Consider the following 49,323-nt stretch of genomic DNA (forward strand, 5'->3'; position numbering starts at 1 on the left):
CGTCCCGAATCCAAAAATCATTTATGCAAGCATAAAATCAAATTGGGAGGACTCGTTCGACTTGCATGTATTAGGCACGCCGCCAGCGTTCGTCCTGAGCCAGGATCAAACTCTCATCTTATAGATGAAAAGCTTTTAACTAGCTCATCAAATTAATTGTTTTTTATAAGCGAATTGACTTCGCAATGTTTAATTCCTTATGATCTAAATCATAAGAATCCTTACACATCATCGATTATCAATCTTGTTCAGTTTTCAAAGATCTACTTATCAGTTAGCTGCTTTCAATAAGCAGCTCTCTAATTATATCAGGTTATCAACTTAATGTCAACAACTTTTTATAATTAAATTTTTGAATTAATTTGTTGCTCTTTGTCATATCAACAACTCAACATTAATTATTATGCCATTTTAACAAGTGAAAGTCAATAACTTTTTGTAATTATTTTTTAAACACTTTGTAAACTTCGTTACTAAAATGACAACAGAAATAATAATATCAATAATAAATGTATAAGTCAATATAAAAAATAAAAAAAGTCCCCACAATTATTTCATCGTAGGAACTTTATTATATTATTATTCTTCAGAATTATCTTCTGGTCTCATAGTTGGGAATAATAAAACATCTCTAATTGATTCCGCATTAGTTAATAACATAACTAAACGATCAATTCCAATACCTAAACCACCAGTAGGAGGCATACCGTATTCTAAGGCTTCAACATAATCTAAATCTACAGGTTGAGCTTCATCATTACCTTGAGCTTTTTCTGCAGCTTGAGCTTCAAATCTTGCCTTTTGATCAATAGGATCGTTCAATTCAGAAAATGCATTAGCATATTCCATACCAGATACATATAATTCAAAACGATCAGTAAATCTAGGATCATCAGCATTCTTTTTAGCTAATGGTGAAATTTCAACCGGATGACCATAAATAAATGTAGGATCTTGAATCTTAGGTTGTACTAATTCTTCAAAGAATTCATTGATAATATGTCCAACCTTCCAGAAGTCTTTATATTCAATATGATGTTCATCAGCTAATTTTCTAGCATCTTCTAGACTCATTTTTTGCCAGAAATCAACACCAGTATATTGCTTAATAGCATCAACCATGTGTAAACGAGCAAATGGCTTATTAAAATCTACTTTGTCACCTTGATATTCAATAATGCCATCATCTGAAACAACTTTAGATGCAGCTTTAAAAATACCTTCAGTTTCATCCATTACATCATGAAAATCAAAATATGCAATGTATGATTCTAATTCAGTAAATTCAGGATTATGATCTTGGTCCATACCTTCATTTCTAAATACACGACCAATTTCATATACACGTTCCATACCACCAACGATTAATCGTTTAAGATGTAATTCAAGGGCAATACGTAAGTATAAATCAATATCTAGTGCATTATGATGAGTGATAAATGGACGAGCATTAGCACCACCAGCTTGATTATGAAGTACAGGAGTTTCAACTTCTGTACAGTCCATTTGATTATCTAAATAGCTACGGATAGCTGAGATAATTTTAGTACGTTTTTGAAAACGATCAAAACTATCACGGTTAGCAATTAAGTCTAAATATCTTTGACGATATTTTTGTTCTTTATTTTGTAAACCATGGTATTTATCTGGTAATGGACGCAATGCTTTTGCTAAGAAGGTTACATGGGTTGCTTTAACTGTTAATTCACCCATATCAGTTTTAATAACTTCACCTTCAAAACCTAAATGATCACCAAGATCAGAACGTTTAAAGATATGATAGTTATCTTCACCAACAACATCTTTTCTAACATAAAGTTGAATTTTACCAGAGCGATCTTGTAAATCAGCAAAACCAACTTTACCTTTACCACGTTTTGCAACCATACGACCAGCGATAACAACTTTTTTATCTTTTTCTTCTAGTTCTTCTTTTGTTAAATCATTATATGCATCATGCAATTGTTTAGCTAAATGAGTACGTTCGAAGCGGCCACCAAATGGATCGATGCCTTCTTCTCGTAATTCATTCATCTTTTGGCGACGAACTCGCAATTGATCATTCATTTGCTTTTCTTTTGCCACAGTAATACCTCCATCAGAATAAATTATTTTCTATAATAATAATACCATAAATAAGCTTAACCTATTAACATTAATTAAATTCTATACTCGAGTAGCATTTCTCTTAGCTGTCTTTTCAAGAAAATTATCAAAAATATCAATCATTTCTTGTTCTGTATCGGCTTCATTTAAAGCTGCCTTAGTTCTAGCTGAACGTCTAAGTCCTTTTAGATAGTAAGCAGCTTGCCCTCTGAATTCACGAGGACCAATAAAATCTCCCTTAATGCCCACTAATCTATGCAAATGTTCTTTGGCAGTTTTAATTGTTTCTTCAACCGATGGGTCTGGTAACATTTCACCAGTTTCTAAATAATGAGCTGTTTGTTTTAACATAAATGGATTACCTTCAGCAGCACGTCCAATCATTACTGCATCACATCCCACATAATCAAGCATTTCTTTAGCCTTTTGTGGAGTGGTAACATCACCATTACCCATAAATGGGATAGTTAACTTATCAGCAACTGCTTTTAAGACATCCCAATCAGCAGAACCTTGATACATTTGTTTTCTAGTTCTACCATGCATTGCAACTGCTGAAGCACCTGCTTTTTCAGCCATTAGAGCATTTTCCACAGCATAAATATGATTTTCATCCCAACCAGTTCTCATTTTAACGGTCACTGGTTTGTTAACTGCTGAAGTAACAGCTGAAACCATTTCATAAACTTTATTAGGATCTAATAGCCATTTTGAACCAGCATCAGTTTTCACAACTTTATTAACCGGACATCCCATATTAATATCAATAATATCAGCGTCGGTCTTTTGATCAATAAATTTAGCACCTTGTACTAAAGTTTCTTTACTACCACCAAATATTTGAATGCTCATTGGATGTTCTTTGGCATCAACATTAATCATATCTAAAGTTTTTTGATTATTATACATAATTCCACGATCAGAAATCATTTCACAAACAACCAAACCAGCATTAAATTCCTTACAAATCATTCGAAATGCTGTATTAGTTACTCCCGCCATTGGAGCCACTACCACTTGATTTGGGATTGTAACGTCCCCAATTTTCCATTCCATAATTTTCACCCCATATATAAATAAGTCAGATATTTATTCTGCTAGATATAATAGCACAATAAATGTTAATGGTCATTTTTATAATACTTATTTTTTATCATCTTTAGTTGGTTTTTCTAATTTCTTTAAATCATCTTCACTAAAATTATAAGTAGTTTGGCAGAAGTTGCAAACTACCTTTGCACCATGATCTTCATCAATCATTGCTTGAATTTCTTTATTGCCAATTCCAGCAATTTCATCAGCAAATTTTTCTTTAGAACAATCACATTTAAATGCAACTGGTAAATTTTGTAAAATGGTTAAATTATCTTCCCCAAAAATAAGTCTTAGAATATCTTCTGGTTTTTGCTTAGATAAGAATAATTCTGAAATCATAGGAATTGATTTCAATCGTTCCTCTAATTTATCAATTGCATCATCAGAAGCTCCTGGTAATACTTGGATTAAATAGCCTCCAGCTGCACCAATCGTTCCATCTTGATTTACATAAACAGAAACACCAACTGCTGAAGGAATTTGTTCTGATTGGGCTAAATAATAGGTAAAATCATCACCTATTTCACCAGATACTAAATCTACATTACTAGTGTAAGGTTCAGTCCCACCTTGACTCTTCATTACTTGTAATGTTCCATTATGACCAATTGCTCCACCAACATCTAGCTTATGATGTTTATTTAATGGTATATCAACATAAGAATTATGCATATATCCTTTAACATGCCCCTTTGCATCAGCATCAACTACAATTGTGCCTGCAGGTCCATCACCCATAACTTTAACCGTCATGGATTCATTTCCTTTTAGAACTGAAGAAGATAATAATAAACTAGCAACTAAACTACGACCTAATGCAGCGGAAGAAGTTGGCCAAGTATTATGATCTTTTTGTGCTTCAGAAACTAGTTCAGTGGCTTCCATTGCATAAGCTCTAAACATTCCATCTTTAGTGACACTTTTAGTTAAATAGTCTGACATTATTAAGACCCCTTTTATATTTATAAAAAAACGTGAGTTAAATATTTTATTCAACCCACGCTTTTATTTAATCAAATTTATTATTGATTATTATTTGAATCATCAGAATCATCATGATTATTTCTTTCTTCATCACGTTTTTCTAATTCTTCTTTTGATTCTTCAAAAGATGCATTTTCATCAACACCATTATTTTCTTCTGGCATTTTACCAGTACGATATAAACTTAGAATTTGTTTTTCATCTAGTGTTTCATACTTAAGCAATGCATCAGCAATCGCACGATGTTGTTCGCGATGTTGTTCTATAATATCGTGAGCTTCGCCATGTGCTTCATTGATAATTCTTCTTACTTCATCATCAATGGTTGCAGCAGTCTTTTCAGAATACTTACGAGCATATGGATCTTGAGTTGGACTTTCTAATTGAACAGTACCTAGTTTTTCACTCATACCATATTGAGTAACCATTGCACGAGCTAAGTTTGTAGCTTGTTCAAAATCATTAGAAGCTCCAGATGATTCTGAATCAAAAATGATTTCTTCAGCAGTTCGACCACCCATTAATCCAGCAAGTTGTTCCATTGCATTCTTCTTGGACATCAATTGTTGATCTTCACGAGGAAGCATAATTGCATATCCTCCAGCACGACCACGAGGAACAATTGTAACTTTATGAACAACTCGAGCATCATTTAATACTAATCCTACAATTGTATGACCAGCTTCATGATTAGCAACAATATTTTGTTCTTTCTTGCTAACAACCTTATCTTTCTTAGCTGGACCGGCGATAACACGATCTTCAGCTTCGTCTAATTCATCAGGTCCGATACTATCCTTGTTACGACGAGCAGCTAATAAGGCAGCTTCATTAAGTAAATTAGCTAAATCCGCTCCAACAAATCCTGGAGTTTGCTTAGCAATTTCATGTAAATCAACCTTATCAGAAACAGGTTTGTTCTTAGCATGCACTTTTAAGATAGCTTCTCTACCACGTACATCAGGTTGACCCACTAAGACTTTACGATCAAAACGACCCGGTCTAGTTAAAGCAGGATCTAAGACATCAGAACGGTTAGTAGCAGCAATAACAATGACTCCATCATTACCTGAGAAACCATCCATTTCAACAAGTAATTGATTAAGAGTTTGTTCTCTTTCATCATGGCCACCGCCCATGCCGTTACCACGTTTTCTACCTACAGCATCAATTTCATCAATGAAAATAATGGCAGGACTGTCTTTTTTAGCTTGAGTAAACAAGTCACGAACACGACTAGCACCAACTCCGACAAACATTTCGACGAAATCAGAACCAGAAATTGAGTAAAATGGTACTGCTGCTTCACCAGAAACAGCCTTAGCTAGTAAAGTTTTACCAGTACCAGGAGGACCCTCTAGTAAAACACCATGAGGAATCTTAGCACCTAATTTAGAATATTTCTTTGGATTCTTTAAGAATTCAACAACTTCAACTAACTCTTGCTTTTCTTCTTCTTCACCAGCAACATCTGAGAACTTAACATTACTATGAGTAGGTTTAGCTTTAGATTTGCCTACTCCCATGATGCCACCTTTACCGCCGTTTTTACCGCCAGCTTGATTCATCATAACAAAGAAGAATACTAAAATAATTAGCATAGGTACAACTGAAATTAATAGGTTAGTCCAGAAACCACCATTAGTATCAGCCTCTTTAGCGTTCATCTTTACATCATTTTTCTTAGCATAATTAGTAATTTCAGAAATTGTACTATTGTTCTTTAAAACATTAGCTTTAAATGATGAAACTTTGGTAGTCTTTTGGGAATTACCAAACAAGAAACTACCACCACTATTAGATTTAGTTTCTTGTGCTTCTCTATATTGACCAGAGATGTTATAAACACCATCAGAAGGTTGAACAGAAAAGTCTTTTACCTTATTATCTTTTAATTGTTTAACAAACTGACTAGATTGAATCTCTTGATTATGAGTTTCTCCTTTATTACTAGTTGCAAAAAAGAATACTCCCATTAAAATCAAGAAAGCAACAATATAGAACAGACTGTTCTTGAATAATCCTTTATTATTACGCATCAATTGCCTCCTGTTCTTAATGTCTTAGACCATTATTTAATAATTTATTATATCACTTTAAAGTAAATAAAGCTTATTGTGATTTTCAAATTTAAGACACAAAACATATATTATCATTTTTTTATTACATAGACTATCTATTTGTTTGAATAAACTTCTGGTTTTAAAACTCCCACGTATGGTAAATTACGATATTTACCATTGTAATCTAAGCCATAACCAACCACAAATTCATTAGGGACTTCTAATCCTACGTAATCAGCTTTAGCTTCAACCACACGTCCTTCTGGTTTATCCATTAAAGTGCATACCTTAATCGATTTGGCTCCACGATCTGATAATAGATCTTCTAAATACTTTAAGGTTCTACCAGTATCAATAATGTCTTCAATAAACAAAACATTACGACCATTTACATCAATATCAACATCCTTCATTAACTCAATTGATCCACTAGATTGAGTGCCACCATGATAACTAGATACATCAATAAAATCAATATCCATATATAAGTCTATATCACGAACAATATCAGTCATAAAGAAGATTGCACCCTTCAAGACTCCGATCACTATCGGATTTTCACCCTGATAGTCTTTTGTGATCTTTTCACCCAATCTTTTACATGCATTTTCAATATCTTCTTCACTATATAAGGTCTTAAGAATGTCGTTATTCATTACGTTCTCCTTCCAAAAGCTTTTGTTTGATGATTAAATTATATCTTTTATTAACAGAATTTAAAATAGTGGATTCACTATACCCAATAATAGATAACACCGCATTATTTGAACTTACTAACGTCTGTGCAGTTTTTCTAAGTTTATTAGGAATTTTTTTGTTAATAAAGACTCTCTTAGCTGATTGATGACCACCATTTTTTAAAGTAATCTTATCTGAAGTTTTAGTCATCCTAACAGATAAAGGAAAGTCCTCTTTTGACAAATTAAATTGGGAAATTCTTTGATATTTCTCGGGATGTTTAATTTCCTGATCAGTGATCATAAATAGCTCCCCATTCAATGTAGAAAACCATTGGTTTAATGTTACCACAAACTCATCTTTCTTTGATAAACTTATAAAATTATTTTTATATTTTTGAATACTAAATTCATTATATGACTTATCAAGATAATAATTATTGTTTAATTTAAACCTTACTTGGGGTTTTTGTCTATTATTTAATAGATAAATAATCTCCAAAATTGTATCTTGATTAGCTAAAGAAGAATTATTAACCGGATTTAGCAGTTCTTCCAAAATTTCAAATTGAATATTATCGCTTTGATTAGTAAACTTTTCTAAATTATACTTATCATTTTTAAGCTTCAAATTTTTGATTAATTTTAATAATAATTCCTTATTAGTCCCTAATAATTGATTCAACTGTTTGGAAAATGCCCCTAAATGTTCAACCACTTTGGGATTTTCTTTTTCCATCATTGGAAGAATTTGATGACGAATTCGATTACGTTGCACATCAAGTTCTTGATTAGTTTCGTCTTCAAACCATTTGATATTGTTATCAATTGCAAACCGTTTTAAAGATGCTTTTTTTAAATCTAACAATGGCCTTAATAAAAAGCCATCATTAAATTTTCTAATCCTGTTAATTCCGCTAATTTGTTTAATGTATGAGCCTCTAATGAGCTTCATTATAATGGTTTCTGCTTGATCATTTAAATGATGTGCAGTTAACAACATTTTAGCATTATACTTTTTCATAACCTTTTTAAAAAAATCATAACGAAAATTACGTGCAGCGTTTTCTATTCCATTAGTTGGATGATCTGATTTAGGCCAAATGCCAATTTCAACGTTTAAATCATTTTGCATACAATAATGATTAATGTATTGTTCTTCTATTTCGCTCTGCGACCTTAGCTTGTGATTAACATGTGCAACTACAATCTTAGGCCTTAAATCCATGGGTAAGCTTTTCATTAGATATAATAAGCACATAGAATCAACACCTGCAGAAACACCAATTACAACATATTCATCATTATTCCACCAATGATTTTTATCTATCAAATTGAAAAAATTTTCGCACAATGTTTTACCACTTTGCATCATTTTTCTCCTTAAAATTTTATAAAAATAAAATGATTAAGGCCAATGCCTCAATCATTTTTTTAGTTTTAGCTACGACGACCACCACGGCCACCACGTTTGCCTTCTGTATTTTTCTTAATTGTTGCTAGTCTGCTTTCACTATCTTTTAAGAAGTTATTCATTAAATCATCAAAACTAGCTTTTTTATGGTTATCGTTATGACGGTGGTTATTACCAAAATCACGTTTAGAATTACCATGATTATTATGATTATGTGAATGATGTTCTGGTTTTCTTTCAGATTCTGGTTTTGCCTTTCTGATTGAAAGAGCAATCTTGCCATCATCCCCAATCTTCAAAACTTTGACTTTAACTTCATCGCCAACTGTTAAAACATCTTTGATGTCTTTAATATAGCTATCAGAAATTTCACTAATATGAACTAATCCTGTTTTATGATCTCCTAAATCAACGAATGCTCCAAAATTAGTAATTCCTGAGACTTTGCCGGAAATTTTTGATCCAACTTCAATTGCCATAAAAAAAATGTTCCTCCTAAAAAAGTAAGTATCCTAAGTATAGCACCATTATTAGTATTATTGTACAAAAAAAATGGTATTTTTATACCATTTTAATTTTGAGTAACATCTTTAGATACATCCCCAGGTAAACCATAAACTGTTTCACCTGGTTTACTATAATAATACTTTTGTCTAATCAATTTTTCCAAATAATCATTATTATAGAGTTGCTTAACATTTTGCTTTAATTTCTTATTATTATCTTTATTATTTTGCAAAACAACCTGTGTATTATTGGTCTTATTTTCCACTCTACTAGATTCATTTTTTGTTGTTATTATTTGATAAACAAGAACTAAAGCGACAACTAAAAATATCAATATTAAAATAAACGCACGTTTTTTACGAGTACGTAAAATTCTTTGATGCCTAGATATCTTAAGTTTTTCATAATCATTATTTAAGTGACGTACCTTATTAGACATTTTTAGTAACCTCCATAGTTGTTATAAACCAGTATAATCATTATTTGCAAAAAATAAAATCATAAATATAAGTTTTTATAAATTATTCATTAGAAAAGTCACGTTCATATTGTTCATCTAAGACTGTGTACATACGATCAGCTTCAGCCTTTTTAGTAGTTTCAAAAAGTTGATTAACTTGTAATGTTAGAGTCTTATTACCAAACTTTATAACTAATTTATCGTTAGATTTAATATCAGTTGAAGACTTAGCAACATTACCATTAACTAAAATTCTACCTTGATCAGCAATACTTTTAGCGACAATTCTACGTTTAATAATTCTTGAAGTCTTTAAAAATTTATCTAATCTCATAAAACTAATCCCTCTTATCTATTTATAAATTTATTAATTATTGGCACCGATTTCCATTCTTCATCACTCAAAATATTAATTTTTTGGGCAACAAATATAAATGAAAGTGCCCCTATTGGTATTAAAATTAATAATACAATCAATGCTTTTAATCTAAAATTATTGAATGGAATATGCTTAATAACAATATTCGAAAGCCAAAATTCCATAATAACCATTATCATAGCATTTAACATCAATTTAATAGTAAAAGATAACTTATTATTCATCTTTAATTTAAATTTTGAAAAATATAATTCTAAAATTAATACGAAAAAAAGACTAATAATTGTTGAAATGCTAGCACCCATAATGCCAATCTTCGCAGTCAAAAATTCAGTTATTATTAATTTTAATAATAAACCCGCCATTATGGAAAATGCAGCAATCTTAAATTGATCAACACTTTGTAAAATACTACTATAAATTGTGATAATCGTTGTTATCAAAATACTAAAGCAATAAACGCTAAGTGTATGGCTTTCAGTTTGACTATTAAATAACAATTGATTAATCATTGGCATTAAACTAATCATTCCTGCAGTAATTGCTACCGTCAAGAAAATACTAACATGCATCATCTCATTAGCAATACCATTAAAACTATCATATGCTTTTTTCTTATATGCTTGACTTAATGAAGGTAAAATTGCTGTTGAAAATGAAGTTGCAAATACTAGCCCCAATTGAACTAAAGTCTGACCACGATCATAAATGCCCTTTGATACTTGTGAATCAATTACTGACAGTCCGGATAATACTAGCCCCTTTCTAACAGTAAATGAATCAACCAACTGTAATAAAACCATAATCGAGGCTAATAAACAAAGAGTTCCACCTTCTAATAATAGTTGCTTAGTTAAATTAGGATAAGCCATTTGTTTAATGTTCGGTAGTTTACCAATGTTTTTGCGATAATACATTAATAAAATCGCTAATGAAAAAGCCTCTGCAATTGGTACTGCTAGCATTGCATATTTTCCTACAGTATAAGGACTTAAATGATTAATAAATCCAATATATGCAGCCAGTAAAATTACCGATACACGCATCAGTTGTTCAATTACTTGTGAATAAGCGGTTGGTTTCATAAAAAGAATTGCTTGAAAGTATCCACGAAAGCTAGCCAAGAATGGCATAAATAAAAACATCCAACTAACTGCTTGAATTATGCCTACTAAATTAGGATCCCCCATTAATCGAGCAATCTGAAATGCACTAATCTGTAAGGCCATAAATATAATAAAGCCAAAACAAGATAGTGTAATTAATATCTGCCTCAACAAAGCTTTTTTATTCATTTGACTATCTTGTTCAGCAATCACTCTGGATATAAAAATAGGTAATCCTGTTAATGCAAGTGTCATTCCAATCCCATAGATTGGATAAACCTGTTGATAAATGTAAAAACCAACATTTCCAACCAAATTTTGAAATGGGACTCGATAAAAAGCACTTAATACTTTACTAATCAATGAAGCAATTGATAACAACATTGCTCCTTGCATAAGAGATGATAGTTTATTTTCGCTATTTTTCATTATTCAAATTTCCTGTATGTTCTTTATCTAATGCTAGAACAAATTTCATCAATTCATTCATCCATTTATCTTCAGACATAGTTGGCTGAACGGTTAATGCAATTTGCATTTTACCATCAGCGGTCCCAATCATTGAACGAAATTCAGTTGCTGCAATTGCTTTTAGTACTTGCTTACTATCATAAAATTCAGTTCCAATTTTAGATAATGTAATCACAATTTGTTTAGAACCTCTGGTAATGCTTTGCACTAAAGCAGTACTTGCATACATTTTAATTCTACTAATTGTTAATAAGTTGGTAACTGCCTTTGGATAATCACCAAAACGATCAATCATATCAGATTGTAATTCGTGATATTGATCATCGTTACTCATTTGCCTAATTCGTTTGTATAATTCAATCTTTTGTTGTGTATCTTGAATATATTCATCTGGTAAATAAGCTTCAACATTTAAGTCCATATGAGTTTCAACTTTAGCATCCGTCTTACGACCACGTTTTCTAGCCACTGCATCGGAAAGCATTTCTGTATACATATCATATCCAACTGAATCTACAAATCCGGATTGTTGTTTACCTAATAAATTACCAGCACCACGCAATGATAAATCACGCATAGCAATTTTAAAACCAGAACCCAATTCAGTAAAATCACGAATTGCTTCTAAACGATTTTCAGAAACCTCAGTTAGCACTTTATTAGGCTTATACATAAAGTAAGCATAAGCAACACGGTTAGAACGACCAATGCGTCCACGAATTTGATACAACTGTGATAATCCCATATGATCAGCATTTTCAACGAATAGCGTATTAGCATTTGGAATGTCCACACCAGTTTCAATAATAGTAGTAGTTACCAATACATCATATTCGCCATTTACAAAATCATATAGCACTGATTCCAATTGATTTTCCGTCATTTGGCCATGAATATAACCAATTCTGGCATCTGGAACTAGTGCTTGTAAATGATTCACTGTCTTTTCAATATCGGACACTCGATTATGCATATAAAAGACTTGGCCACCACGACTCATTTCTCGATTAATTCCTTCACGAATTGCACCAGCATTTTCTTCCATCACATATGTCTGAATAGGATAACGATTAGCGGGTGGGGTTTCAATCACTGATAAATCACGTACCCCCATCATCGACATATTCAAAGTTCTAGGAATTGGTGTTGCAGTCAATGTTAAAACATCAACGTTAGATTTTAACTCTTTAATTTTTTCTTTGTGTTTTACACCAAAGCGTTGTTCTTCATCTACTAATAACAATCCCAGGTCTTTAAATTTAATATCTTTAGATAATAAACGATGGGTCCCAACAACAATATCAACACTACCATCCAACAAACCATCTTTAGTAGCATTTAATTGTTTTCGAGTTCTAAATCTTGACAAAACCGAAATATTGATAGGAAATCCTTCAAAACGATTAAGCATCGTTTCATAATGTTGATGTGCTAAAACAGTTGTTGGCACTAAAAAGGCCACTTGTTTGCCTGCTTCAACTGCCTTAAAAGCAGCATGCAAGGCCACTTCTGTTTTCCCATAACCAACATCCCCTACTAACAAGCGATCCATTGGATGTGGTTGTTCCATATCATTCTTAATTTCTTCCGAACTACGCACTTGATCAGGAGTGGGTTCATATGGAAATGAAGCTTCAAATTTATCTTGATATTCATCGTCTTTAGGAAAGGCAAACCCTTTTTGCGCAGATCTTTTAGCATAAAGATCAATTAAATCATCAGCAATATCTTCAATCTTGCCTTGAACCTTACGTTTAGTCTTTTGCCATTCACTACCACCTAATTTGTTGACATGTGGATGCCGATCTTCTGATGAAACATATTTTTGAATTAAATTTAATTGTGTAACCGGAATAAATAATTGTGCATTATCACGATAAGTAATCGTAATGTAATCTTGATGTTTACCATCAACCTCCATTGTCTTCATACCTTCGTATTTACCAATCCCATGATTAGCATGCACAACGTAGTCCCCGGGCTTTAAATCAGTATAACTTTTAATTCTTTGTGCATTTGAAAAAGTTTGTCGACGTGGACGTTTTTTATGCACTTTAGAAAACATTTCTGATTCAGTGATAACAACTAATTGATTAATTGGAATTTCAAATCCATTTTTTAATCTTTCTGGGATAACCTGGACTTTATGTGGCAAAATATTATCAGCAGTATTTTGAACGACTTCAATTTCAAAATCATTTAAAGTTTGCGTAACCTTCTGCATACGATTTTTATCTTTAACTAAAATAATTACGGTTTCACCTTGTTTTGACCACTTATCAATCTCAGTTTTTAACAAGGGCATTTGACCGAAAAATTTTTGCATTGGACGCACTTTGATATCTTGCAGTTGAGTTAATTTAATATTACCTAAACCTTTTTGAAATAACGAAAACAATATTTCAGCTTGCTTAACTTTATGAAATTGTTCTTTAAAATCTAAAGTTATTTTATCAGTAGATAATAGTTCGGCATGTTCCAATTTATCTTCCGCCCAATTATTTTCATCAGTCATTAACTGACGATCAGAATCTAACAAACGGCTATAATCATCAAATAATATCGCACCGTCATCAGGTACATAATCAAATATTGAATTAGGTTGATTGAATAAGTCCTTGGCATATAAAAGCCAATTACTATCAACAATTCCCTTCTTCATATCATCAATAATTGGTTGAACTGCATTAGACAACTTTTGCTTGTCATCATCATTTTTAATTGAATGTAATCTTTGATTTAAAATATCGCTAACTTTATCAGAAGCTTTTTTTCTTTCCTCTGCACTAACTACCATATCATTAGCAGGTAAGACCGAAACTTTTTGTGTATTCTCAATACTACGTTGATTAGAGATATCAAAATATCTTAACGAATCAACCTCAGTATCAAAAAAGTCAATTCTGATGGGATACTCTGAGTTTAATGGATAAATATCAACAATCGAGCCTCTAATAGAAAATTCTCCCGGTGCTGCAACCATCTTTTCAGGATTATATCCCATTTGATAAAGCATCGCTCTTAATTGATCTAGTTCAATATCCATCCCAGTTTCCAGCGTTAATTTAGATTGATTAAAACTATTAACATTAGGCAAATATCTCTTAACTCCAGAGACAGAAGTCACTACTATCTTGGGCTTTTTACTTTGCAAAGCATTTAGTGCTAACACCCTAGCAGCTTTAAACTCTGGTGAACTAGTTGCAATTTCTGCTGCCAAAACTTCTTCAACTGGAAATTCTAAAACATCCCCTGGTGGCAAAATATTTTGCAAATCTTCAACAATATCAGAAACTCGCGATAATGAATCGGTCACAATTAAAAATGTCTTTTGTGTATCTTGCATCAAAGTTGCAATTAACATTAATTTTGCTGAACCAGAAAGTCCAGTTACTAACTGACGATGATTATGTTTTAAATCTTCAATTATCGAAGAATATTGTGGTAATTGAGAGAAAAATTGTTTGATTTCCAATTTAGTTTTCCCCCCTCTTGTAATCTTAATTATATTTATTTTCTAAACGGCTAAATTCTTTACCAGCAACAAAATCTTCTAAGGCTGCAACTGAATTATCAGCTGCTTTGTCAAAATCAGGTTTTTGTTCTGTAGTGAATTTACCTAGTACGTAATCGACGACACTTTCTTTTGTTGGATGACCAGTTCCCACTCTGACACGGTTAAATTTATCAGTTTGCAAATGGGCGATTAAACTTTTGATTCCATTATGACCACCAGCTGAACCATGATTTCTTAATCTAATTTTGCCAACCGGTAAATCCATATCATCATAAACTACTACTAGATCTTCTAGCGATAGTTTAAAATATTTCATTAATGGGCCTACTGCTCGACCAGATTCATTCATAAATGTTAAAGGTTCAACTAACATAACCTTTTCACCGTCAATTACTCCTGATCCAAATTTAGCTTCCATTTTTCTAGTAGACAAATCAATATCATGTTTTTCAGCAAATTTATCAACTACTGAAAATCCTGTATTATGTCTAGTTCCATCATATTGTGGACCAATATTTCCTAATCCAACAATCATCTTCATATTTCAGCGCTCCTTATTTTAACTAATTATTATAAATTATATCATAATTAAGGCTTTTTTCTGGAATTCAACAATGCAATATAGGATTAATATATATAGAAAATCTTAAGAAAATACGATTTTTTGAGGGTATATCCTTACGAAATCAAATTTTAATGATATAATTTTCATGTAACTTTAAATATGTTTTTGAAGGGATGATTATTGTGGCTTTGAAACATCAAAAAGTCGTTTTAGTTGGTGACGGTGCCGTAGGTTCATCATACGCATTTGCTATGATGCAACAAGGAATCGGCGAAGAATTCGTCATCGTTGATATTATTAAAGATCGTATTGAAGGAGACGCACTTGACCTAGAAGATGCTCAAGTATTTACTGCTCCTAAGAACATTTACGCTGGTGATTACAGTGACTGTGCAGATGCTGACCTAGTTGTTATCACTGCTGGTGCACCACAAAAGCCAGGTGAAACTCGTCTTGACCTAGTTGGCAAGAACTTAAAGATTTTATCTTCAATCGTACCAGAAGTTGTTAAATCTGGTTTTGATGGTATTTTTGTAGTTGCTGCTAACCCAGTTGACGTTTTAACATACGGTGTTCAAAAACTTTCAGGTTGGTCAAAGGAAAAGGTTGTAGGTTCTGGTACTTCACTAGATACAACTCGTTTCCAAGTAGCTGTTGCTAAGAAAATCGGTGTTAACCCTGCTGATGTTAATGCATACATTATGGGTGAACATGGTGATTCAGAATTTGCTGCTATCGACGAAGCAACTGTTGGTTCACGTCCATTATTAGACGTAGCTAAAGATGCTGGAGTAAGCAAAGATGACTTACTAAAACTTGAAGATGAAACTAGAAATAAGGCTTACACTATCATTAACAAGAAAGGTGCTACCTTCTATGGTGTTGCTACCGCATTAATGAGAATTTCACGTGCTATTTTACGTGATGAAAACTCAGTATTGCCTATTGGTGCTCCAATGAATGGTGAATATGGCTTAAACGATATTTACATTGGTACTCCTGCTGTTGTTAATGCTTCAGGTGTAAAACAAGTTATTGAAGTTCCTCTAAGTGATGAAGAAAAAGCTAAGATGGACTCTTCTGCTAAGACTTTAAAGGAAACTGCTGAAAAAGGTATGGAATCTTTAAAGTAATATAATTTAATAAAAGAGCCACGTTGAAAAATTCAACGTGGTTCTTTTTTGTTTGCTAAATAATTAATAATTGTTAATCATTTATGCTAAAATGAGAATATTAGATATTTTCTAATATTTGAAGGAGTGACATATATGTTATTAAAATCTTTAGTAAAACCAAAGAGTAGATTAGTTACTGTAACAGAGAATGTATCTTTAAAAGATGCATTAAATGTTTTGGAGGAGTCAGGATTTAGATGTGTGCCTATTTTAGATGAAACAGGTACTATCTTTAGAGGCAACATTTATAAAATGCATATTTATCGTCATAAGTCACGTGGTGGTGATATGAACTTACCTGTAACAACTTTATTAAAAAATGCTACAAAATTCATTAGTGTCGACTCAGCATTTTTCCATGTATTCTTCTCAATTAAAGATTTACCTTATATTGCTGTTTTAAGCAAAGAAAACAAATTTTATGGTATTTTAACCCATACTAGATTGTTAGATATGCTATCACAATCATGGAATGTTAATATTGGTAGTTATGTAATAACTGTCTTAGCTCCTGGTAATCGCGGTGATTTAGAAGCAATCTCTAAAATTATAACAAAGTATACATCTATCGCTAGTGTTATAAGTTTAGACGCACAGGAAGGTGAACTTGTACATAGAATCATGTTTACATTACCTGCAAATGTTGATAAAGACTTATTAAATAGAATTACTTCTGCTCTTGACCGTAAAGCATTTAGGGTTGCAGAAATTGAGGATTTAAATGATGAAAGATAATAAAAAGATGCGATTTTATAAATCGCATCTTTTTTTATTTTATGTATTAAAATTACTGAACCCCAACACTTAACTTCAAAGCTTTATCGATACGTTGCATAAATTTATCACTTAAATGATCAACTCGATCATTTAAACGTTGTTTATCGATTGTTCTGACTTGTTCCAATAAAACAACAGAATTTTTTTCAATTTTTGTTCTATCAGCACTAATGCCTACATGGGTAGGCATTTTAGGCTTTGAAATTTTAGCAGTAATTGCAGCCACAATAACAGTAGGACTGTAATGATTACCAATATTGTTTTGAATAATCAATACTGGTCTCATCCCACCTTGTTCTGAACCAATTACTGGTGATAGGTCAGCATAAAAAATATCGCCACGTTTAATTTCAACGTTTGACAATCTTAACATCCCCTATCTAAATCTCATTCTAATCAATTTATTTTCTGCATCTGCTTCACAAGGTGCAAATTCACGAGATATTTCTTGATTAAGATTACCCATTTCGGTATATCCATTAATCATAGAATTAATTAATAAATAGTCATCAAGCATTGGACTAACTTTAACACTTCTTTGGTTATCTAATTTTGCTGAAATACCATTAGCGATTTCATTTAACTCATATTGAGCTGATGAATCTCTGTTAATGTTAAAATAAGTTCCATTATTCAATACCATATATAAATTACTCCTATTTTTTCTAAATTATATTTATATTAGTTAATATAAACTCGTTTCAGACGATTAGTAAATAAACAAGCAACCTCATAATGAATTGTATCACAATAATTAGCAATATCCTGTAAAGTTATCTCTTTATCACCATTTTTACCAACAATTGTAACCTTTGTTCCAACAGGTACTTCTTCAGGTAATTTTATCATTAGTTGGTCCATACATACGCGCCCCACAATTGGACATTCATATCCATTTACTAACAATGAAAATCCCTGCATTTTCCTAGTAATACCATCAGCATAGCCAATTGGTACTGTTCCAATCCATTGTTGTTCTTTCGTTGTGTAAGTAGCACCATAACCAATAGAATGATTAGGACTTACCAACTTACAATGAACAATCTCGCTAGTTAAAGATAAAGCCGGATATAATTTAAATGGAGGTTTTACATATCCTCCCGAAGGATTTAAACCATAACCCGCAATACCATATCTTACCATATTACCATTACATTGACTATGCCACAAGCTGGTAGCAGTATTTGATACATGTACATACTTAGGCCTAGGATTAACAACTTTCATAAAATCATTAAATCTGCTTACCTGTAAATCAAAATATGTCTTGTCATGTTCATCAGCTGTAGCAAAATGAGTAAAGATCCCTTCAAAATCAAAATTATTGTTTTTTTTCAAATAATCAATGGCAGCTTTTAATTCTGTGGCATTTTGAAAACCAATTCTTCCCATTCCGGTGTCTAATCCCAAATGAACATGTAATAATAAATTAGTATTTTTCAATATTTCATTCGCACGTTTTAACCACTCCAAAGAAGCAACAGTTACTGAAATGTTCTTTTGGGCAATTAATGAGACATCTTCAATTCGACTAATCCCTAAAATTAATATAGGCTGCTTAAAACCAGCATCTCGCAATTCAATACCTTCATCTAACATTGCAACACAAAAACCATCAGCACCGGCTTTAACAGCTGTTTCAGCAACTTGAATTGCCCCATGTCCATATCCATTAGCTTTAACTACCATAAACAAAGCAGCATTATTTTGTAAACGTTGTTTTTCAGCATTAATATTTTTATATATGGCACTTCTATCAATAATTAATTCAGCATTACGATGCTTTGCTACCACCATAATATTTATCCTCCAATTAACACTAGTTATAATTTAATTGTATATCTATGTTAACAAAAAAGCTATCGACTTATATTATAAATCGACAGCTTTTATTAAAAATTAATCTTTGTTTTTAATTGTAAAAGACTTATTTGGACGACGCTTTGAAGAATGGTTATCATTGTGATGATTATTGCCACCATTACGGCGCTTACCACCATGATTAAATCCACCACCATTACGATGGTTATTATTTCTTCTAAAGTTACCATGACGACCGCCGCCATGGTGCCCACCACCACGATGGAATCCACCGCCACGATGATGCTTGTTACGACTTGGCAATGGTCTTTCAGATGAGATATGGACTTTAACTTGGTTTCTAGTCATCTTACTTAATAGGACTGAAACTAAATCTTTTGCATCATACTCTTCTAATAATTGATCAGCAGTATCAGCAAATTTTTCAACTTTAGTTTTCTTAATTAATGAATCAATTTGTTTAGTAGCAGCCTTTAATTGTCCCTTCAATGCTTCATCAGCTGAAGGTGGCTTCAATGGTAACATTCTAACTTTAGTTAGCTTTTCAATATCTCTCAAGTAACTAGTTTCGTTAGGTTCAACAAAAGTCATTGAAACCCCATGATTACCGGCACGACCAGTACGACCAATTCTATGAACATAGCTTTCTGAATCTTGAGGGATATCATAGTTATAAACATGAGTAACTCCTGAAACATCAATTCCACGAGCTGCAACATCAGTAGCAACTAAGACATCAATCTTATCATTTTTAAATTCACGCATAATTTGTGAACGACGATTTTGAGTTAAATCACCGTGTAATCCAGCAGCACGATAACCTCTCAATAGTAGTCCCTTTGATACTTCATCAACACGACGCTTAGTACGACAAAATACAATTGTTACTTTTGGTGCTTGAATATCAAAGAATCTAGTCATTACATCGAATTTTTCAAATTGCTTTACACGAATATAATATTGATCGATTAAATCAGTAGTTAATTCTTTAGCTTTAATTTTAACTTGCTTAGGATCCTTCATGAACTGAACCCCAACACGTTTGATAGATGGTGGCATTGTAGCTGAGAACAATAATGTTTGTCTTTCTTCAGGAACTTGTTTAATGATATTTTCAATATCTTCCAAGAATCCCATGTCTAACATGTCATCAGCTTCATCTAGAACCAATGTTTTAACATTAGCCAACTTTAAAGTACGACGATTAATATGATCTAATAAACGACCTGGAGTACCAACCACAACTTGTGGATGACGCTTCAAATCCTTAATTTGTCTTCTAATATCTGAACCACCATATACGGCAGTAGTATTTACACCCTTATTTTTACCAAAACGACTAATTTCGCTTTGGGTTTGAATAGCTAATTCACGGGTTGGTGAAATAACTAAAGCTTGAACATTAGGATTTTCTAAATCGATATGTTCAATAATTGGTAAAGCAAAGGCAGCTGTTTTACCAGTACCTGTTTGGGCTTGTCCCAAAACATCTTCACCTTTTAATGTTAAAGGAATAGTTTCAGCTTGGATTGGGGTGGCTTCCTTAAAACCTTTTTCCTCAATTGCTTTTAATAAGTCTTCTGAAAGACCTAACTCTCTAAACTTCAAATATGTTTCCTCCTAAACGAAACATTTTATACAATACCATCACTAACTTGAGAAAAATCCGTTCCCACCATTACGTTAATGATTTGATTATAAAAATTCCGATAATCTAAAAAATGTAACTAGCCTATATTAAACCTTTTATCCACAATTAGCAAATAAATCACCTTAAACTTCAGTTAATTTATTTAGTATTTTTTCCAAATGAATTCCATGACTAGCTTTTAATAATACATCATCATCTTCATAAATTTCTGAATTCAACTGATCAAATAATTGGTCTAAATCACCTGTTTTAAAATAATGTAATGATTGTGGCTCATATTTATTAGATAATTTATCTGCTAAATATTTCATTTCATCACCAATCAAATAAACACTTTTAATAATTGATGGATCTAATGAATCAGCCAATGATTCATGCATTTCTTTTGATTTGTCACCTAGTTCCAACATATCACCTAATACGGCAATTCGAATACCTTTAGTATCACTATTAGCGAATGCTTTTAAAACTAATTTAGCAGCTGTTGGATTAGAATTATAAACATCAGACAAAATCATTTCATGTTTGTTACCTTCTATCCATTCAGTACGATTATTAGTTGCAGAAAAGTCCTTTAATGCTTGAATCATATAATTTTCATGAATACGGTATAAATTTCCCACTGATAAAGCAGCTAAAGCATTATTAACGTTATATGAGCCAATCATTGGAATGGTAAATTTAGCATCCCAATTACTAGCAGTGAAACTAGTTTGCTCTTCTTCACTATCAATATTGGTTGAATACAAATCATTATCTTCATTTTTACCAAAAGTTAACATTCTAAATGGTAAATTTTTAGCTCTTTGTCTTAGCAATGGCTCATCTCCATTGTAAATAAAGACACCATCTTCTTTTAAGCCATGAGTAATTTCCATTTTAGCGTCAGCTATCTTGTCACGAGTACCAAAGAACTCAATATGTGCTTCCCCAATCATTGTAATAATTGCTATATCTGGCTCTACTAAGTGACTCAATAGGTCTAATTGCCCAGGACGATCCATGCCCATCTCAATTACTAACATTTCTGTATTAGGTTCCATGGACAAAATAGTAATGGGCACACCAATTTCATTATTAAAATTATCATGCGTTTTAGTAACATTAAATTGGGTAGATAGAATAGATGCAATCATATCCTTAGTAGTAGTTTTTCCATTACTACCGGTAACTGCAACTACTCTAGGGTTAATTTTTGCCAAATAATATTGACTTAAAAATTGAAGCGCACTTAATGTATTATCTACCTTTATTATTGGAAAATCAGACGGTGCATTATCATGATCTGATTGCCATAGAGCAGCCTTTGCCCCATGCTTTATTGCATCTGCAATATAATCATGGCCATCATTTTGACTAACTAATGGGACAAATAACGAACCTGGTTCTAATTTTCGACTATCAAAAGAAACATTAGTAACATTAATATCATCATAATCACTAATATCATTTTGTGCGGAAACTGCTCTTGCGATTTCTGCAAGCGACATTTTCATAACTTTTAATCTCCTATACATTTCTTTTTACAAAAATAATTATTATCATAGTATAACATGAATCAGAAAATTATTTTAATTCAATAATTCATCTACTTCTTTAGGCAACAATTTGCTATTAACATCAATATTCCATGTTGATTTAACAATGTCATATTTCAAATATCCAATATTAATTGTATTACTGTAAATATCACTCTGTGTATGCCAAACATAATGATTTTGTGGCTTATTTTCTAATAACAAAGGAATCCGATACAATCGACGTCTGCCGAGAACTGCATCAAAATTAATAATTAAACCTTCACTACTTAATTTAATTAACAATTTTAATATATCTATAGGTATTGTTTTTAAAGATAAGGGGCGCTTAAACATCCTTCTGCTACTATGTAAATCTCTTAAATGACGTTTAATACTAATTTCAAGGATATGATTAAAATCGGAAAAATCACGATAATAGGTAGTTAATAAATTATTTTTATAAGCAAGATAAACATATTTATTCTGTAATTTGGAAGAAAATGGATTATTCATGGGTGAACCCATATGACCAAAATACAATAAACTAGCTATTTCTGTATTTAATAGTAGATTTAAATCATAATTACGTTCAAAATCCATAAATTTCTTATTAACAATTTGTTTATCTAATAAAAATTTTTGAATAGAATCTTTTCCATTAATTACACTAAATTTAGTATGTGCATTAACATTATTAGCGTTAACACGATCATCATTAAGCAAAATGATGTTTTGAGGCAATCTATCTAATCCGTTAACAAAGTCGTCAGAACTAATACCATGAGTATTAACCATATTACGTAACAAATTAGCATTAATATAAATAAAATTATCACGCATTTTAAATCACTCTTTCAGTTATTACACCCTTAATTGTACAACTATTTGTCAATATTGAATAACTATATAATTTAATATTCTATGAAATCCTGTTAAAATTTATATGAATAAAAAATTGGAGGTCATCAGTTTGAAAAAAGTCTTATTCGTATGTCATGGAAATGTATGTCGTTCTGCGATGGCTGAAGCTATTTTAAAAGATCAAATAAAAAAAGATAATCTATCAAACAAAATTGAAGTAAATTCTGCCGCAACTAGCTCTGAGGAAATTGGTAATCCTCCTCATCCTAATGTTAGAACTATTTTAGATAAACACCATCTAGATTATTCCGGTATGTATGCCACTCAAATTGAGGCAAAAGATTTTGATAAATATGATTACATAATTGGTATGGATAAAGAAAACATGGATAATCTAATGCATTGGTCACCAAAAGATGATTTACAAAAAATTCATTTATATTTGAATATTGATGACCAAAAAAGTGACCGTGAAATTCCAGATCCATGGTTTACTGGTAAATTTGAACAAACATTTGAAGTTATTAATAAAATAATGCCCAAATGGATTAATTATATTTTAAAAAATTAATAAAAAAAAGCAAGTCCAATTGGACTTGCTTTTTATATTTACTTGAAACCGTATTTCTTGTTGAAACGATCCACAGCACCATCGGCTTGAGTGAATTTTTCACGGCCAGTGTAGAATGGATGAGAATCTGAAGAAATTTCAAGACGTACTAATGGGTATTCATTACCATCGTCCATCTTGATAGTTTCGCTTGAGTTCATAGTTGAACCAGCAACGAATTTAGCACCAGTACTAGTATCTTGGAATACTACTTCGTGGTATTCTGGATGGATTCCTTGTTTCATTATATATCGCTCCTTTGCCCTGTATCATATGTTGATTCAGAGATTATCGATTAGTCGACTTCATTATATTAACATTAAAAAATAATTTCATCAATAGCAAACAAATTATTTTTCATCATTTATAATTTCAACTTCGGCATTTAATTGGGTTAATTTATCAACAATATTATCATAACCACGTAAAATATTATCCGCGTTATTTATAACTGTAGTTCCATTAGCCATTAATCCAGCAATCATTTCTGATGCTCCCGCTCTAATTTCGCCTGCCGAAATAGTAGTTCCATTTAAGTCGTCAGTATGACTAACAATAATACTACCATTTCCATCATTATAACGAATCTTAGCACCCATTTTATTCAACTCACTAATATGCTTAGTTCGCTTAGGATAAATGGTATCAATAATTGTACTATCACCATTAGCTTTTAATAACAATGGAGTGATTGGTTGTTGTAAATCAGTAGCAAATCCTGGATAAGGCATTGTTTTAATTTCAATGCTATTAAGCTTATGACTTTTAGGAACATAAATACTGTCTTCATTAATTTTTAAATCAATACCCATTTCCAATAGTTTAGCAATAAATGATTCCAAATGTTCTGGAATTACATTATGAATATTAACACCATCACCATAAGCTGATGCCATTGCTAAGTAAGTACCTGCTTCAATGCGATCAGGAATAATAATATGGGTGTTTTGCGCAACAAGCTTTGCAACACCCTCAATTCTGATTACATCAGTACCAGCACCTCTAATTTTAGCTCCCATATTATTTAAGAAGGTTACAATATCAATGATTTCGGGTTCTTTAGCCGCATTTCTAATTACGGTGTGTCCATTGGCTTTAACAGCTGCTAAAATTGCATTAATTGTAGCCCCTACAGATACAACATCTAAAAAGATAGAAGCTCCATGTAAACCTTTTTCATCAGTTGTAATAATAACCTTATCTTTATCATTAACGACTTTAGCTCCCATTGCTTTGAAAGCCTTAATATGTTGATCAATTGGTCTAGGCCCGATATTATCTCCGCCTGGAAAGGTAACTTTAGCTCTACCAAAACGACCTAATAATGCTCCCATGAAATAATATGATGCTCTTAGACTTTTAATTGCCTTACTAGGTAAAGCATTTTCTATTATATTTGTTGGATCAACGTTTAAAATGCCATCGGCAAAATCTGATTTAACATTCATAGATTCCAGAATAACCATTAGATTATGTACATCTAATATGTTAGGAACCATATCGAATTGAACCGGTGTATCTGCTAAAATAGCAGCAGGAATTAAAGCTACCGTACTATTTTTGGCACCACCAATAGTTACATCACCAGATAGTCGATGTCCACCTCTTATTATCATTTTATTCATTATTTAAATTCCTCACTTACGTTTCACTTAATTTAGTGAACAATACATTAATAATCATAAATAATAACATTGAAAAAAACAATACTTTATGGCAAATTATACGTATATTTAATTAAAAGTTAATAAAAAAAGGACTAAATAACTATTTAGTCCTTTTTTATCTATTTATTTTTAATATCGTGTTCTTCACCAGCAGCTTTAACAAATGCTTTAAATAAACCTTCTGGTTTAGTTGGTCTAGATAAGAATTCTGGATGATATTGAGCAGCGATAAAGAATTTATTTTCTGGAATTTCAATAACTTCAACTAAATGATTATCAGGTGAAGTACCAGAAATAACTAAACCGTTATCTTCCATTTCTTTTCTATATGCATTGTTATATTCATAACGGTGACGGTGACGTTCTGAAATTTCTTTTTTATTATCATAAGCAGCAGCTGTTTTAGTTCCAGGAATTAATTTACATGGATAAGCACCTAAACGTTGAGTACCACCCATACCATCAATGTCACTTTGGTCTGCCATCAAGTCAATAATCTTATGTGGTGTATCTTGATCAATTTCAGTGGTATTAGCATCCTTATAACCTAGGACATCACGAGCAAATTCAATGCTTGCAATTTGCATACCTAAACAAATACCAAAGTAAGGAACATCATTTTCTCTAGCATATTTAACAGCGGTAATCATACCTTCAATTCCACGGTCACCAAAACCACCAGGAACTAAGATACCATCAGCATCACTTAATAAATCTTTTACATTATCTTCATTAACTTTTTCTGAATTTAACATTTTTAGATTAACTTTAGCATCTAATGGGTATCCAGCATGCTTTAATGATTCAGTAATTGAAATGTAAGCATCCTTCAACTTAACATACTTACCAACCAAAGTAATGTTAATTTCTTTACTTAAGTTTTGTACCTTGTTTTCAAGTTGTTTCCATGCGGTCATATCAGCAGCTGGTGCTTTTACACCAAAATGATCTAACACTTGTTGATCCATTTTTTGATCTTGTAGCATTAATGGAATAGTGTACAAGGTTGGTGCATCTTTAGATTCAACAACTGCTTCTGGCTTAACATCACAGAATAGCGCAATTTTTCTCTTCATGTCATCAGTGACATCCTGTTCAGTTCTAACAACTAATAAGTTTGGTTGAATACCTAGTCCACGTAATTCCTTAACACTGTGTTGGGTTGGCTTAGTTTTCATTTCACCAGCAGCACGTAAGTAAGGAATTAAAGTAGTATGAATGTAAAACACATTTTCGTCGCCTACTTCAGCCTTCATTTGACGAATAGCTTCCAAGAATGGAAGGGATTCAATATCACCAACAGTACCACCAATTTCAGTGATTACAATATCAGCTTCAGAAACCTTAGCAGCACGCATAATTTTTTCTTTAATCATTCCGGTAATATGAGGAATAACTTGAACAGTAGCTCCTAAATAATCTCCACGACGTTCTTTACGTAAAACTTCTGAATAAATTTTACCAGTAGTTACGTTTGAGTACTTATTCAAATCATTATCAATAAAACGTTCATAATGTCCAAGATCAAGGTCGGTTTCTGTACCATCATTGGTAACAAAAACTTCCCCATGTTGGTAAGGACTCATTGTACCGGGGTCGACATTAATGTATGGATCAAATTTTTGAATTGTAACATTTAATCCACGATTCTTTAATAAACGGCCTAGTGATGCAGAAACAATTCCTTTTCCTAGTGAAGAAACAACCCCACCAGTAACAAAAACATATTTAGTCATGTGTATATAACTCCTCATAAAATCTATTAGGGTAAAAACGTAAAAACTCCCTATTCACGAGAATAGGGAGTTATTGATTACTTTAATCGATCAATTGTCCTCACAAAACCTTTTGTAAGGAGCCCAAAAATAATAATACATGGTTATATATCTTTAGTCAAGATATATAAAGTAAAATTATTTTAATTAATCTTTAGAATCATCATCATCGTCATCATGCAACTCTGATAATTCTCCTTCGATACCATCTGGAATGTCTTCTTCATTAGTATCGTTTTCTTCGTCAATGTCATCTAAATCTTTATGATATTTATCGGTTTCGTCAGTGCCTTCATCGGCATCTTCAAATTCGTCGTCTTGGTCTTCTGGATCATCGTCATCATAATCAATAACGTCATCATCATCAGAAGCATCAGCAAGGAAAGCATTAACTTTACGACGTTTTTTATTTCTAGGACGATCAATATCTTCATCTTCTGGATGAACAGTAGCTTCATCGATTGATTCATATGGGTACCATGTTCTTAATCCCCAAAGATTATCACCTAAAGAAATAAAACTACCATCAACGTTCATATCTGTATAGAATTGAACTAATCGTTTACGAATTTCTTCATCAGAATCACCCAAATATTTTTGGATTTCGTTTGCGATATCAGCAAAGGCCATAACATCCCCATGTTCAGCTAAGATAGCATGAGCGACTTCTACCATTGATAATTCTTTCTTGTCTTTACCTTCTAAGGCTTCTAGTTTCAAATCGGTGCACGTCCTTTCAAAATACTAAATAATATAATACTCGTTTAAGCAGAAAAATGCAATTCCATTTTGTACTCACCAATCATCATGTTGCCAGACATGAGTTCATATTTAATATCTAAATCACCTGCTTGTGGAGACTCTTGGTAATTATATAATAAATCTTTAGTATTAACCGCAAGTTTAATAGGTCCATATGGAGTTTGATAAATGGTATCATGTTGTTCTTTATCAGCAAAAATCAATCTTGAATGATGACCCATTTTATCTTGTCTAGTCAATTGAACATGGTCATCACTAATTTTGATGGTAACTGATGCGACCTTTTCTTCCTTTTGAGTTTCCTTAAAACGCAAATAAGTTTTATCGCCAACGTTTACTAATGTTCCTAATTCACGAAAAGTAAATTTTTCGCTTTCATCATCTTGCTTAATATAGGTAGTTAAATCTACAACTACACTTTCACTATTGTCGGTCAAATTTATTCACTCCTTTATATTGTGAATTCATATATTTAATTATATATGGTATCTACCTTAAATGCATTAATTTAATAAGTTTAATTTTAATTCTTCATTAATATTATTTGTTATAATGATAGTTATTAAATATATATTTATAAGGGGGACAATCATTGAAGTTTACAGATAAGTTGTTACCACGAGAAAAAGTTTTTCGTGACCCTGTTCATGATTACATATATGTGCAACACCAAGTCATCTTAGATTTAATTAATACTAAGGAAATGCAAAGACTAAGAAGAGTCAAACAATTGGGGGCTTCATCATTCACATTTCACGGTGCTGAGCATTCTAGATTCACCCATAGTTTAGGTGTTTATGAAATTACACGCAGAATTTGTGATTTGTTTTTGAGAAATTATCCTACTGAAAATCCAGGCGATGGACTTTGGGATGATTCTGAAAGATTAGTTGCCCTATGTGCAGCACTATTACATGATATTGGACATGGTGCGTATTCACATACTTTTGAACATATTTTTCATACTAATCATGAAATGATTACACAAGAAATTATTACTTCTCCTAAAACTGAGGTAAATAAGGTCTTACGTAATGTCGATCCCGAATTTCCAAAACAAGTTGCTGCTGTAATTAATCATACTTATAGTAATCCACAAGTTGTCCAAATGATTTCTAGTCAATGTGATGCCGACCGGATGGATTATTTATTAAGGGATGCATATAATACTGGTGCAAGTTATGGTAATTTTGATTTAACTAGAATTCTACGAGTAATGCGTCCATATAGTGGTGGAATTTGTTTCGATATTTCTGGAATGCATGCTGTAGAAGATTATATTATTAGCCGTCTGCAAATGTACATGCAAGTCTACTTTCATCCTGTATCTCGATCAATGGAAGTCATTCTAAGTCATTTGTTAAAACGAGCAAAACAATTAGCCGACAAAATGCCTACTAATGATAGCTCCACCCCTTATCTATTAATGCCATTTTTCCAAAATAATTTTGATATCGACGACTATTTAAAACTAGATGATGGTGTATTAAACACATATTTTATTCACTGGGTAGATTCAAAGGATAGCATTCTTTCTGATTTGGCTGATCGTTTTATTAATCGTCGTCCCCTTAAATCTGTAGAATTTAATAGTGACACTAAAAAATTAATTCCTAAATTGCAAGAATTAATCAAGCAGGTTGGCTTTGCTCCTGAATACTATACAGATACTAATAATAGTTTTGATTTGCCTTATGATGCTTATGATCCTAAAAAGAAACACCATGCAACGCAAATTGAATTACGTCGTCCAGATGGTACGATGGTTGAATTATCAAAAGTCTCTCGCTTAGTAAATGCAGTAACTGGTAAACAATTAGGAGATGAAAGATTCTTCTTCCCTAAAGAAATGCTGAATTCTGCAAACAACATCGAAATTTTTCAACCTATATATGAAGAATTTCAAAAACATATAAAAAATAATCAATTAATATAATTATTTGGAGGTAACATTATGAAAGACATTAAATTAATCGCTATCGATATTGATGGCACATTGTTAAATGAAGAAAACAATTTAGCGCAAGAAACTATTGATGCTATCACAGAAGCTAGACAACAAGGTATTAAAGTTGTTTTATGTACAGGTCGTCCATTGACTGGGGCTAAAACTTACCTTAAAGCATTAAATATTTCTGGTCATGATGAATATGCTATTACTTTTAATGGTTCACAAGTACAAGATGCTGATGGAAACATTATTGAAAAGGAAAATATTACTCATGATGAATTTTTGGAATTAGAAAAATTAAGTCATAAATTAGATACTAATTTTCAAATTGAAACTGCTGATTATATTTATGCTACTAACCGTGATTTAAGTCCCTTTTCAATTGCAGAAAGTTATTTAGTTAAAATGCCAATTAAGGTTCGTGAACCTAATGAAATTGGTAAAAATGTTGAAGTAGTTAAAGCAATGTTAATTGCTAATCCAGATGTAATTGATAAAGCTTTTGAAGAAATCCCAGAAGATTTATTCAATCGTTTTTCTGTTGTAAAAAGTACCCCTGTTTTTATTGAATTTATGAATAAAAAATCATCAAAAGGAAATGCTCTTGATAGCTTAGCTAAAGATTTAAATTTAACTGCTGATAATGTAATGGCAATTGGTGATCAAAATAACGATATGACTATGGTTAAATATGCTGGCACCGGTGTAGCCATGGGTAATGCTGTAGATGAACTAAAGGCAATTGCTAATAAAGTTACTAAGACTAATAAAGAAAATGGTGTTGCATATGCCATTCGTAATTTTGCATTAAACAAAAAATAGTAATTAACAAAAAGTTCCCCTTAACATTGAAAAATGCTAAGGGGAACTTTTTTATTATAAAGTAATTAAAATTGCGATTAAAATCCATATAATTCCCACTGTTAAAAACAGCTTTGCAAAATCATTTATTACTATTGATTCATTCTTCTTGCTACCAATTTCTTTAGCCGGAATTTTTTCATTTTCGAAACGCTCATTATCACCTTTGCGATGAAAAATACGCCAACCAGTAAATAAATGACCTTTAGCAATTATCATAACGGCTCCTATTACGACCAACAATAAGCCTAATATAAAGAAGACATTACTCATTGCAATAATCTGTATATTAAATATATAGATTATTAAGCCAATAATTATACTCACAGAAGAAATAATTAGACCAAAAAATCTTTTATTCATTATTTATCATCAGTTCTAAAACGATTACTGAATAAAGGACTAACAGCACGATCTTCATTGATACGTTTAATTGCATCTCCAATTAGTGGAGCAACAGAAATTTGTTCAATCTTATCAATTTGTTTTTCTTTTGGTAAACGGATTGTATCAGTAACTACCAATTTTTTAATTGGTGATTTTTCAATTCGATCAATGGCTGGACCAGATAATACTGGATGCGTACAACAAGCATATACTTCTTTAGCTCCAGCTTCCATTAAAGCTTGAGCACCTAAAGTAATAGTACCAGCAGTATCAATCATATCATCAACCATTAAACATGATTTACCTTTTACATCACCAATAATATTCATAATTTCAGCAACATTTGCTTGTGGACGGCGTTTATCAATGATAGAAATTGGTGATTTCAAGAATTCTGCTAATGCACGAGCACGAACTACCCCACCATGATCAGGAGAAACTACAACTGCATCAGAATTCCATCCATGATTCATAAAATGATCAGCCAATAATGGTGCACCCATTAAATGATCAACTGGAACATCAAAGAAACCTTGAATTTGAGCAGCATGTAAGTCTAATGCAACTACTCGATTAATTCCAGCAGTTTCTAACATGTTAGCAACTAACTTAGCAGTAATTGGTTCTCTTGAACGAGCCTTACGATCTTGTCTTGCATAACCATAGTAAGGAATTACAACATTAATAGTTTTTGCACTAGCACGTCTTAATGCATCAATCATAATCATCAATTCCATTAAATTATCATTTACTGGAGCAGATGTAGATTGAATGATGTAACAGTTATCTCCACGGATACTTTCTTCAATGTTAATTTTGATTTCTCCATCACTAAATCTATCTACAGATGTTTTACCTAAATCTACTCCAACACGATCAGCAATTTTTTCAGCTAATGGGATGTTTGAATTTAATGCAAAAATCTTTAATTTAGGATCAGAATATTTTTCAGCCATAAAGTTCCTCCACCTAACAATAAAATATTATTCGTCAGTTCAATATAAAACATTCAACATTATTTTACACTAAAACTATATTTTTTTCACTCAAAAGTTATAGGAATTATAAATAAACGTTTTAATTATCCATTATATGGTAATTTTTTGTAATAGCCTGGCTTGTTAGTCTGACGTTGTCTAGCAATGGCCATATCATATTGTTTAACATCATCAGTAATTGTAGAACCTGCAGCAATAAATGAATGATCATCAATATTTACAGGCGCAATTAAATTGGCATTACTACCAATGAATGATGCATCTCCAACGTTAGTTTCATGTTTGTTTTTACCATCATAGTTAGCAAAAATAACTCCACAACCAACATTAATATTCTTACCTAGATGAGCATTTCCAACATAAGTTAAATGTCCAACCTTAGTTCCTTCATCAATTTGAGCTTTTTTGACTTCAATAAAGTTGCCAAGATGAACATTTTTACCAATAACTGCATGTGGTCTTAAATGACTATAAGGACCAATATCGGAGCCTTCCATCATTTCAGATTCTTGAAGGTAAGATGAGGTTATTGTAACACCATCATGAATCACACAATCATGAATTTCTGAATTAGCACCAATTTTACAATTTTGGCCAATTTTAGTGTCCCCGTGAATTTGTACACCAGGTTCAATAACTGTATCTTGACCAATTTGAATATCAAAATCAATATAAGTATTTGAAGGATTAATCATTGATACTCCGTTAGCCATATGTTCTTCGTTGATGCGTCTTTGCATAACTTGATTAGCATTAGATAAAGCAATACGGTCATTTACACCCATGGATTCATTAAAATCATCCATTTGATATGCACCAATTTTTTTATTTTGTTCTTTGAAAATACCAATAACATCTGGTAAGTAATATTCGCCTTGAGCATTATCATTATTAACTTGATTTAAGGCATTGAATAACTCTTTGTTATCAAATACATATACACCGGTATTAATTTCGTCAATTTTCTTTTCCGCTTCACTAGCGTCTTTTTGTTCAACAATCTTGTTAACATTGCCTTCTGAATCACGAATAACTCTTCCATATCCGAAAGGATTAGGTGCCTTAGAAGTTAAAACGGTCGCAACAGCATTACTTTCTTCATGATAATCGAATAATTTTTGGAATGTATCGGCTTTAAATAAAGGTGTATCTCCACTAACTACCATAGTAGAGCCGTCTAAATCACTTAAAATAGGTGCAGTCTTTTTAACAGCATCACCAGTACCCAATTGTTTTTCTTGAAGCACGTATTGGCTTCTTTTACGTAACTGTTCTTCAACAGAATCAGCGCCATAACCTACTACCGTTACAACATTATCCATATTAATTTTTTCAACTTGAGTTAATACACAGTCAACCATAGTTCTACCGCAAACTTTATGAAGGACTTTATACAACTTAGATTTCATACGAGTACCTTTGCCCGCAGCTAAAATAATTGTATTTCTAGTGTTCATGCTAATTCCCCTTCTTACTAAAATTATCAAATGGTTTCCAATCAAAATTACCTTGTGAAACCTTTATCTCATCGCTGTTAGTATCAATTTTAAATAAAGATGTATATTGATCACTGCTGATTTTACGTTCACCATCATAATCGCGTTCAGCAACAAAAGAAATACCAGCAACCTTACTATCAAATTCATTGATTAAGCTGCAAAGGCCAGCTGCAGATCCACCACCACGTAGAAAATCATCCACGATTAAAACGTTGGAATTAGCAGGTAAACTTCTTTTAGATAATACCATTTTTTCAATCCGACGTTGCGATCCAGAAACATAATTAACACTAATGGTGGAACCATCAGTAATTCTGGAATCATGTCTGGCAATGATAAATGGCACATTTAACAAAGTAGCTACACTTTGGGCAACTGGAATTCCCTTAGTAGCAACTGTTAAAACTGCATCAATCTTTTTGTTTTTATACATTGTAGCAATCAATCTACCAATTTGTCTTAAAATCGATGGACGGTTTAATAAATCGTTCATATAAACATATCCACCAGGTAACATTCTTGTATTGTCATCTAAAAATGATTGTAGTTCTTCAATAAAACGAACTGCCTCATCTTTTTCGATACTTGGAATAAATTTACTTCCGCCAGCAGCGCCTGGAATTGTTTCCAATATTCCAGTCCCACTTTCTTGGAAAGTTTTTCTTAGAATTGTTAAATCTTCACTAATTGATGACTTCGCAGATTCATATCTATGTGCAAAAAATGTTAATGGAACCACTGTATTAGGATTTTCCATTAAGAATCTAGTCATATCAACTAATCTAGTACTACGTTTGGCTTTCATTTTTTCACCTCGTAAAAGTAAAAACTACAAGTAAATTTTATCATAATGTTCGGATTTAAGACACAATTTTGTTAGTTTTAATTACAAATAACTAAAAAATATCGTTTTTACATAGACTTAACAATGTATACTTCCGAACAAAAGCCACGAATACTATTAAAAATATGTTTAGCATGTCGCTCACTTTTACATAGACCAAAAACACTAGGACCAGTGCCACTCATTTGAGCATTATCAGCACCATATTTAATAAATTTAGCTTTTATTTTAAAAATATCTTGGTATTTTTTAGAAGAAATAGGCTCTAAAACATTACCTATATTCTTTGCAATTTGCGGATAATCTTGCTTTTTAACTGCATCGATTAATCCATTAATATTCACATGTTTTAGGTTATCATAATTAATATTACTCAAGATTTCAGGAGTGGAAACGCTAATTCTTGGTTTTACTAACACAAAATACATATTAGGTAATTTCGGCATTAATTTAATAATTTCACCCTTGCCAGTTACCTGCGCAGTTTTACTATAGATACAATATGGAACGTCAGAATCTAACTTTAAACCAAGAACTGCCATTTCTTTTAACGATAGGTTCAAATTCCAAATCCTATTCAATCCTCGAATAACAGCAGCAGCATCAGAAGACCCGCCACCTAATCCAGCAGCTACTGGAATATTTTTCTTAATATTAATAGTAATCTTTTCTTTGATATCAAATGTATTTTTCATTAATAGCGCCGCTTGATATGCTAAATTTCGTTGATCATGAGGCAGAAAAACTTGACTTGAACTAACATGAATACTGTTCCCCTGAGTAGTTATAATTTCTACATAATCAGATAAATCAATTGAAGTCATTATCATATTCCATTCAGGACTACCATCTTTATGTCGATACAAAGTATCTAAGCCTAAATTAAGCTTGGCTCTTGCTTTTTCTACAATTCTCAAGCATCACACCTCGTTTCATATCATTTATTTATTTAATATTATACTAAAATAAAATATAAAAGTCAGTGAAACTTTTTATAAGTAATTATGTAAATAAAAAAAGCTAATATAAAATATTAGCTTAATTATACTTCTTCTATTTTATTGTCATCTTCAAAGTCAACATAGATATTTTTAGTCAAAATATCAGTATAACTATAAGATACTCGTTTTAAATTTTCATCTTTTTCTAAATCTACAATAAAAACGGCTTGAAAAATTTCAGATAATCTTCCATGACGTTTTAATATCTTATTTCTTCCAACTTGAACGGTCACTACAACCTTTTGGCCGATACGATCCTTCAAATTATTTTTGATTGTGTTCAAACTTGTTGGCATAATCATCCACCTCACTTAGATAATTATACCATAAAAAATAAATAATTTCAAATTATATCATAATCATTATAAAATGGCAATTATTTTATATCATTTGTTTGTTATGAAATTCATTTGCCATCTCTACATATTGATTAACCGAAATTTTTTCAGGACGAATACTAGGTTTAATGTTTAAATTATCTAGCACTGCTTGAACTTGTTCTTTAGTAGCTGGTTCTTTACCAAACAGTCCCTGCATATTATTCCAGAAGGTTTTACGACGATGAGCAAAACATGCTCTTACAAAACTAGAAAATGCTTTAACATCAAAAACTTCATTTTCAATTGATTCTTTTTTAGCTAAAGTTACAATTGCAGAATCAACATTAGGTGCTGGAATAAATGATTTACGAGGTACTTCAAAAGCAATTTCAACATTATTCATATATTGAATAATTACAGATAATGAGCCATAATCACGGCTACCAGGATCAGCAACTAATCTTTGAGCTACTTCTTTTTGCATCATAACTGTAATATTATCAAATTCAGCATTGCCTTTTAATAAATCTAAAATAATTGGGGTAGTAATATAATAAGGTAAATTTGCGACAACTTTAATTGGATGTTCATCATTAAAATCATCTTTAATGATTTTAGGCAAATTTGCCTGTAATATATCTTCATTAATAATCTTTACATTGTTATAAGGTGATAAAGTATCATCTAAAACTGGTAATAAATTTTGGTCAATTTCAAAAGCCAAAACTCTTTTTGAACTTCTTGCTAAATATTCAGTTAATCCGCCAATTCCGGGACCAATTTCAATAACATTATCTGCATCATTTAAATTAGCAGCTTTAACAATGTTATTTAAAACATTTAAATCAGTTAGAAAATTTTGTCCTAGACTTTTCTTAGCTGATAAGTGGTAACGATTCAAAATGGCTTGGGTTCTTGCTGGACTAGCAATATCTGGATTGTTTGTCATAGTTACTCCTTTAGTTTAATTCTTTTACTGCATTTAAAAATTGTTCTTTAGAAATAGAAAACATCGCCAAACGCTTAGGTAATTGTTTTCCATTTACATATCCAATTTGTAAGATATTACAGAATTTAGTTCTTCTAATTTTAGCTTGATCATCGTTAATCAAGCGCGCCCCTTCTAGATCATCATGACTAATAACATCACTATGATTTTCTAAATCAGACGTATAGACATTTTTTAACGCTTCTTTAATTGTATTAACACTAGCATGTTCAACACCTAGTGAACCATCGCTTTTAGTAGGTACTGATTTTTTACGATCTACGAAAGCATGCTTAGCATTGGGTACAGCTTCTGACACAATTCGACGAATCCGTTCACCAGAAAAATCAGGATCAGTAAAAATAATAATTCCTCTTTTTTGGGCTGCCTTTTTAATCAACGCTAAAGTAGATTCATCAATTGCAGATCCCCTTGTTTCAATTGTATCAGCATTCACGGCTCTTTTAATTCGCTTCGTGTCGTCTTTACCTTCAACAACGATTACTTCTTTAATTTTTTCCATTATTCATCCAATCCAAAAATTCTCATCGCATTATTATAAGTAGCATCCGAAATTTTATCAGGGGTTGTATCCCTAAAACGAGCAACTGCTTCAACTGTATATAACGTATATGCTGGTTCATTTTGATGACCACGTAATGGTTCTGGAGATAGATAAGGTGCATCCGTTTCGACTAACATTCGATCAATAGGAGTTTGTCTAACTGCATCATGCACTTCATGAGTTTTTTTGAAACTTGCAACTCCAGAATATGAAACATACATCCCTAGATTGATAAATTTCTTCAACCATTCTGGATCACCATTAAAACTATGAATAATACCATTGTGCACGCCTTCTTCACTTAAAATTTTATAAGTATCTTCAAAAGCTTCGCGATTATGAACAGAAATGGGCATATTCATGGCTTTAGCTAGTCTGATTTGACGTCTAAAAACATGAAATTGGCATTTTTTAGGTGCGACTGATTGAAAATAATCTAAACCAATTTCACCTAAAGCAACAACCTTATCATCTTTTAATTGTTCTTTTAAAATAGCCTCTTGTTTGTCATCATACTTTAATGAGTCTTCAGGATGCCAACCAACAATCGCATACAAATTATCATATTTATGAGCTAACTCAATGGCTTCTTGATTCATTTCAGTATTAGAACCAACAATTGCCATTTTGTCTACACCTAATCGATGCGCATGTTCAATGTAAGCATCCACATTATCACGAAATGCATCATCATTTAAATGTGTATGCGAATCAAAAATTTTCATATACTAATTACACTCCATTTCACTAAAATAGCCATTAATTCTTTATTGAATTAATGGCTATTATTCAATTATCTAGTTATTAAATAACCATTATTCTAAGGTTGAACCATTTTCAAATTGACTGCCAACGGTTACCAATTCAACATTACCATCTTTATGTTCAACTGATAGTAACATTCCTTGACTTAATTCACCGCGCATCTTTCTAGGTTTCAAGTTTGAAACGATGATTACTTTTTTACCAATTAATTTATCAAAATCAGGATACCATTTAGCAATACCAGAAAGAATTTGAGTATCTTCTTGCTTACCAGCATCTAAAGTAAACTTAAGTAACTTATCAGCACCTTCAACTTTAGCTACTGATTTCACTTGAGCTACTTTTAATTCAACTTTTTCAAAGGCATCAAAGCGAATTTCTTTCTTATCATTAGCTTCTAATGGTTTATCTGCATCCAATTTAGCTTGTGCTTTTTGCTTAGCTTCTTCTTTTACAGCACGACCTTTTTTCTTATCAGACTTAGTCATTTGACCTTTAATAAACGCAACTTCTTCTTCCTTATCTAAACGTGGGAAAATTGGAGTTCCTTTGGCAACAACTTTATGTCCAGTTCCTAAATCTGACAATTTAGGATCAGTTAAATCTAAGTCTTGATCATCCAAACCTAATTGAGTAAAGATTTGTTTTGGTGCATTAGTCATAATTGGACTAATTAGTAATGCAATCAAACGTAAACTAGCTGCCAAATGTGCCATAACAGCTGATAGTTGTTCGGCATCCCCTTCATTTTGTTGCTTAGCTAAAATCCAAGGAGTTGTTTGGTCAATATACTTATTGGTTTGTGAAACTAATTTCCAAATAACTGATAATGCATCAGAGAAATGAGCACTATTCATTTTTTCTTTGTATTCAGCAATTACATTAGTTGCAATTGATTCCAATTCTTTATCGGCAGGGGTAACTTCTGATTGATAATCTGGAATTACACCATCTTCATACTTGTTAATCATTGAAACGGTACGATTTAATAAGTTACCTAAATCGTTAGCTAGATCGTAATTAATCCGATCAATGAAATCTTCTGGAGTGAAAATTCCATCATTGCCAAATGGAACTGCCTTTAATAAGTAATATCTAACTGCATCCAGACCATATTTTTCGCACAATGTTTCAGGGTAAATAACATTGCCCTTTGACTTGGACATTTTACCGTCCTTCATAGTTAACCAACCATGACCAATAATATGTTTTGGTAGTGGTAAACCAAGTGCATGTAAAATAATGGGCCAGTAAATAGTATGGAAACGTACAATTTCTTTACCAACCATTTGAATATCTGCAGGCCAGAATTTATTAAATAGTGATTCATCATCACTACCATATCCTAAAGCAGTAATATAGTTGCTTAATGCATCAATCCAAACATAGATAACATGTTTAGGATCTGATTTCACGGGAACTCCCCATTTAAAAGAAGTTCTAGAAACAGCTAAATCTTCCAAACCGGGTTTAATAAAGTTATTAATCATTTCATTCATTCGAGATTCAGGTTGAATAAAATCTGGATGATCTTTATAGTATTGAACTAACCAATCAGCATATTTACTCATCTTAAAGAAATATGATTGTTCATGGACCATTTGAACTTCATGTCCTGAAGGAGCTTTTCCACCAGTTACATTACCCTGGTCATCTTTATAGACTTCTGCTAATTGAGATTCAGTAAAGAATTCTTCATCTGATACTGAATACCAACCTTTATATTCACCAAGATAAATGTCACCTTGGTCTAACAATCTTTGGAAAATTTTTTGTACAGCTTTTTCATGGTCTTCATCAGTTGTACGAATGAATTTATCATTTGTAATATCTAAAGTCTGCCAAAGTTGTTTAATTTGTTTAGCCATTTTATCCACGTAAGCTTGTGGACTCATGTCTAGTTTTTCCGCTTTTTCTTCAATTTTTAAACCATGTTCATCGGTTCCAGTTAAGAAAAAAACATCGTATCCTTCAGAACGTTTATAACGTGCCAAGGCATCACATGCAATAGTTGTATATGAATTACCAATGTGTAGACGTCCAGATGGATAATAAATTGGAGTTGTAACATAAAATGTATTGTTATCAGCCATTTAAATCATCCTTTCAACCTGTATTTATATAATATTATTAATAAGTATATCATATTTAGTTATGCAAAAATATTCCTCATTAGAACAAATCTAGCTGTTTAGGTGCTAAATTTTTGAAATGTAAATTTAGTAAATCTTTTAGCTTTAACGCATTCGGAGCAGCATCTTTACCTGAATTATTATTAAAAATAATACATACCTCATCAACTTGTTGTTCAAGTTCTTTAATAATATCAGCAAAATATTTAAGTTCAGAATCATTATAACGATATAGTGTCCTTTGACTACGCCAATCTTTACCTTGATGAAACCAACCATCTTCATTGCGTCCATGTAATCTTAAAAAAGCTAATTTTTTAGTAGTAATAACCGGTTTAAATGCAATGCCATTATTTAAATTATGCGGTTCATCAACAATTGCTAAAGTCATATTAAAACGTTTTAGGTATTGAACCACTGACGAATAAACACCATCTTCAGTCCAACTAGGATTTCTAAATTCAACTGTAATTGGCATTTTTTTGCCTAATAATTTTCGTATCTTAATTAAATACCTAATATTATCATTATTTCTCTGAAAATAAGGTGGAAATTGAAATAATATTGTCTTTAATTGACCAGCATCCCATAATGGTTGCATGGCTGTCTTAAAGTTAGCAAATGCCTGTAGTCTTTGTTCATCATTTGCTGGCATTAATGATTTTAAATCGTGTTTAGTCATTAACTTATTAGCCTTAATCACAAATTGAAAGTCTTTAGGCACTTGATGCTGCCATTGCTTAATCGTTGTTAAACGTGGAATACCATAAAATGGATTATCAACTTCAACTGTCGGAAAAAATCCTGTATACTCATTTAATTTAACTTTACGTTGCTCATCATTAATTAAGGCTGGATGATCAGACCAAGTTGTTAAACCAATCGTTATCATAAAATCATCCCACTTTTAAACTTTTAATTCACTAAAGAACTTAGTAGCATCTGCTTTAATCATCTTAAATGGAAAACTAAAATTAAGTTCTTCTTGATTAACTGCCAATACCTGTGCTTTTGGATTACGATAATCCAATAATCCAGCAAATGGATAAACACGCATCGAAGTTCCAACAATTACAACTAAATCAGCTTGTTCCATTAAGTTCACACTATTCATAATGTTTTCTTGATTTAAACCTTCATCATATAAAACAATGCCTGGTCTTAAAGTTCCACCACAGTCTTTATGAATTGGGCTTTGCATATATTCATGCCAGTCAACTGATTGATGACACTTTTGACAATAAACATTGTATAAATTACCGTGAAATTCAATTAGATTTTTAGCATTTGCTTTTTTATACAAATCATCAACATTTTGTGTAACAATTGATGCTCGTTTTTGACGAGTTAGTTCTGCTTGTTTCTCATGGATTGCATTAGGTTTGGCATCCGGATAATACATATTTTCTTTTACAAAAGTATAAAAGGTGTCTGGTTCATTATTTAAACAAGCATGACTTAAATAATATTCAGCTGGTTTACCAGTAGTATCAGTTGTGTACAATCCATTTTTAGAACGATAATCTGGAATCCCTGATGCTGTTGAAACTCCAGCTCCTGTTAAGAATACAATATGTTTTGCGTTATCAAATAATGATTGAATTTCTTCATTCATTATAAAAAGCCTCCCAAAATTATTTTCTAATGATGTATGGCATCTTTAATTCTTTAAACAAATCTTTAACTTTTAGTGCATATAACTTTTTGAAGTATGCAGGACTATCATCCATTCCTGTTGGTGCTGGCACAACAAATGAATTTTGATCATCACTCTTGTTAAAACCAACATATGCACGACGGTTAGTATTATTTTCATGCATTTCTGAATGAAAGATTTCAAACATTTGTTGAACATTCAAGTTTAATTGACGTTCTGAAACTACACTAGAAATCGTAGCATATTCAGTATTATGCAATGCAGGTAATCCCCATCCTATTAATTGCTTATCAAATGCTTTAAATAATTTTACAACATTACGACGTAATCCAAATGGTGAATCAGTAGGCTTTTCAGTAATGATTTCATAAATTTTATCAGCTGCTTTTAAAGCCACTGGATAATCTTTTTCTAAAGTGGCACGAACTTTCTTATCAAAAGTATCACCATAAAAGACGTGGGCATCAATAAGTGTTAGTAAACGTAATTCCATTGAATTATCTAATTCATCTGATTCAGGTTCAATCGTATTTTGAACACCCTTTAAATACATTGCTTCAATATCATCATTAATTAAATTATGCTTACGTTGCTCTGACACTACGACAAAATGTGAAACGATATCAAAAAGTTCAGTGCCCATTACTTGTAATTGTTCATCGATTTTTTCATTACCGGTTGATAGTGAGAAAAATAGTTGTGGAAAACCACGTAAAGTCATTAATAAGTGAATTAGTTCATGTGAAGCAGTATAATCAGGCGCAGATAAGTCAGAGATTTGCACAAAAAGATTTTTGCCATCTTGAACCACTTGGGCTTGATCATGACGAACATATCCTGATTGTAATTGACCGATAAATTGTACTTCAATTTTACCAGGGAAGTATTTGTTTACTACGTTAATTAGTCCTTGTGTTTCTTTATTTAATTGAATATCCATTTTATTTTCACCTTCGTTATTATTTTCTTAATTTTTTAATGATTGTTTGGGCATCTTGTAAATTAGGATTAGCTAATTTTCGAAGTTTCTCTACAACATGCGCTAGTTCTTCATCATTGGCTCCAGCACTCATCGCTAAAGATTTTAGTTGTAAATTCATATGCCCCTTTTGAATTCCTTCAGTGACCAAGGCCTTTAAAGCTGCTAAATTTTGAGATAAACCAACTGCTGCAGCCATTTGCATTAATTCATTTTTAGATTGAACTTTGGCAATTTTTTGGTTAACTTTAACTTTGGGTAAAACCTTAGTAGCTCCGCCAACAAAACCTAGTGACAATGGAATCGTCATTTCACCAAACAAAGCCCCATCTTCGATTTTAAATTTACTTAAGCCTTGATAGCTACCATTGCGACTAGCATAAGCATGTACACCACTTTCAACAGCACGCCAATCATTCCCCATTGCCATTACAAAAGCATCAATTCCATTCATAATACCCTTATTGTGCGTAGCTGCTCGATAAGGATCAATTTGTGCAATGTGTGATGCTTCAACAATTTTCTTAGCAACATTATCACCAGAAATACCATTTTTACCTAATTGAGCAAATGGAACTTTTCCGGTAACTCTTACTAAACTATCAATCGAATAATTAGATAAAATACTCATTAAAATATTTTCATTATGATTAGTACTAATAAAGCTGGCTAATGCTTCTAACATCGAATTAATAATATTAGCACCCATTGCTTCTGCAACATCCACGACTAAATCTAATGAACAATAATGTTCATCTAATTTTCTTACATGAATTTTTTTAGCACCACCACCATGATCAATAATGGATTTATGAGCATTATTAGCTGTTCTTAAAAGTTCAGCATAATGATTTTTTACATAACCATAAAGTAAATTATATTTATCAGTTTTAATAATAATCTGGCCTGTTAAATTATGGCCGATCACTTTTGCATGCAAACCATCACTTTTACTAAACATTCGCGCACCATTGCTAGCAGCAGCAATCACTGATGGTTCTTCTGTGACCATTGGAGCCACTTTATTAAAACCATTAATTATAAAGTTAACCGCAATCCCCTCTGGTAATGAATAGTCAGTAATGTAGTTTTCAATTAGACTGTTGTTTTTTTGATTTTTACTATTAGCAAACTCGTCAACTTCTTGATTATTTAAATCAGCAAAGTTAGAAATGATACTTAGTCTTTCATCATAATTTTTATGATAAAAGTGTTTAAAAGTGCCCAAAACAAACACCTCTCATATTTTGAATTCTATATAATGATAACATTTATTAAAAGATTAATAATTAAAAAGGTTTTTAACCTTTAATTTAAGATTAAAAACCAAAATTAATATTTTCTATAATATTTATTAATATATTCGTTAATAATTCCTTCTCTGACCCCGCCATCTGAAAATACAACTCTTCTAGAGTCTAATTCGTCTAAAAGGGTTATCAAAGGCAATAATCCACCGAGAATTATATCTGCACGATCTTTTTCTAATCCGTTCACATTTTTACGATCAGATAAATTTTTACGTAATAGCATCTCATAAGTTCCCAAAATACGATGTTGATTTAAATGATAGCCATTTAAATAATCGACATTATAAAAATGTTGATGATTGCGATTAATCCGAGCCAATGTTCTAGCAGCTCCGCCCAGTAAAATAATTTGATAATGAGAAGCCTTATTTAACCATGGCACCCGATGAAAAATGTTTTTCAAAAAACGTTGTGCATTAAATAAATCAGCACCGTTAACATAATTCTTTAAATTAAACCGCTCAGAAATATTAACCGAACCAACTGGAATACTAATTAAATCACGTCGCTTTCGACCACGCACTCTAACTAATTCGATACTAGCTCCACCAATATCCATTACCAAATAATCATTCATCTTAACTCGATTAATAACACCCAAATAATCATAATATGCTTCTTCACGTCCTGATAACACACGAACATTTAGACCAACTTTTTTACGTACTTTTTTTAAAAATGACTTCTGATTTTTTGCCTGGCGAACAGCTGCCGTTGCAATTGTAATAACTGTTGGATTAGGAATACTACTGTATATTTGTTTAAAGGACTTTAAAGAATCTATTGTCCGACTAATTGCCGTAGGCGTTAAATACTTTTCAGGTCCCATTCCTTCTGACAAACGGCTACTACTTTTACAACGTCTTACTTCTGTGCAAAATCCATCTACATCAATTTTATAGATGGCCATCCTTGATGAATTAGAACCAATATCTACAATTACTAAGTTTTTCATTCCAATCCACCTTAATCAAAAGTAATTAAAAACTGATTACTTAAAATAATTGATACCAATAGCATCTCTGACTTCATCAAGCGTCTTGCTAGCAACTTTATTGGCTTTTTCACTACCAGCTTTTAAGATGTCATAAACTGCTTGAGGGTCTTTTGCGTACATTTCACGACGTTCTCTAATTGGTTGTAATTCAGCTTGCAACACTTCGTTTAAGTAAAGTTTAATTTTTACGTCACCTAAACCGCCGTGGGAATATTGATCTTTTAGATCTTGGACTTTTTGCTTATCATCAGCAAAAATATCTAAGTAAGTAAATACAGTATTGCCCTCAACTTTTCCAGGATCTTCAACGTGAATATGGTTGGGATCAGTATACATTGACATAACTTTCTTTTTAATAGTATCAGCATCATCAGATAGATAAATACAATTGTTTAATGATTTACTCATCTTAGCATTACCATCTAGACCAGGAATACGTCCCATCCCTTTAGGTGGGAAATACCCTTCTGGTTCTACTAAAATATCTTTGCCATAAATGTTATTAACACTTCTAACAATTTCTCTAGTTTGTTCTAACATTGGTTCTTGATCTTCGCCCACTGGAATAGTATCAGCTTTAAAAGCTGTAATATCAGCAGCTTGACTAACTGGGTAAATAAAGAACCCAGCAGGTACGCTTTCGCCAAATTTCTTTTGTTGAATTTCATTTTTAACCGTTGGATTACGTTTTAATCTATTTACAGATACTAAATTTAAATAATGCATTGTTAATTCATTCAAAGCAGGTATTTGTGATTGCACTAAAATAGTAGATTTTTCAGGATCAATACCAACAGCTAAATAGTCCAATGCTACTTGTAATAATGAATGTCTGATTTTTTCTGGATCACGAGCATTATCAGTTAATGCTTGCATATCAGCAATCATAATATTGGTATCATATTTACCAGAATTTTGTAATTCTACACGATTCTTTAATGAACCTACATAGTGTCCAATATGCAATTTACCTGTTGGACGGTCACCAGTTAAAATTACTTTTTTATTTGCCAAATTTATCATCCTTTCAAAAAAAGGCATCCCATTGTTAAATAAACAATAGGACGCCTCCACGCGGTACCACCTAATTTGCAAAATGCCTCTCTGCGATAAGGGTGCATACCCATTTTTAATCCAATTCGCTTTCCTGATCAATCTCAGCAAATGATGATCTCTCTGTAGTTGGTTAGCTAATATCTCTTATAATCATTTATATTTTACTGGATTTAATAGCTTCTGTCAAAATTGCTATTCATTGACATTTCCTATAAATCTCATTAGAATTATTTAGCATATTTGAACGAAACGTATTATAAATTTGAGGGGGACTATAATGGACACTCAAGATTTAAAAAATGAACAAAAACGCGTTGACTATGTAGTAAAAAAATTAGGTCACCGTTTAGAAAAAACACAAATGGAATATGATCAAGCACATAACGAAACTAAAAGAGTTCAACAAAACTACGGTAACAATACTTCTGTTAACTATTTTGAAGTAGATGATCGAATTGAAACTTCAGCTGATTTGCAACAACAAAGAGGTTTAGTTAATACGGTTATCCAAAATGAAGCAATCATCAAAAATCAATTGCAAACTTATAAAAGACTATCAGATTCACCATATTTTGGTCGCATTGATATTTTAGATGATGGTGAACAAGAAAATGAAAAATTATATATTGGGACTGCATCCTTTGTTGATGATGATGATAATTTCTTAGTTTATGACTGGCGTGCCCCTATTTCTAGTATTTATTATAATGGCACATTAGGCAAGGTTAATTATTCTACTCCTGCTGGTAAACAGAGCACTGATTTATTAAAAAAACGACAATTTCAAATTAAAAAAGGACATATTGATAATATGTTTGATACTAATGAAACTGTCGGCGATGAAATGTTGCAAAGTGCATTAGGTGATCAAAATGATGAAACTATGCAAAATATTGTTGCAACTATTCAAAGTGAACAAAATGATATCATTAGAGACACTAACAGTGACTTGTTGGTAGTACAAGGTGTTGCTGGTTCTGGTAAAACTTCAGCAATTTTGCAAAGAATTGCTTTTTTGCTATATCACAGTAGAAGTTCGCTTGAAGCAGATCAAATTATTTTATTCTCACCTAATCGACTATTTTCACATTATATTTCTGATGTTTTACCTAGCTTGGGTGAACGTAATATGCGTCAGGTAACGCTAAAAGAATTTATTGATCACCGTTTTGAAGGACTAAAAGTTCAAGGATTATTTGATAGATATGAAAATGAAGTTAATTTAGATGATAAATTAGCATCAATTAGAAATTTTAAAGAGAGTCATGAATATATGCAACAAATTTATGATTATGCTGAAAATATTGATGCCAAAAATATGTTTTTTAACGATTTAATGCTAGATGGAAAAATTATTTTTGATAATGAAGTTATTGAAAATATTTATGATTCACAACCTAAATTAATGAAGGCTGCTGATAAATTCTTAAGTACTAAAAATCGATTAATTAAGCTTTTGAAAAAGAGAATTGAACTGGAAGTATATAAACCATGGGTAGATGCAAAAATTGATCAGCTTAATTCAGAACAATATCATGATTTCATTGCTGGACATGAACTTGGTAGATTCCAAGATGAAGATGATGAAAGATACTTTATTGCTAAACAAATTGTAACTGAGCATTTCAGAAAAATGTACGACGCTATTTATAATGGTAATTTCTTTGATCCATATGCCCAGTATATTAATTTTATGAAACAAGCTAATTTAAATGCTGATATTAACATCAATGATTGGCAAAACAATGTCCAAAATTACGATAAACAATTAGAAATGCATAAAATTAATTTAGATGATGCAGCCCCTATTTTATATTTGCGTGATTTATTAATGGGTGGTGGACAGAATCAAAAAATGCAATATCTATTTGTTGATGAAATGCAAGACTATTCAATTGCGCAATTAGTTTATATCAAGCATGCATTCCCTAAAACTAAAATTAATTTAATTGGTGATAGTGAACAATCCTTATTTAAAGAGGTAGAATCACCGGAAACATTACTAAATAAATTAAATAACGCTTTTGCTACTAAAAAATCAAGATTAATAACGTTAAATCGATCTTATCGTTCCACTTATCAAATAACTAATTTTGCTAAAGCACTACTTCCTAATGGTGATAAAATTGAGCCTTTTAATCGCCAAGGTCCTTCACCAGAAATAATTATTAGACATAGTGAACAAGCTGGTATAAATTCATTAATCAAAAAAGCAAATAAAGAATTAGAGACCGAAGGAACAGTAGCTGTTATTACTAAAAATTTAGTCGAGGCCAAAGCTGTTTATCAACATATAACTACTAAAATAAATTCAACATTATTGGCTGATACTGATCGTTCATTACCAAAAGGTGTTGTAGTAATGCCTATTTACTTAGCTAAAGGCTTAGAATTTGATTCTGTGATTGCCTGGAATATTTCTGCCGAAAATTATAATTCTAAGAAATTGATTGGCACTTTATATACAATTACTACTAGGTCAATGCATCATTTATCATTAATTAGCATTGGCAATGTATCTCCTATTATTAAAAATGCTAATTTACCAGTCAACGAGTTAAATATTAATCATCAAATATAAAATAAAAGGTCTACTATAAAAAATAGTAGACCTTTTATTTTTTAAGCCGTTTCCGGGATTTGAACCCGGGACCTCTTCCTTACCATGGAAACGCTCTACCTTCTGAGCTAAAACGGCAAGTACAAATAAAAAGCCCTCGATAATTAAACCGAGGACTCTTTATTTAATATTAGCGCGGCAACTTCCTACCCTTGCAAGAGGCGATCCTCTAACTACTCTCGGCGTTTAGAAGCTTAACTGCTGTGTTCGGCATGGGAACAGGTGTATCCTTCTAGCTATCGCCACCACACTATTTATCTGAAAGAACTTCGTTCTTTCAAAACTAGATATTATTATTTCTTTAGAGAACAACCTTACTTGGTTAAGTCCTCGACCAATTAGTACTAGTCCGCTCCATACATTGCTGCACTTCCACTTCTAGCCTATCTACCTAATCATCTCTTAGGGGTCTTACTTCCATAAAGGAATG

The 49,323-nt window shown here is 31.9% G+C and carries 45 protein-coding genes, 1 tRNA gene and 3 rRNA genes; 6 read left to right on the plus strand and 43 right to left on the minus strand.

All coding sequences use genetic code 11. The annotated features are described in order from the left end of the window. The 13 genes from DY123_RS07655 to pth all read right to left on the minus strand — a co-directional run. Nucleotides 1-121, minus strand: a 16S ribosomal RNA gene (locus tag DY123_RS07655); the annotation flags it as partial. A gap of 458 nt (nt 122-579) precedes the next feature. Next, nucleotides 580-2,067, minus strand: a complete 1,488-nt coding sequence (gene lysS / locus DY123_RS06745; protein ID WP_140934697.1) for a lysine--tRNA ligase — start codon at nt 2,065-2,067, stop codon at nt 580-582. 99 nt (nt 2,068-2,166) lie between these two features. Beyond that, nucleotides 2,167-3,162, minus strand: coding sequence for a tRNA dihydrouridine synthase DusB (dusB, locus tag DY123_RS06750; RefSeq protein ID WP_140924820.1), 996 nt, complete (start codon nt 3,160-3,162; stop codon nt 2,167-2,169). Between the two features lie 87 nt (nt 3,163-3,249). Further along, nucleotides 3,250-4,143 (minus strand): Hsp33 family molecular chaperone HslO, encoded by an 894-nt coding sequence (hslO, locus tag DY123_RS06755; RefSeq protein WP_140936467.1) that lies wholly within the window; start codon nt 4,141-4,143, stop codon nt 3,250-3,252. An 80-nt stretch (nt 4,144-4,223) separates the two neighbouring features. Continuing rightward, complete coding sequence (gene ftsH / locus DY123_RS06760) at nt 4,224-6,224, minus strand: ATP-dependent zinc metalloprotease FtsH (protein WP_140924824.1); 2,001 nt, start codon at nt 6,222-6,224, stop codon at nt 4,224-4,226. A 137-nt stretch (nt 6,225-6,361) separates the two neighbouring features. After that, complete coding sequence (gene hpt, locus DY123_RS06765; RefSeq protein WP_108982963.1) at nt 6,362-6,904, minus strand: hypoxanthine phosphoribosyltransferase; 543 nt, start codon at nt 6,902-6,904, stop codon at nt 6,362-6,364. Beyond that, entirely contained in the window at nt 6,897-8,297 is a 1,401-nt protein-coding gene (tilS, locus tag DY123_RS06770) for a tRNA lysidine(34) synthetase TilS (RefSeq protein ID WP_181399153.1), read from the minus strand. Before tilS ends, hpt begins: the two co-directional genes overlap by 8 nt. Before the next feature lie 68 nt (nt 8,298-8,365). Beyond that, nucleotides 8,366-8,818, minus strand: coding sequence for a S1 domain-containing RNA-binding protein (locus DY123_RS06775; RefSeq protein WP_105964025.1), 453 nt, complete (start codon nt 8,816-8,818; stop codon nt 8,366-8,368). Nucleotides 8,819-8,910: 92 nt separating this feature from the next. Continuing rightward, the gene (locus DY123_RS06780; RefSeq protein ID WP_108982961.1) at nt 8,911-9,285 is read right to left on the minus strand and encodes an FtsB family cell division protein; all 375 of its coding nucleotides are present in this window, start codon (nt 9,283-9,285) and stop codon (nt 8,911-8,913) included. 82 nt (nt 9,286-9,367) lie between these two features. Continuing rightward, nucleotides 9,368-9,640: an RNA-binding S4 domain-containing protein gene (locus tag DY123_RS06785; protein ID WP_140924828.1), complete on the minus strand. Its 273-nt coding sequence runs from the start codon at nt 9,638-9,640 to the stop codon at nt 9,368-9,370. 14 nt (nt 9,641-9,654) lie between these two features. Beyond that, entirely contained in the window at nt 9,655-11,220 is a 1,566-nt protein-coding gene (locus DY123_RS06790) for a putative polysaccharide biosynthesis protein (protein WP_140936468.1), read from the minus strand. Continuing rightward, nucleotides 11,210-14,737, minus strand: a complete 3,528-nt coding sequence (gene mfd, locus DY123_RS06795) for a transcription-repair coupling factor (RefSeq protein ID WP_181398818.1) — start codon at nt 14,735-14,737, stop codon at nt 11,210-11,212. The genes DY123_RS06790 and mfd overlap by 11 nt, the downstream gene beginning before the upstream one ends. A gap of 25 nt (nt 14,738-14,762) precedes the next feature. Further along, nucleotides 14,763-15,320 carry an aminoacyl-tRNA hydrolase gene (pth, locus tag DY123_RS06800; RefSeq protein ID WP_108982959.1) on the minus strand — a complete coding sequence of 186 codons (558 nt, stop codon included), beginning with the start codon at nt 15,318-15,320 and terminating at the stop codon, nt 14,763-14,765. Between the two features lie 206 nt (nt 15,321-15,526). Between pth and DY123_RS06805 the strand changes: the two genes are divergently transcribed. Further along, nucleotides 15,527-16,477 (plus strand): L-lactate dehydrogenase, encoded by a 951-nt coding sequence (locus DY123_RS06805; protein WP_105957339.1) that lies wholly within the window; start codon nt 15,527-15,529, stop codon nt 16,475-16,477. 135 nt (nt 16,478-16,612) lie between these two features. Further along, complete coding sequence (cbpA, locus tag DY123_RS06810; RefSeq protein WP_105964031.1) at nt 16,613-17,254, plus strand: cyclic di-AMP binding protein CbpA; 642 nt, start codon at nt 16,613-16,615, stop codon at nt 17,252-17,254. A 52-nt stretch (nt 17,255-17,306) separates the two neighbouring features. On the opposite strand, the gene DY123_RS06815 is transcribed toward cbpA, so the two are convergent. From DY123_RS06815 to DY123_RS06840, 6 genes are all read right to left on the minus strand, one after another. Next, entirely contained in the window at nt 17,307-17,669 is a 363-nt protein-coding gene (locus tag DY123_RS06815; RefSeq protein ID WP_167387726.1) for a type II toxin-antitoxin system PemK/MazF family toxin, read from the minus strand. A 3-nt stretch (nt 17,670-17,672) separates the two neighbouring features. Next, entirely contained in the window at nt 17,673-17,939 is a 267-nt protein-coding gene (locus DY123_RS06820; RefSeq protein ID WP_105964033.1) for a hypothetical protein, read from the minus strand. Nucleotides 17,940-17,977: 38 nt separating this feature from the next. Further along, complete coding sequence (alr, locus tag DY123_RS06825) at nt 17,978-19,093, minus strand: alanine racemase (protein ID WP_140924831.1); 1,116 nt, start codon at nt 19,091-19,093, stop codon at nt 17,978-17,980. Between the two features lie 102 nt (nt 19,094-19,195). After that, a complete protein-coding gene (cshA, locus tag DY123_RS06830; RefSeq protein WP_140924833.1) occupies nt 19,196-20,725 on the minus strand; it encodes a degradosome RNA helicase CshA in 1,530 nt (509 codons plus the stop codon). Between the two features lie 165 nt (nt 20,726-20,890). Continuing rightward, nucleotides 20,891-22,264, minus strand: coding sequence for a UDP-N-acetylmuramoyl-tripeptide--D-alanyl-D-alanine ligase (locus tag DY123_RS06835; protein WP_140924835.1), 1,374 nt, complete (start codon nt 22,262-22,264; stop codon nt 20,891-20,893). Nucleotides 22,265-22,339: 75 nt separating this feature from the next. Continuing rightward, nucleotides 22,340-23,128, minus strand: coding sequence for a hypothetical protein (locus DY123_RS06840; protein ID WP_108982954.1), 789 nt, complete (start codon nt 23,126-23,128; stop codon nt 22,340-22,342). Between the two features lie 130 nt (nt 23,129-23,258). Here DY123_RS06840 and DY123_RS06845 point away from each other — a divergent pair, with 130 nt between their 5' ends. Continuing rightward, nucleotides 23,259-23,720: a low molecular weight protein-tyrosine-phosphatase gene (locus DY123_RS06845; protein WP_140924836.1), complete on the plus strand. Its 462-nt coding sequence runs from the start codon at nt 23,259-23,261 to the stop codon at nt 23,718-23,720. 38 nt (nt 23,721-23,758) lie between these two features. On the opposite strand, the gene DY123_RS06850 is transcribed toward DY123_RS06845, so the two are convergent. The 5 genes from DY123_RS06850 to DY123_RS06870 all read right to left on the minus strand — a co-directional run bounded on the left by DY123_RS06850 (nt 23,759) and on the right by DY123_RS06870 (nt 28,400). After that, nucleotides 23,759-24,004, minus strand: a complete 246-nt coding sequence (locus tag DY123_RS06850; RefSeq protein ID WP_105957348.1) for a type B 50S ribosomal protein L31 — start codon at nt 24,002-24,004, stop codon at nt 23,759-23,761. Between the two features lie 105 nt (nt 24,005-24,109). Next, on the minus strand, nt 24,110-25,384 hold the full coding sequence (gene murA, locus DY123_RS06855; protein WP_108982952.1) for a UDP-N-acetylglucosamine 1-carboxyvinyltransferase: 1,275 nt from the start codon (nt 25,382-25,384) through the stop codon (nt 24,110-24,112). A gap of 161 nt (nt 25,385-25,545) precedes the next feature. After that, on the minus strand, nt 25,546-27,162 hold the full coding sequence (gene pyrG / locus DY123_RS06860) for a CTP synthase (RefSeq protein ID WP_108983000.1): 1,617 nt from the start codon (nt 27,160-27,162) through the stop codon (nt 25,546-25,548). A 186-nt stretch (nt 27,163-27,348) separates the two neighbouring features. Next, the gene (gene rpoE / locus DY123_RS06865) at nt 27,349-27,876 is read right to left on the minus strand and encodes a DNA-directed RNA polymerase subunit delta (RefSeq protein ID WP_404799029.1); all 528 of its coding nucleotides are present in this window, start codon (nt 27,874-27,876) and stop codon (nt 27,349-27,351) included. Nucleotides 27,877-27,965: 89 nt separating this feature from the next. Next, nucleotides 27,966-28,400, minus strand: a complete 435-nt coding sequence (locus tag DY123_RS06870; RefSeq protein ID WP_181398819.1) for a YwiB family protein — start codon at nt 28,398-28,400, stop codon at nt 27,966-27,968. A gap of 155 nt (nt 28,401-28,555) precedes the next feature. On the opposite strand from DY123_RS06870, the gene DY123_RS06875 reads away from it, so the two are divergent. After that, nucleotides 28,556-29,899, plus strand: coding sequence for an HD domain-containing protein (locus DY123_RS06875; protein WP_140936327.1), 1,344 nt, complete (start codon nt 28,556-28,558; stop codon nt 29,897-29,899). Nucleotides 29,900-29,917: 18 nt separating this feature from the next. Beyond that, entirely contained in the window at nt 29,918-30,736 is an 819-nt protein-coding gene (gene yidA / locus DY123_RS06880; protein WP_108982997.1) for a sugar-phosphatase, read from the plus strand. Nucleotides 30,737-30,790: 54 nt separating this feature from the next. Here yidA and DY123_RS06885 read toward each other — a convergent pair whose 3' ends face one another. From DY123_RS06885 to trpS, 16 genes are all read right to left on the minus strand, one after another. Next, a complete protein-coding gene (locus DY123_RS06885) occupies nt 30,791-31,138 on the minus strand; it encodes a DUF3899 domain-containing protein (protein WP_140924844.1) in 348 nt (115 codons plus the stop codon). Then, the gene (locus DY123_RS06890) at nt 31,138-32,118 is read right to left on the minus strand and encodes a ribose-phosphate diphosphokinase (protein WP_105957355.1); all 981 of its coding nucleotides are present in this window, start codon (nt 32,116-32,118) and stop codon (nt 31,138-31,140) included. The genes DY123_RS06885 and DY123_RS06890 overlap by 1 nt, the downstream gene beginning before the upstream one ends. 125 nt (nt 32,119-32,243) lie before the next feature. Further along, nucleotides 32,244-33,617, minus strand: coding sequence for a bifunctional UDP-N-acetylglucosamine diphosphorylase/glucosamine-1-phosphate N-acetyltransferase GlmU (glmU, locus tag DY123_RS06895; protein WP_140924846.1), 1,374 nt, complete (start codon nt 33,615-33,617; stop codon nt 32,244-32,246). A gap of 1 nt (nt 33,618) precedes the next feature. Then, entirely contained in the window at nt 33,619-34,464 is an 846-nt protein-coding gene (gene purR / locus DY123_RS06900; RefSeq protein WP_105964046.1) for a pur operon repressor, read from the minus strand. Between the two features lie 107 nt (nt 34,465-34,571). After that, nucleotides 34,572-35,420 (minus strand): 4-(cytidine 5'-diphospho)-2-C-methyl-D-erythritol kinase, encoded by an 849-nt coding sequence (ispE, locus tag DY123_RS06905; RefSeq protein ID WP_140924848.1) that lies wholly within the window; start codon nt 35,418-35,420, stop codon nt 34,572-34,574. 125 nt (nt 35,421-35,545) lie between these two features. Continuing rightward, complete coding sequence (locus DY123_RS06910) at nt 35,546-35,800, minus strand: Veg family protein (protein WP_108982993.1); 255 nt, start codon at nt 35,798-35,800, stop codon at nt 35,546-35,548. An 85-nt stretch (nt 35,801-35,885) separates the two neighbouring features. Further along, the gene (gene rsmA, locus DY123_RS06915) at nt 35,886-36,773 is read right to left on the minus strand and encodes a 16S rRNA (adenine(1518)-N(6)/adenine(1519)-N(6))-dimethyltransferase RsmA (RefSeq protein ID WP_108982992.1); all 888 of its coding nucleotides are present in this window, start codon (nt 36,771-36,773) and stop codon (nt 35,886-35,888) included. Between the two features lie 10 nt (nt 36,774-36,783). Further along, a complete protein-coding gene (rnmV, locus tag DY123_RS06920) occupies nt 36,784-37,335 on the minus strand; it encodes a ribonuclease M5 (RefSeq protein ID WP_108982991.1) in 552 nt (183 codons plus the stop codon). Continuing rightward, a complete protein-coding gene (locus DY123_RS06925; RefSeq protein WP_140924850.1) occupies nt 37,335-38,102 on the minus strand; it encodes a TatD family hydrolase in 768 nt (255 codons plus the stop codon). The genes rnmV and DY123_RS06925 overlap by 1 nt, the downstream gene beginning before the upstream one ends. Before the next feature lie 90 nt (nt 38,103-38,192). Further along, on the minus strand, nt 38,193-40,235 hold the full coding sequence (metG, locus tag DY123_RS06930; protein WP_140924851.1) for a methionine--tRNA ligase: 2,043 nt from the start codon (nt 40,233-40,235) through the stop codon (nt 38,193-38,195). 79 nt (nt 40,236-40,314) lie between these two features. Then, nucleotides 40,315-41,166 carry a DUF72 domain-containing protein gene (locus DY123_RS06935; protein ID WP_140924853.1) on the minus strand — a complete coding sequence of 284 codons (852 nt, stop codon included), beginning with the start codon at nt 41,164-41,166 and terminating at the stop codon, nt 40,315-40,317. 15 nt (nt 41,167-41,181) lie between these two features. Continuing rightward, nucleotides 41,182-41,889, minus strand: a complete 708-nt coding sequence (locus tag DY123_RS06940) for an NAD-dependent protein deacylase (protein ID WP_404799063.1) — start codon at nt 41,887-41,889, stop codon at nt 41,182-41,184. 19 nt (nt 41,890-41,908) lie between these two features. Continuing rightward, nucleotides 41,909-42,871, minus strand: a complete 963-nt coding sequence (locus DY123_RS06945; protein WP_140924856.1) for an IpaB/EvcA family protein — start codon at nt 42,869-42,871, stop codon at nt 41,909-41,911. 19 nt (nt 42,872-42,890) lie between these two features. Next, nucleotides 42,891-44,138, minus strand: a complete 1,248-nt coding sequence (locus DY123_RS06950) for a hydroxymethylglutaryl-CoA reductase, degradative (RefSeq protein WP_140924858.1) — start codon at nt 44,136-44,138, stop codon at nt 42,891-42,893. A 104-nt stretch (nt 44,139-44,242) separates the two neighbouring features. Further along, entirely contained in the window at nt 44,243-45,175 is a 933-nt protein-coding gene (locus DY123_RS06955) for a Ppx/GppA family phosphatase (RefSeq protein WP_105964057.1), read from the minus strand. A 36-nt stretch (nt 45,176-45,211) separates the two neighbouring features. Next, the gene (gene trpS, locus DY123_RS06960; RefSeq protein WP_140924860.1) at nt 45,212-46,240 is read right to left on the minus strand and encodes a tryptophan--tRNA ligase; all 1,029 of its coding nucleotides are present in this window, start codon (nt 46,238-46,240) and stop codon (nt 45,212-45,214) included. Nucleotides 46,241-46,550: 310 nt separating this feature from the next. Between trpS and helD the strand changes: the two genes are divergently transcribed. After that, nucleotides 46,551-48,854, plus strand: a complete 2,304-nt coding sequence (helD, locus tag DY123_RS06965; protein WP_140924862.1) for an RNA polymerase recycling motor HelD — start codon at nt 46,551-46,553, stop codon at nt 48,852-48,854. 44 nt (nt 48,855-48,898) lie between these two features. Here helD and DY123_RS06970 read toward each other — a convergent pair. The 3 genes from DY123_RS06970 to DY123_RS06980 all read right to left on the minus strand — a co-directional run. Next, a tRNA-Thr gene (locus DY123_RS06970) sits at nt 48,899-48,971 on the minus strand. A 55-nt stretch (nt 48,972-49,026) separates the two neighbouring features. After that, nucleotides 49,027-49,143: ribosomal RNA gene (gene rrf / locus DY123_RS06975) — 5S ribosomal RNA — on the minus strand. 68 nt (nt 49,144-49,211) lie between these two features. Beyond that, nucleotides 49,212-49,323 (minus strand): 23S ribosomal RNA (locus tag DY123_RS06980); the annotation flags it as partial.

Origin of the sequence: Apilactobacillus micheneri, from assembly GCF_006493595.1 — a bacterium.
In the GTDB taxonomy this organism is placed as follows: Bacteria; Bacillota; Bacilli; order Lactobacillales; family Lactobacillaceae; genus Apilactobacillus; species Apilactobacillus micheneri.

What these genes read in the sequence shown, in the direction of transcription:
- DY123_RS06840 (WP_108982954.1), bottom strand. Translation starts at nt 23,128, where the DNA reads ATGCGTGATAATTTTATTTATATTAATGCTAATTTGTTACGTAATATG.
- DY123_RS06935 (WP_140924853.1), bottom strand. Translation starts at nt 41,166, where the DNA reads ATGATAACGATTGGTTTAACAACTTGGTCTGATCATCCAGCCTTAATT.
- rpoE (WP_404799029.1), bottom strand. Translation starts at nt 27,876, where the DNA reads ATGGTAGAAGTCGCTCATGCTATCTTAGCTGAACATGGGGATGTTATG.
- tilS (WP_181399153.1), bottom strand. Translation starts at nt 8,297, where the DNA reads ATGCAAAGTGGTAAAACATTGTGCGAAAATTTTTTCAATTTGATAGAT.
- DY123_RS06785 (WP_140924828.1), bottom strand. Translation starts at nt 9,640, where the DNA reads ATGAGATTAGATAAATTTTTAAAGACTTCAAGAATTATTAAACGTAGA.
- DY123_RS06885 (WP_140924844.1), bottom strand. Translation starts at nt 31,138, where the DNA reads ATGAATAAAAGATTTTTTGGTCTAATTATTTCTTCTGTGAGTATAATT.
- DY123_RS06815 (WP_167387726.1), bottom strand. Translation starts at nt 17,669, where the DNA reads ATGTTAAGATTGTCAAACGTTGAAATTAAACGTGGCGATATTTTTTAT.
- DY123_RS06780 (WP_108982961.1), bottom strand. Translation starts at nt 9,285, where the DNA reads ATGTCTAATAAGGTACGTCACTTAAATAATGATTATGAAAAACTTAAG.
- rsmA (WP_108982992.1), bottom strand. Translation starts at nt 36,773, where the DNA reads ATGACAAACAATCCAGATATTGCTAGTCCAGCAAGAACCCAAGCCATT.
- purR (WP_105964046.1), bottom strand. Translation starts at nt 34,464, where the DNA reads ATGAAAGCCAAACGTAGTACTAGATTAGTTGATATGACTAGATTCTTA.
- pyrG (WP_108983000.1), bottom strand. Translation starts at nt 27,162, where the DNA reads ATGACTAAATATGTTTTTGTTACTGGTGGGGTTGTTTCTTCACTAGGA.
- yidA (WP_108982997.1), top strand. Translation starts at nt 29,918, where the DNA reads ATGAAAGACATTAAATTAATCGCTATCGATATTGATGGCACATTGTTA.
- helD (WP_140924862.1), top strand. Translation starts at nt 46,551, where the DNA reads ATGGACACTCAAGATTTAAAAAATGAACAAAAACGCGTTGACTATGTA.
- DY123_RS06835 (WP_140924835.1), bottom strand. Translation starts at nt 22,264, where the DNA reads ATGAAAATGTCGCTTGCAGAAATCGCAAGAGCAGTTTCCGCACAAAAT.
- rnmV (WP_108982991.1), bottom strand. Translation starts at nt 37,335, where the DNA reads ATGGAAAAAATTAAAGAAGTAATCGTTGTTGAAGGTAAAGACGACACG.
- murA (WP_108982952.1), bottom strand. Translation starts at nt 25,384, where the DNA reads ATGAATAAAATGATAATAAGAGGTGGACATCGACTATCTGGTGATGTA.
- pth (WP_108982959.1), bottom strand. Translation starts at nt 15,320, where the DNA reads ATGAAGATGATTGTTGGATTAGGAAATATTGGTCCACAATATGATGGA.
- DY123_RS06910 (WP_108982993.1), bottom strand. Translation starts at nt 35,800, where the DNA reads ATGCCAACAAGTTTGAACACAATCAAAAATAATTTGAAGGATCGTATC.
- DY123_RS06925 (WP_140924850.1), bottom strand. Translation starts at nt 38,102, where the DNA reads ATGAAAATTTTTGATTCGCATACACATTTAAATGATGATGCATTTCGT.
- lysS (WP_140934697.1), bottom strand. Translation starts at nt 2,067, where the DNA reads ATGAATGATCAATTGCGAGTTCGTCGCCAAAAGATGAATGAATTACGA.
- cbpA (WP_105964031.1), top strand. Translation starts at nt 16,613, where the DNA reads ATGTTATTAAAATCTTTAGTAAAACCAAAGAGTAGATTAGTTACTGTA.
- DY123_RS06945 (WP_140924856.1), bottom strand. Translation starts at nt 42,871, where the DNA reads ATGGATATTCAATTAAATAAAGAAACACAAGGACTAATTAACGTAGTA.
- DY123_RS06790 (WP_140936468.1), bottom strand. Translation starts at nt 11,220, where the DNA reads ATGAAAAATAGCGAAAATAAACTATCATCTCTTATGCAAGGAGCAATG.
- metG (WP_140924851.1), bottom strand. Translation starts at nt 40,235, where the DNA reads ATGGCTGATAACAATACATTTTATGTTACAACTCCAATTTATTATCCA.
- DY123_RS06775 (WP_105964025.1), bottom strand. Translation starts at nt 8,818, where the DNA reads ATGGCAATTGAAGTTGGATCAAAAATTTCCGGCAAAGTCTCAGGAATT.
- alr (WP_140924831.1), bottom strand. Translation starts at nt 19,093, where the DNA reads ATGGTGGTAGCAAAGCATCGTAATGCTGAATTAATTATTGATAGAAGT.
- hslO (WP_140936467.1), bottom strand. Translation starts at nt 4,143, where the DNA reads ATGTCAGACTATTTAACTAAAAGTGTCACTAAAGATGGAATGTTTAGA.
- DY123_RS06890 (WP_105957355.1), bottom strand. Translation starts at nt 32,118, where the DNA reads ATGGCTGAAAAATATTCTGATCCTAAATTAAAGATTTTTGCATTAAAT.
- glmU (WP_140924846.1), bottom strand. Translation starts at nt 33,617, where the DNA reads ATGAACACTAGAAATACAATTATTTTAGCTGCGGGCAAAGGTACTCGT.
- dusB (WP_140924820.1), bottom strand. Translation starts at nt 3,162, where the DNA reads ATGGAATGGAAAATTGGGGACGTTACAATCCCAAATCAAGTGGTAGTG.
- ftsH (WP_140924824.1), bottom strand. Translation starts at nt 6,224, where the DNA reads ATGCGTAATAATAAAGGATTATTCAAGAACAGTCTGTTCTATATTGTT.
- hpt (WP_108982963.1), bottom strand. Translation starts at nt 6,904, where the DNA reads ATGAATAACGACATTCTTAAGACCTTATATAGTGAAGAAGATATTGAA.
- DY123_RS06940 (WP_404799063.1), bottom strand. Translation starts at nt 41,889, where the DNA reads ATGAATGAAGAAATTCAATCATTATTTGATAACGCAAAACATATTGTA.
- DY123_RS06850 (WP_105957348.1), bottom strand. Translation starts at nt 24,004, where the DNA reads ATGAAACAAGGAATCCATCCAGAATACCACGAAGTAGTATTCCAAGAT.
- trpS (WP_140924860.1), bottom strand. Translation starts at nt 46,240, where the DNA reads ATGATAAATTTGGCAAATAAAAAAGTAATTTTAACTGGTGACCGTCCA.
- DY123_RS06820 (WP_105964033.1), bottom strand. Translation starts at nt 17,939, where the DNA reads ATGGTATTGAATAATGGAACTTATTTTAACATTAACAGAGATTCATCA.
- DY123_RS06955 (WP_105964057.1), bottom strand. Translation starts at nt 45,175, where the DNA reads ATGAAAAACTTAGTAATTGTAGATATTGGTTCTAATTCATCAAGGATG.